The 57671-nt window shown below is 38.1% G+C and carries 51 protein-coding genes and 3 pseudogenes (1 of these 54 running past the window's edge); 42 read left to right on the forward strand and 12 right to left on the reverse strand.

Features of this window, described 5'->3' with window-relative positions:
* Positions 1–689: 689 nt before the first annotated feature.
* From JMM81_RS07105 to JMM81_RS07120, 4 genes are all read left to right on the forward strand, one after another.
* Positions 690–896, forward strand: a complete 207-nt coding sequence (locus JMM81_RS07105; RefSeq protein WP_256240866.1) for a helix-turn-helix domain-containing protein — start codon at positions 690–692, stop codon at positions 894–896.
* 15 nt (positions 897–911) lie between these two features.
* A complete protein-coding gene (locus tag JMM81_RS07110; RefSeq protein ID WP_256240867.1) occupies positions 912–1247 on the forward strand; it encodes a hypothetical protein in 336 nt (111 codons plus the stop codon).
* Between the two features lie 315 nt (positions 1248–1562).
* Complete coding sequence (locus JMM81_RS07115) at positions 1563–1898, forward strand: hypothetical protein (protein ID WP_256240868.1); 336 nt, start codon at positions 1563–1565, stop codon at positions 1896–1898.
* Between the two features lie 14 nt (positions 1899–1912).
* Positions 1913–2842 (forward strand): hypothetical protein, encoded by a 930-nt coding sequence (locus tag JMM81_RS07120; RefSeq protein ID WP_256240869.1) that lies wholly within the window; start codon positions 1913–1915, stop codon positions 2840–2842.
* Positions 2843–3090: 248 nt separating this feature from the next.
* On the opposite strand, the pseudogene JMM81_RS07125 reads toward JMM81_RS07120, so the two are convergent.
* Positions 3091–3495: pseudogene (locus JMM81_RS07125) on the reverse strand (DUF3900 domain-containing protein); the annotation flags it as partial.
* Between the two features lie 507 nt (positions 3496–4002).
* On the opposite strand from JMM81_RS07125, the gene JMM81_RS07130 reads away from it, so the two are divergent.
* The 14 genes from JMM81_RS07130 to JMM81_RS07195 all read left to right on the forward strand — a co-directional run bounded on the left by JMM81_RS07130 (position 4003) and on the right by JMM81_RS07195 (position 17617).
* On the forward strand, positions 4003–4443 hold the full coding sequence (locus JMM81_RS07130; RefSeq protein WP_256240870.1) for a GNAT family N-acetyltransferase: 441 nt from the start codon (positions 4003–4005) through the stop codon (positions 4441–4443).
* Between the two features lie 72 nt (positions 4444–4515).
* Positions 4516–4827 (forward strand): hypothetical protein, encoded by a 312-nt coding sequence (locus tag JMM81_RS07135; RefSeq protein ID WP_256240871.1) that lies wholly within the window; start codon positions 4516–4518, stop codon positions 4825–4827.
* Between the two features lie 386 nt (positions 4828–5213).
* The gene (locus tag JMM81_RS07140) at positions 5214–5336 is read left to right on the forward strand and encodes a hypothetical protein (RefSeq protein ID WP_256240872.1); all 123 of its coding nucleotides are present in this window, start codon (positions 5214–5216) and stop codon (positions 5334–5336) included.
* Positions 5308–5508 (forward strand): hypothetical protein, encoded by a 201-nt coding sequence (locus JMM81_RS07145; protein ID WP_256240873.1) that lies wholly within the window; start codon positions 5308–5310, stop codon positions 5506–5508. The genes JMM81_RS07140 and JMM81_RS07145 overlap by 29 nt, the downstream gene beginning before the upstream one ends.
* Before the next feature lie 26 nt (positions 5509–5534).
* On the forward strand, positions 5535–5870 hold the full coding sequence (locus JMM81_RS07150; RefSeq protein ID WP_256240874.1) for a DUF2290 domain-containing protein: 336 nt from the start codon (positions 5535–5537) through the stop codon (positions 5868–5870).
* Between the two features lie 208 nt (positions 5871–6078).
* Positions 6079–6342 carry a hypothetical protein gene (locus tag JMM81_RS07155; protein ID WP_256240875.1) on the forward strand — a complete coding sequence of 88 codons (264 nt, stop codon included), beginning with the start codon at positions 6079–6081 and terminating at the stop codon, positions 6340–6342.
* Between the two features lie 72 nt (positions 6343–6414).
* Positions 6415–6837 carry a cell wall hydrolase gene (locus tag JMM81_RS07160; RefSeq protein WP_256241093.1) on the forward strand — a complete coding sequence of 141 codons (423 nt, stop codon included), beginning with the start codon at positions 6415–6417 and terminating at the stop codon, positions 6835–6837.
* Positions 6838–6860: 23 nt separating this feature from the next.
* Positions 6861–7379 (forward strand): spore coat protein GerQ, encoded by a 519-nt coding sequence (gene gerQ / locus JMM81_RS07165; RefSeq protein WP_256240876.1) that lies wholly within the window; start codon positions 6861–6863, stop codon positions 7377–7379.
* A 304-nt stretch (positions 7380–7683) separates the two neighbouring features.
* Positions 7684–8229 (forward strand): CBO0543 family protein, encoded by a 546-nt coding sequence (locus tag JMM81_RS07170; protein ID WP_256240877.1) that lies wholly within the window; start codon positions 7684–7686, stop codon positions 8227–8229.
* A 1076-nt stretch (positions 8230–9305) separates the two neighbouring features.
* Entirely contained in the window at positions 9306–10379 is a 1074-nt protein-coding gene (locus JMM81_RS22890; protein WP_256240878.1) for a Wadjet anti-phage system protein JetD domain-containing protein, read from the forward strand.
* Positions 10370–11881 (forward strand): hypothetical protein, encoded by a 1512-nt coding sequence (locus tag JMM81_RS07180; protein WP_256240879.1) that lies wholly within the window; start codon positions 10370–10372, stop codon positions 11879–11881. The genes JMM81_RS22890 and JMM81_RS07180 overlap by 10 nt, the downstream gene beginning before the upstream one ends.
* Positions 11881–12627, forward strand: coding sequence for a DUF6063 family protein (locus tag JMM81_RS07185; RefSeq protein ID WP_256240880.1), 747 nt, complete (start codon positions 11881–11883; stop codon positions 12625–12627). Before JMM81_RS07180 ends, JMM81_RS07185 begins: the two co-directional genes overlap by 1 nt.
* Positions 12605–17068, forward strand: coding sequence for a hypothetical protein (locus JMM81_RS07190; protein WP_256240881.1), 4464 nt, complete (start codon positions 12605–12607; stop codon positions 17066–17068). Before JMM81_RS07185 ends, JMM81_RS07190 begins: the two co-directional genes overlap by 23 nt.
* A gap of 282 nt (positions 17069–17350) precedes the next feature.
* Positions 17351–17617 (forward strand): hypothetical protein, encoded by a 267-nt coding sequence (locus JMM81_RS07195; protein ID WP_256240882.1) that lies wholly within the window; start codon positions 17351–17353, stop codon positions 17615–17617.
* 18 nt (positions 17618–17635) lie between these two features.
* Here the strand turns inward: JMM81_RS07195 and JMM81_RS07200 are convergent.
* A pseudogene (locus JMM81_RS07200) lies at positions 17636–17881 on the reverse strand (transposase-like zinc-binding domain-containing protein); the annotation flags it as partial.
* Positions 17845–18150 (reverse strand): iron-sulfur cluster biosynthesis family protein, encoded by a 306-nt coding sequence (locus JMM81_RS07205; protein ID WP_256240883.1) that lies wholly within the window; start codon positions 18148–18150, stop codon positions 17845–17847. The gene JMM81_RS07205 and the pseudogene JMM81_RS07200, both read right to left, overlap by 37 nt.
* Before the next feature lie 809 nt (positions 18151–18959).
* Here JMM81_RS07205 and JMM81_RS07210 point away from each other — a divergent pair.
* A complete protein-coding gene (locus JMM81_RS07210; protein WP_256240884.1) occupies positions 18960–19166 on the forward strand; it encodes a Nif11 family protein in 207 nt (68 codons plus the stop codon).
* 382 nt (positions 19167–19548) lie between these two features.
* Here the strand turns inward: JMM81_RS07210 and JMM81_RS07215 are convergent, their stop codons facing one another.
* Both JMM81_RS07215 and JMM81_RS07220 read right to left on the reverse strand, forming a co-directional pair.
* Entirely contained in the window at positions 19549–19848 is a 300-nt protein-coding gene (locus tag JMM81_RS07215) for a hypothetical protein (RefSeq protein WP_256240885.1), read from the reverse strand.
* A 162-nt stretch (positions 19849–20010) separates the two neighbouring features.
* Positions 20011–20481, reverse strand: a complete 471-nt coding sequence (locus JMM81_RS07220; RefSeq protein WP_256240886.1) for a hypothetical protein — start codon at positions 20479–20481, stop codon at positions 20011–20013.
* Positions 20482–20901: 420 nt separating this feature from the next.
* Here JMM81_RS07220 and JMM81_RS07225 point away from each other — a divergent pair, with 420 nt between their 5' ends.
* The 6 genes from JMM81_RS07225 (at position 20902) to JMM81_RS07250 (ending at position 31626) form a co-directional block, all read left to right on the forward strand.
* Positions 20902–21156 carry a YuzF family protein gene (locus tag JMM81_RS07225; protein WP_256240887.1) on the forward strand — a complete coding sequence of 85 codons (255 nt, stop codon included), beginning with the start codon at positions 20902–20904 and terminating at the stop codon, positions 21154–21156.
* Positions 21157–21376: 220 nt separating this feature from the next.
* On the forward strand, positions 21377–25315 hold the full coding sequence (locus tag JMM81_RS07230; RefSeq protein ID WP_256240888.1) for a lamin tail domain-containing metallophosphoesterase family protein: 3939 nt from the start codon (positions 21377–21379) through the stop codon (positions 25313–25315).
* A 390-nt stretch (positions 25316–25705) separates the two neighbouring features.
* Complete coding sequence (locus JMM81_RS23000; RefSeq protein ID WP_375162359.1) at positions 25706–25972, forward strand: heterocycloanthracin/sonorensin family bacteriocin; 267 nt, start codon at positions 25706–25708, stop codon at positions 25970–25972.
* A 156-nt stretch (positions 25973–26128) separates the two neighbouring features.
* Entirely contained in the window at positions 26129–28078 is a 1950-nt protein-coding gene (locus tag JMM81_RS07240; RefSeq protein WP_256240890.1) for a putative thiazole-containing bacteriocin maturation protein, read from the forward strand.
* Complete coding sequence (locus JMM81_RS07245; RefSeq protein WP_256240891.1) at positions 28078–30018, forward strand: TOMM precursor leader peptide-binding protein; 1941 nt, start codon at positions 28078–28080, stop codon at positions 30016–30018. The genes JMM81_RS07240 and JMM81_RS07245 overlap by 1 nt, the downstream gene beginning before the upstream one ends.
* Positions 30019–30042: 24 nt before the next feature.
* Positions 30043–31626 (forward strand): SagB family peptide dehydrogenase, encoded by a 1584-nt coding sequence (locus JMM81_RS07250; RefSeq protein WP_256240892.1) that lies wholly within the window; start codon positions 30043–30045, stop codon positions 31624–31626.
* A 526-nt stretch (positions 31627–32152) separates the two neighbouring features.
* On the opposite strand, the gene JMM81_RS07255 is transcribed toward JMM81_RS07250, so the two are convergent.
* Positions 32153–33097 carry an LCP family protein gene (locus JMM81_RS07255; protein WP_256240893.1) on the reverse strand — a complete coding sequence of 315 codons (945 nt, stop codon included), beginning with the start codon at positions 33095–33097 and terminating at the stop codon, positions 32153–32155.
* 979 nt (positions 33098–34076) lie between these two features.
* On the opposite strand from JMM81_RS07255, the gene JMM81_RS07260 reads away from it, so the two are divergent.
* The 3 genes from JMM81_RS07260 (at position 34077) to JMM81_RS07270 (ending at position 37161) form a co-directional block, all read left to right on the forward strand.
* Positions 34077–34829 carry a YhcN/YlaJ family sporulation lipoprotein gene (locus JMM81_RS07260; protein WP_256240894.1) on the forward strand — a complete coding sequence of 251 codons (753 nt, stop codon included), beginning with the start codon at positions 34077–34079 and terminating at the stop codon, positions 34827–34829.
* Between the two features lie 517 nt (positions 34830–35346).
* Positions 35347–36750, forward strand: coding sequence for a threonine synthase (thrC, locus tag JMM81_RS07265; protein ID WP_256240895.1), 1404 nt, complete (start codon positions 35347–35349; stop codon positions 36748–36750).
* Positions 36751–37032: 282 nt separating this feature from the next.
* Positions 37033–37161 carry a hypothetical protein gene (locus tag JMM81_RS07270; RefSeq protein ID WP_256240896.1) on the forward strand — a complete coding sequence of 43 codons (129 nt, stop codon included), beginning with the start codon at positions 37033–37035 and terminating at the stop codon, positions 37159–37161.
* A 234-nt stretch (positions 37162–37395) separates the two neighbouring features.
* Here the strand turns inward: JMM81_RS07270 and JMM81_RS23005 are convergent.
* Positions 37396–37521: pseudogene (locus JMM81_RS23005) on the reverse strand (helix-turn-helix domain-containing protein); the annotation flags it as partial.
* A gap of 220 nt (positions 37522–37741) precedes the next feature.
* Between JMM81_RS23005 and JMM81_RS07275 the strand changes: the two are divergent.
* Both JMM81_RS07275 and JMM81_RS07280 read left to right on the forward strand, forming a co-directional pair.
* Positions 37742–38707: a 3-hydroxyacyl-CoA dehydrogenase family protein gene (locus JMM81_RS07275; protein ID WP_256240897.1), complete on the forward strand. Its 966-nt coding sequence runs from the start codon at positions 37742–37744 to the stop codon at positions 38705–38707.
* A gap of 658 nt (positions 38708–39365) precedes the next feature.
* Complete coding sequence (locus JMM81_RS07280) at positions 39366–39926, forward strand: M15 family metallopeptidase (protein ID WP_309143478.1); 561 nt, start codon at positions 39366–39368, stop codon at positions 39924–39926.
* Between the two features lie 83 nt (positions 39927–40009).
* Here JMM81_RS07280 and JMM81_RS07285 read toward each other — a convergent pair whose 3' ends face one another.
* Entirely contained in the window at positions 40010–40630 is a 621-nt protein-coding gene (locus JMM81_RS07285) for an RraA family protein (RefSeq protein ID WP_256240898.1), read from the reverse strand.
* 254 nt (positions 40631–40884) lie between these two features.
* Here JMM81_RS07285 and JMM81_RS07290 point away from each other — a divergent pair, with 254 nt between their 5' ends.
* Positions 40885–43119 carry a DEAD/DEAH box helicase gene (locus tag JMM81_RS07290; RefSeq protein ID WP_256240899.1) on the forward strand — a complete coding sequence of 745 codons (2235 nt, stop codon included), beginning with the start codon at positions 40885–40887 and terminating at the stop codon, positions 43117–43119.
* 448 nt (positions 43120–43567) lie between these two features.
* Here the strand turns inward: JMM81_RS07290 and JMM81_RS07295 are convergent, their stop codons facing one another.
* Positions 43568–43744, reverse strand: coding sequence for a hypothetical protein (locus JMM81_RS07295; protein ID WP_256240900.1), 177 nt, complete (start codon positions 43742–43744; stop codon positions 43568–43570).
* Between the two features lie 898 nt (positions 43745–44642).
* On the opposite strand from JMM81_RS07295, the gene JMM81_RS07300 reads away from it, so the two are divergent.
* Genes JMM81_RS07300 through JMM81_RS07315 form a run of 4 tightly spaced genes read left to right on the forward strand, consistent with a single transcriptional unit; the run spans position 44643 to position 48079 of the window.
* Positions 44643–45470, forward strand: a complete 828-nt coding sequence (locus JMM81_RS07300; RefSeq protein ID WP_256240901.1) for an electron transfer flavoprotein subunit beta/FixA family protein — start codon at positions 44643–44645, stop codon at positions 45468–45470.
* Positions 45470–46504: an electron transfer flavoprotein subunit alpha/FixB family protein gene (locus tag JMM81_RS07305; protein ID WP_256240902.1), complete on the forward strand. Its 1035-nt coding sequence runs from the start codon at positions 45470–45472 to the stop codon at positions 46502–46504. Before JMM81_RS07300 ends, JMM81_RS07305 begins: the two co-directional genes overlap by 1 nt.
* Positions 46488–47783, forward strand: coding sequence for an FAD-dependent oxidoreductase (locus JMM81_RS07310; protein ID WP_256240903.1), 1296 nt, complete (start codon positions 46488–46490; stop codon positions 47781–47783). Before JMM81_RS07305 ends, JMM81_RS07310 begins: the two co-directional genes overlap by 17 nt.
* The gene (locus JMM81_RS07315; protein WP_256240904.1) at positions 47783–48079 is read left to right on the forward strand and encodes a ferredoxin family protein; all 297 of its coding nucleotides are present in this window, start codon (positions 47783–47785) and stop codon (positions 48077–48079) included. Before JMM81_RS07310 ends, JMM81_RS07315 begins: the two co-directional genes overlap by 1 nt.
* A 158-nt stretch (positions 48080–48237) precedes the next feature.
* Here the strand turns inward: JMM81_RS07315 and JMM81_RS07320 are convergent, their stop codons facing one another.
* Positions 48238–48411, reverse strand: coding sequence for a histidine kinase dimerization/phospho-acceptor domain-containing protein (locus tag JMM81_RS07320; RefSeq protein WP_309143481.1), 174 nt, complete (start codon positions 48409–48411; stop codon positions 48238–48240).
* A 175-nt stretch (positions 48412–48586) separates the two neighbouring features.
* Between JMM81_RS07320 and JMM81_RS07325 the strand changes: the two genes are divergently transcribed.
* On the forward strand, positions 48587–48814 hold the full coding sequence (locus JMM81_RS07325; protein WP_256240905.1) for a hypothetical protein: 228 nt from the start codon (positions 48587–48589) through the stop codon (positions 48812–48814).
* Positions 48815–48830: 16 nt separating this feature from the next.
* Here the strand turns inward: JMM81_RS07325 and JMM81_RS07330 are convergent, their stop codons facing one another.
* On the reverse strand, positions 48831–49013 hold the full coding sequence (locus JMM81_RS07330) for a hypothetical protein (protein ID WP_256240906.1): 183 nt from the start codon (positions 49011–49013) through the stop codon (positions 48831–48833).
* Positions 49014–49214: 201 nt separating this feature from the next.
* A complete protein-coding gene (locus JMM81_RS07335; protein ID WP_256240907.1) occupies positions 49215–50132 on the reverse strand; it encodes a DMT family transporter in 918 nt (305 codons plus the stop codon).
* A gap of 188 nt (positions 50133–50320) precedes the next feature.
* On the opposite strand from JMM81_RS07335, the gene JMM81_RS07340 reads away from it, so the two are divergent.
* From JMM81_RS07340 to JMM81_RS07365, 6 genes are all read left to right on the forward strand, one after another.
* A complete protein-coding gene (locus JMM81_RS07340) occupies positions 50321–50680 on the forward strand; it encodes a DnaD domain-containing protein (RefSeq protein ID WP_256240908.1) in 360 nt (119 codons plus the stop codon).
* 4 nt (positions 50681–50684) lie between these two features.
* Entirely contained in the window at positions 50685–51032 is a 348-nt protein-coding gene (locus JMM81_RS07345; protein ID WP_256240909.1) for a PadR family transcriptional regulator, read from the forward strand.
* On the forward strand, positions 51013–51651 hold the full coding sequence (locus JMM81_RS07350; protein ID WP_256240910.1) for a DUF1700 domain-containing protein: 639 nt from the start codon (positions 51013–51015) through the stop codon (positions 51649–51651). The genes JMM81_RS07345 and JMM81_RS07350 overlap by 20 nt, the downstream gene beginning before the upstream one ends.
* A gap of 70 nt (positions 51652–51721) precedes the next feature.
* Positions 51722–53179 carry a DUF4153 domain-containing protein gene (locus JMM81_RS07355; protein ID WP_256240911.1) on the forward strand — a complete coding sequence of 486 codons (1458 nt, stop codon included), beginning with the start codon at positions 51722–51724 and terminating at the stop codon, positions 53177–53179.
* Between the two features lie 556 nt (positions 53180–53735).
* On the forward strand, positions 53736–55793 hold the full coding sequence (locus JMM81_RS07360) for a dynamin family protein (protein WP_256240912.1): 2058 nt from the start codon (positions 53736–53738) through the stop codon (positions 55791–55793).
* Positions 55794–55809: 16 nt separating this feature from the next.
* Positions 55810–57671: the 5' portion of a dynamin family protein gene (locus JMM81_RS07365; RefSeq protein ID WP_256240913.1), read on the forward strand. 391 nt of this gene lie beyond the right edge of the window; only the first 1862 of its 2253 coding nucleotides appear in the window; its start codon is at positions 55810–55812; its stop codon lies beyond the right edge, outside the window.

Below are 57671 nucleotides of genomic sequence, written 5' to 3' on the forward strand. Positions count from 1 at the left end.
AATCTGAGCGTTTTTGTTTGTTATTTATACTGTTGGTTTCTTGTTAAAATCTATGCTAATTAGTATGTCATTTGCTGTGCTATTAGTATTTTTCTCTCCCAATAATATTGAACGCGTTAACTTTACTAGTAGGGGCTTATCGGTTTACTGCGAAATAAAATCACCAAACCATCGCTGATGTCTACTAACAACTTCCTCATATTTACCACGATCATTTATTTCCTGTTTGGAGGTTATTACGCTCGTTACAAAATTAAGTCATTTTATACCTTAAAGTGATCTAAATCCTTTGCAAGATCGGTAATAAGGCGAAAAAATTTTACGAAGTTACATCACAAACCGCATCAAAATTGGTATTAGTACTCGAGAGAAACTTTTTTCGTGTTCAATGTCCCACAAACGCACTTTATTTTGGTATTAGAGTGTATGCAACAAAAAAGTTGCTAAGAGGGTGTCCGCTTTTCATGGTGTTTGGTGGTATTAGAGAGTATAGGCGTTGAAATTACGTCTATATGTCCCACGAATGCTATCCACGGTGTTATTAGAATGTGTGCAGCAAAAAAAATCTCGCGGAGCATGCATCACAAATGTCTTCCAAAGTGTTATTAGAACGTGTATAGGCGTCGAGAGTCACTCTAAAAATTTTTAACAGTAATGTACGAAAATCATCATGGAAGAGAGGTATCGAAATGAACGCAAGGTTATTTACAACGATAAGAAAGGTAAACGGCTTATCTCAACACGAAATGGCGGAGAGGTTGCAAGTATCACCTTCACTTGTCGCTAAGATCGAAACGGGAGAGCGTAGATGCTTGTCGAAGTTAGCAGAGAAAGTCGTGGAAGAGTTTGGCGCGGAACATATCAGCAAAGTAGCGGAATTAACGAAGTTAAATTAAGGGGAGCGAAGAGGGATGACTAAACGAATCAGTAAGTATGACTGGAGAAGGTTACCCATTAATGAATGGACAGTAACAACGTTCTTGCGTTGGTTTCAATACGAAACAAGGAACCGCTACGGCGTTGAATACGAAGAACCTAACGATTATAGGGAACGCAGAATGCTTAAACACGCTACTACTCAATACGGAAATGAAGCCGTTAGAGATTGGATAGCAGAAAGCTTCGAATCCTACGTATCTACGAAAAAATATCCGTTTATGCAATTCGGGTTTATCTACGTCTATCGAAGAGATCGCCTAAAAACGATTGCTATCGAAAAAGGTAGTAACGGTACTAGTATTAGATAATTAATTTTCGCTCAAAGCCTATGGCAACGACGTAAGGAGTTGCAGGGCGCGTAGCGACCTTAGTTACTTAAGGATTAATAACGGACTGTACGAGAATTGTTCCAATTCAAAGGCTTCGCCAGCAATCACAAACCGATTGCTATATACCTTTCTTATCCGTTATCTATTAACGAAAAAGAGTACCTTTTCCTTTTAAGGGAGAGACGCTATAAACCATGGTATATCAACGTTTCTACGAAATTTTAGGACGCTATCTTCCTAAACCGGAGTCACGTAGCGCGAATTTACAACGAAATAAACAGGAGGGTTGATCGAATGAATGAAGGAACTGAACGCAAGGAGATAACTGTAATTGACTCGATAATGGGAAGTGGTAAAACGCAGTGGGCGATTCAACATATGAACGAAGCAAGTCCGCTAGACAAGTTTATCTATATAACGCCATTCCTGGACGAGGTTACACGGATTAAAGAGAGCGTAACTAACCGACATTTTGTAGAGCCAAACAACGAAAATGACGAGGGCAGGAAGTTGCGCAGCCTAAAGGATTTAATCGTACAAGGTGCGGACATAGCTTCCACACATTCGCTATTTAAGACCGCAGATGATGAACTAATCGAGTTGCTAACGGATATAGCGGTTATACGTTAATTTTGGACGAGGTAATGGATTGCGTAGCACCAGTAAACGTTAAGCCTTCGGACATCACGAAGTTAGAGCGTGCCGGAGACATCGTGATAAAAGACGGTAAGGTTATTTGGACAGGAGATCCGCAAGATAATAGCCGTTACATGGATATTCGCATGGTAGCGCAAGCGGGCAACCTTTTCTATTATCGCGGCAAGTTTCTGGTGTGGGCGTTCCCTCCTAGCGTATTTGAAGCAGTGGACAAAGTAACAGTCATGACATACCTATTCAACGGACAGACCCAACGGTATTACTTCGACTTGTACGGATTCGAGTATAACTATCGTTCTATAAAGGAGATGGGCGAGTGGTACGAGCTGGCAGACTACCAAGTTATGAACGAAAGCAGACAAGAACTATATTCGCTAATCAACATATACGACGGAAAAATGAACGACCTAGGGGAGCGTAAGAATGCGTTAAGTGTAGGTTATTTAAAGCGTATGCACGCAGCTGGCGATATTGACTTTATGAAGGTGATACAGAACAATCTCAAAAACTACTTTCAAAACGTAGTTAAGGCAAAGCGCGACGACGTCTATTACTCAACGTTGAAAGAAATAGAAAAGATCATACAACCAAAAGGATACAAAGAGCCAAAAGTTAAAAAAGAGGATCAAGGAAAGCGACAACCGCCTAAAGTAGTAATTCCACATAACGCAAGAGCAACAAATGCTTACTCACATAAATGGGCGATCGCTTATGTATTTAATCGTTACATGCAACAAGATATCAAAGTATTCTTCCAAGACAATGGCGTCAAGGTAAATGATAATTTACTGGCAGTTAGCGACTTATTACAGTGGATCTACCGTTCACAGATTCGAAACGGCAAGCCAGTAGAGTTATATCTACCATCAAGTCGTATGCGCGGACTATTGAAGCAGTGGGCAAACTATGAAATATAAAGGAGGCGATAAAATGAGCGAACGCCAGCGGAAACAGTACGCAACTGAAATAGAAGACGTTATTAAGTTAGGGATTATCGACGAAGAAACAACGCTAAAATTATACGACGATCTAACAGGAACGTTTAGAGCTGTATCAATGACGCCACACCCCGAGGAAGCTCAAGCAAATACGCTAGAGTTACGGAAATCCAACCGCAAGCAGTATCATACGATAATAGACGAAGTAGTGAAGGAGTACGACGAGCGCTTAAATAGCGTCCATTCACCTTCGCAATATGAACAGCATCACCAAAGTCGGACAAGAGGGCATTTAGGGAAATATGGTCAAGTTTCATTCTTAAATCAATGTCAGGAGTATGCTCGATAATTTGAGCAGCCGCTTCCATGAATTGATTGGTATCAAGCCGTTTCTGCAATTCTCGCTTCAGACTTGTTGCCCACACATCCATAGCGGTGTCAAACCGCTCCCGTTCTTCGCTTTCTTCCGTATACTCTTCGTAAAAATGCTCCTGCAACATCGACACCAGTTTTGTTTTGACAATCTCAGGCATTGATTCCCCATGCTCCACAAACTTTAAGAAGTCTTCAAAATAACGTGCATGTGAAGCCTGATGGATTTTTAATTCACCTTCTTCAACCATTCCTTCTTCGAGCCTAATTTGAAGGAGACTAACTTTTTTTCTTCTAAATTATTTGTGGAACAACCGTATGAAACAAGATTTTTGGGGGCGTCAGCGAACTTTGTTAAGGCAGTCATAAGCGGATTTCTACTTACCACTTATTCGATCGGGTGGACTTTGAATCGACTGTACAACCGTATCTAGTTTTGCTTCAATCCTGTTTCATAAGTCACACACAATTTTAAATCCTTTACCATTACTTCTGCCATGTTTCATCCTCTCCTTTCACTCTTTATATATAAAAAAGACTCCCAAAAGTGCTCTATGAATTTTGATTTTGTTTAAACTATTTTTTTGATGCCACCCTTTCATCACATGTTCTCCTTTGAATCTATTTTTAAAAATAGTGGAGGACAAAAAGAATGGATGGGGATAGCGTAAAGGTCCAATAGAACGGTTCACAAAACTGTAATAAATTCATAGAGCCATTTTTCAGCCTAAATCTTTATAAAAGAGATGAAAGGGTGGTGCAATAGGATGCACATAAAATCAGGCACAATGGAACAGTATGATCATTTTTCTCAATTTCAATCACTAGAAGAATTTAATCAACATATGGAGCTGTGGCTGCTAGATTACAAGAAAGAGTTGACAAAAGGGGAGAAAGTCGGTTTAAAACAGCTGGTTCGTTTTTCGGAATGTATCCCAGGAGTGTGTCATGTGAAGATTGGAACCGTTTTACAAGCAGTTCATGAAGAATATCGCAATCATGGGATTTCTCGATCTACTTTTAAAAGAATGCTAGGAAAGGCAAAGCGAATGGGCATTTTCACGATCTATGAAACAGAAAGAGTAAACGGTTCCCAGGATCGCAATCTATATATTTTTAATCGATTTCCACATCGAAAAAATGAGATCTATTCGAAGAACTACGGTACTTACATGTTGTCATCAAAAGGAGGAAATGAAAATGAGTAAGCTATTAATTTATGACAATCCCATCATCATCCTACCGTCACTCGCACAGAAAATGGGGTTGATCGATTAAAAATGGATAAAACCAAATGGTACTCCATTGACTATAAAAGGTTGGCAGAATTAGAGTCCGATGCACAGGCTGTTTTGGAATCATCGACAGGACAAATTGGCACGATCGTTGTTCCAATTTGTCCTTTAGAAGAGGACAAAATGTCCCAAGCAATACCAGAGATTACTACAGAGACTTCAACAAAGACTACAACAAAGATTACAACAAGTAAACCTATTCCTTTTTCCGACATCATTACCTACTTGAACAACAAAAAGAATTCGTCCTATAAACCGGAAACAAAGAAAACAAAAGAGTTCATGATAGCGCGTTAGATAAGTTATTTAACAGTAGGAGAGAAAGACTTAAAGAAAGTGGAATTGATATGGTAGTTTAATAGGTGCAAAGGCAGCTGTAGATAAATCTATAACCGTTGAAGAACACGGAGAATCGTACGTAGATGTATTTATGAATGTTATTTGAGAATACAAGCGAGGCAAAGTTCGTAAGTTAGACCGATTGTTATACATTGCATGGAATAAGCTCACGGGAGAAATTGCACGAAAAATTAACGCTCAAGGTATGTCATCAAATTTACTAGGCAAGTTAGGTGTCGGTATGTACGCTAATAATGACACTTATTTTGTAAATAGGCGGGACAGACCGTAAACGACTATCAACCGAGTTAGACGAGCTAGGCGTATTTTAGGAGGGCTTAGAAGTGACTAAAATAAACAAAGCACTACAGAAACAAATTTTAGAAAGAATGATTAAAATTACACCTTATATGAATCGCCTTTGTGAATTATACGATCATGAAGGTTATTGGCATAAGTGGGATTAGTAGGGTAACAGAAAATCATATTAAAACAACCTGTGGTGAAGTTGTGAAAGACTTACCTGATAAAGAGAACTACCGCTGCGAACAGTTTGCAAAACTGAATGATATCAAAAATTGTCCAACTTGTTTAAATATTTGGAGTGGGGAGATAGAACAGGAATTTGAACATAACTAACTTATGGGAAGGTTTGAGTTAAGTTTATGGAACAATTTGGTTTTAATACCGAAGATTATTTACTGGACTCTATTGAAGATAGACCTTTTTATAGGGATTATGAACAACTTATAAGTGAAGCAAAAATCTCAAATAGTGTAACCCTAATAAGATATGATTATAATCCAAAACAATATATTAGTATAATATATCCGACATCTCATCTCCATATTGGTCATGAGAATCAAGAAAGGATACCAATGACTATGGTATTATCACTGCAAGCATTTGTTGGATTTGTTATAAGGCATATATATTATAAAAAATGGAAGAAAGCTATGTCCCATACCGACTTCTTGGAATTGTACTTTAGTGTAAATTAGAAATAACTAAATTATATTAGATTGCCCGAAAACCCTTTAAAATGAAGGATTATCGATCACTAGCGATAACTAGAAATAACAAGCCATAACACCAATCCTCTAACTTCAAAATCTCTTGTGACCTGCGTGTCAGGTCAGGTGGGGTCGGTTCCCAGACGGTCCCTCCAATGAACCTTACAGCCGCAAGGGTTTACGGTGACTGTTACCGTTGATTATTAGCGAAATACATACGCAGTTTTCGCCCAGTCTAAAGCTAGACCGTGTGATGCTGATTAACAAAACCGTTATAAACTGGCTGGTTTCAGAGTTAGTAGCGATTCGTAGAGAAAATGTCCATCTGGATGATGGATTTGTAAAATTGGAAGCCGCTGAAATAAAAACAAGGCGTACAAGGGTTTCGGTGCAAATACCAAAGTTTGGGCTTATAGGCAAGTTACCAAAACCAGCTTCAGGCAATAAGTTACCTATATAAGCCGAAGGTGGTGAGAAAATGGGGAGACGAATAAAACATACTTCACGTGACGTGGAGGAGTTAGCGAGGCTCATGTTGGCGGAAGCGATCGGTGAAGGAGTCGAAGGGATGAGCATGGTAGGAACGGTCGTGGCCAATCGGGTCGAGGCTGACTGTGCTCCTGACTTCAAAGGGTTGCGCAATATCAGACATGCGATCTATCAAACCATACCTGGAACTGAAATTCCTCACTTCGAGCCCGTCTTAAATGGAGCATTGTATACACAACGTCCCAAAGAAGCTGACCTCCAGAGGGCTAGGGATTTGTTGCAGGGTTATAGGGAACCTCGGTCCAGAATGAATTTATGGTTTTTTAACCCCAGTCCGGGGAAAACGTTCCGAGCTCCTTGTAGCCCCACGATGCCAAGATCACCCATGACGCAGTTCGATTTTGCGCACAAGAATCATTGCTTCTATGTCGCTGTACCGGGCTACTGCCCAGAGTTTTATAGATAAATGAAAAAGGAGCGGATCTTCTCATGACTTGCGAAGACTCTAGTTATTATTCAATGAATTATTATCCTGGTTTTTATCCAACTTCCATGATGCGGGGCAGTGTCGCACAACCTGCCGGCTTCCCAGCGACGATGCCTGCTGGAGCACATTCTGCCGGCTTCCCGGCGACGATGCCTGCTGGAGCACAACCTGCCAGCTTCCCGATGGCTATGCCTTCGGGACCCTCGTTTGCCGTCCCGACGGTCCCGTTGGGAGGTGTGAGGGAAGAATCCTTTATCGAAAATATCCTACGCTTCAACAAAGGTAAGATCGGTACATTCTACTTTACTTACCAAGGTAATAACAAATGGAATGCGATGGTTTACCATGGGCGCGTAGAAACGGCCGGTCGTGACCACATCATCATCAGTGACCCGGCCAGCGGTAAACGCTACCTGCTGCTGATGGCAAATCTCGACTGGGTGGAATTCGGGGAAGAAGTTAACTATCCTTTACAAGAAATCAGTCCGGATGTCCAGGCGTCCCTGACGACATCGGAATGAGTTTGTAGAACGCTAAAAACCCGCTTACTTCTTTTTTTGAAAATGAGCGGGTTTTTAGTTCTGAGCACATATAGAATGCAAATCCGGCAATAAATTGAAGCGAACGTTTCCGCCTCTTAGGTTGCAACAGGGAATGACTCGGTGGTCGGTTAATATCCAGAAGCAAGATGTGCCTACTGGCGTCGATTTCGAGGATAATAGTCCAGTTTATAGTTAACTGGGCTATTTTGCTTTTTTTATGTCATAATCATTTCTTACTTGGTAAACCTAACCGTAAAAGAATTTTTTGGGGGGGGTAGTCCTAATGGAGAATGTTAAATCGTTAATGGAGAAAAATTCAGAGCTTTTTAGGCAAGCCTATAACGAAAAAATCCAAATATGGTTCGATTACGTTTTTCTAAGTTGGCGGTGGTGTATCGGCATAGCAATTATTATTATTTGTTTGTTGATTTGGGTTTGGCTACGGAAATACAAAAATGCTGACCGCTTGTTTTATGCTGGATTTTTCACGGCTATGCTGACTACCTTTTTAAACCTAACTGGTATAACTTTTGGACTTTGGGAATACAGCTATGAACTACTGCCAGCGGAAGCTTATATTCCTTGGGATTTTTTCTTTCTTCCCACAGTCATTATGCTGCTTTTGTTGTTTAAACCAAATATAAACCCATGGTTTAAAGCAGTATTTTTAGGAGCACTAACTTCTTTTATAGGTCTTCCACTATTAACTTGGTTAGGTCTTTATAAGCCAATGAATTGGAATTACATTTATTCTTTTCCCATTATGATGGTAATTTATTTACTCGCTCATTTTATCAGTAAGAGGGAAAAGTTCGCTGGAATCAGTTGAAAATTTTAACGCCTGAAGGAAATGAAAACATGGGAATCTAACATCAAACACATTCGTTTAACTTTACTTGAATAGTAATGACAAATTTATGGATGAATTACAGGAATGATAGTATGGAAATTTGTATATTTAAAAACTTTTTAGAAACTGTTTGAGAACCAAGGTACGCTCTGTCATTGAATATGCTCCGCATTTATCTGAGCAGTATGTGCAGAATGTGAGGGAGATTTTTAATCAAGATAACTTCCCGATTCTGCACGGGTTTAATGATGAAGATGTCAATATCAAAACATGTCAAGGGTCGTGCAAACGTATACTGGGACACTCCCAGAGGTTGCAAGATCTGATATTAGAAATTTTTACGAATTTGTATTATAGTGTTTTAACAAATACGTTCAGCGAAGCGCTATTTACGGGATTTAGTCAAGTGGCTCTAACTGTTGCATGTTATAAGGTGATATAAACCCCATCAATACTAAGCGAATTGATCGCATTTTTGGTCACAGCTTGGTCACCGACTAGATGTTTTTAAATATTAATAGATAAATTTAAACGAGATTAAAATTGTTATAAACCGTATTAAATCAAGATTCTGCATCATTAAACAAAACTAAATTTGGCCAAAAAAGATATCTTCCCTCTAACTTTAAAACCGCTTGAGACCTGCGTTCCAGGTCTGATGGGTTCGATTCCCACACAGTTCCGCCAACTAGACATATTATCGAATGTTATACCGTACGGGAGTTATTCACTCGTATGGTTTTTTGATATTATTTCAAGAACTTATATGCACTTCCTTAAATTCGGCCAAGCCATTATCGTTTTGCGTATACCAGGCCTACCTTTTGCGTATACCAGGCCTACCTTTCGAGGTTATATCAAGCCCTCCGAAAAAAGCGCATTCCCTTTCTAATCTTCCAGTCCTTGGTTGGACCAATAAAGGTGTTGTTCATTTGCAGCCGACCATTATATAAAAATAAAATTCATTTACCAAGAATAACACAACTAGTTTATAATATTAGGATGTCCAATTTGGATAATAGGAGTCTATTATGAAACTCAGAAGATGTAAGTAGGTGAATAGCATCGATATTATTGAAACAAGGGTGAGAGGTTTTATAACTGATATTCAACACCCTAATCAAAAAAAGAAAATAAATATCAACGATTTAGAACTTCAGCTGCGCAAGCTTTTGGATGATTATGTTGAAATGGATGGGTATTCGTTGTTTTTTCATGCCATCGAAACATTGGTAGCGGAAGGACAACTGATTCCGATTCAAAATAATCAATACAATGGAAGGACACCCGCTCTCCCATTATATTACTGGGTGAATATAAAAGTTCAGGCAACCAAATGGGATCGTCTGGAGATGATGAAATTAAGTGATGTGTTTGATTTTTCCTACTATGAAAATCATCCCGAATACCAAACGCCTGAGGAATGGACCCGAATCCAGAATGTATATCATTTTCTTCAATCCAATCAGGAACGGGAAGTCGTGTCAGTCGAAGAAAGAAGCCTGGAGCTCGTTGGTCATGAAAAGTTTTTACTAGACAGTGATCTTTTTCCTGAGGGAAAAGGCTTTTTAGCTAGAATGGGCATTTCAGAAGAGCAGCTTAAAATGGTGCACTACGGGGAGCCTTTTGTCTTTTGGCTGAAACAAGGGAAAGATTTCAAAGATATTCAGCGGGTCTTGATTGTTGAAAATCGATCATTCTTCCATACTGCTATTCAGTTATTGGAAAACAATCAACTTGATTATGAACCTGAACTGATTATTTATGGGGATGGAACGAAAATTGAACGGAGTTTTTCCTTTTTCTTTCGAATGTTTCCGCCTAAATCTTATCTTTTCTATTATGTAGGAAATTTGGATGCTACAGGATACGGGATCTTCATTCGACTGATCGAAAAATATCCAGATTGCTGGATTCAACCTGCCTTAAAAATTTATCGCAAAATGCTCGAATGTCTAGACCAAAAGAATGACCAGAAAAGCGGCCAAACACAAAACAGCAAATACCGTGATGGATTCTTTCAATGGTTTACGGAAGAAGAGCAAGCGTTACTGATGCAATTATGGCAGGAAAATAAGCGGATCCCACAAGAAGTCTTAACAATCGAAACATGGAGGAGATGGATGTGAACGAATCATGGGAAGGGTTCGCCCAGCGAATGCAACGATTAAATCCACTGTTTGAGCTTGGGAGAGGAATGGAAGTAGGGGAGCTGAAACCTCATCTCCAAACGATTCTCATGCAAGTGCTTCTCACCATCTTTTATCGAGAATTAAATGATGATGATCATCGAAGCAAATCAGATATCAAGTATATGGTAGAATATTCCATTAAACAAATGAAGCTTTTAGCCGACGATAAGCAAATTGATCGGATTACAAGTGGGCTCCTGTATCAGGGAAAAGAAGAATATAGTAAACCGTTTGAAGCCTTGTATTATGATGAAATCAGACAATCCTGGGAGACGCAAACCTTCCGCTATGTCACGATGGATGAATTATATACGAATTTAGAGATGGGTGGATCCATTGTTTATAAACTGACCGATGTCGCTCAGGAAATGATTTTTATGAGCAGGGAAATGGCGGAGGAGTTCTCGATCACGATTGAACAACTCTATAGTATGCAGTTGATTAAAAATGGTAATTTCAGAAAAGCTACGCGAAACCTCGATCACCTCATTTCACGAGTCAACCGCTTAATGGCAAATGAATTTTCTTTTCAAAAGGAAATGATCAATAATCCCAAAATCTTATTGATGGAAGAAAAATGGCAAAGGGCCGACAATCGGGGTGAAATTGAAAAGCAATTTGAAGAAGAAAAAAATCACTTTCGTACAATCATGAGTATGCTCGAAAAAACGAAACGAAGAAATGAAGAAGATGATTATATTCAGAAAGAATTGATTCTTCTTCAAGAAAAAATTGGCCATACAAGGCAATTGCATGATCGGTTTGCGAAGCTTGTTATTCAAAATATCTCCTATGAAATGAAATTAAAAGTGGAAAACCCTTCACTGTTTTGGGAGAACAGCTTGGTTTCTTTTCGAGAACATATTTATGAAAATTGGTTGATGAAGGAAGGCGTTCAGTCTTTTACGCAAATCGAAACGGTTCTGTCTCCTTTGTTTTCACCGAAGAATGAATTTATTTTGCCGCTTGATTGGATTTGGGGAGAACAAGAATTCAATGAAAAACAAGTAACCGATACTGTTATCGAAGAGGAAGCAGAAGAGAAGGTTACTACGATGCGCGTGACGAACTGGGATTCGGTGATTCAGGCATGGAGTTATGTTTTTCAATATTTACAAACATACGGAGAGTTTTCGTTAGCGGATTTAGCGACGTTGCCATTAGAAGTGCAGGATTTATGGTTTAAAGAATCAGAAACCATTGATTTATGGATGATGTTTGATAAAAAGCCGCTAAAGGTTCAGGTGTTGCATCGGAAGGAAGAAACCTTTAGCGATGAGCGGGAAATTCTTCTATATAAACTCATGCAGGAATACCCGCAATTTCAAGTGTTTGAAGGCTTGAAGATCTATACCAAGTTTGATCATCAAGCGGAGCCTTTCCGATTGTCTCGAATGAAAATAACCCCGTTTAAAATATGTGTACAGGAGGAGAAGTGATGAACGCAGAAACGATCAAAAGAGCATCAGCTGTCTATTTTTCGTTAGTAAAAGAGAAGGTCATCGACGAAAATAGTGAACACTTCCAGACGTATTTTGATCCAGAAGTGAGACAGACCGTTCTTTTATTAGCAGATGAATCAGGTACATATATCATTGAATCACCTAAACGTATCCAATTAGTTGTCCAGCCAACCGGCTCCGTCTTTGCGACGAATTTTACTCATATGAAAGAAAAGCATCGTCAAATTGAAACGAAAAAACACTTTCATTTAATTAGCGTGGTCATTATGGCTTTTTTAGCAGTCATTGACAGCAACCAAGCTGCCAAAATCCGTACGAAGCGGGAAGGAATTAGCTACTACGCATTAGAACGGCAAGTCAACGACCTGATCATGAATTGGGATAGTATTCTTAAAACGAAACCGACCTTCGGAGAAGAAGAACAAATTGATATGAAGGAAGTTGTGACCACGTGGAAGTACATGGAAGTTGACACAGAGGATTACGGAGTTAAAAAAGCCAATCGACGAACGAGAATCGGTTTAATTGCCAGCGCTATGCGCTTATTAGAGACGGAGGGGCTGGTTGTCATTCTGGATCAGAATGATATCCCAAAGGCCATTCCGAAACAAGAGCTTTTTGAGCGAATTGAATACTTGTATCACGATTACGATCGCTATGAATTATTTAAACAGTTAATGACAACAGAGGAGGATTGGCATGCCGAAAATCCATCGAATTAGAATTGTTGGCCTGAAGTATGATGGCATGCAAAAGCAATATAAAGATATTACTTTTGATTTTCATAATGAGGAGACCTCAACAAATGGTCTCATTTCGATGATGAATGGCGGCGGGAAAGGGGTATTCTTACAAACGATCTTCCAAATCCTCAAACCTGGAACGTCGTGGGGAAAACAAAACAATCGTTATTATCAGCAGTTCTTTTTTAATCATAAAGAGCAATTTATTCCCTATACCTTTCATGTGGTCATTCAATGGGAATTGGATGGTGCGGATTGCCGGCATCTGATCACGGGAGGAATGTTCTCAGCCGAACAGCGGATCTCAATGAGTGAAGAAAGTGGAAATGAAAATAAAACATTGGGACAGGAAGCGAAGATCCTTCCGAATATTACTTTTTATACAAGAGAATTTGAACGGAATGAAGAGGCGGCGCTTGAGCATATTCCACTCTATGAAAATGATGAGGTGGCTGAAACCGAAAGCTTGAAAGACTATTTAAAATGGAATGGATATGACGTTTACCGAGATACGAAGAAGCATTATCGCATCCTTGATACATATGGAATTGACCGGAAAGACTGGGATATTTTGAAGGATATTAACAAGGATGAAGGCGGTGTTGGGAAATACTTTGAGGGAGCGGAAGATGATCATTCTCTGTTCCAAAAACGAATCATTCCGACGATTAGTCAAGTCTTACATCGAACCGAGCATCAAAAGAACGATCTTATGGAGATTTTCAAGAGCCAGGCAAGTATCGCAAAGGACCTGCCTGTTCTTTTAAAAAGAGAGCAAGCCCATAAAGAGTTTTTAGAAGATATTGTTCCATTTGAAGATCATTTAGCAAAAGGTATACAGCAGAAAGAAATTGTGGAAGAAAGTATAAAAGTAGGAAGACAATTGTTAGGTGCTTTAGAGCATTTGAAGCAATCGGAAGAAGAAAGTTTGCTTGCTTTAGAGAAAGACATGGAGAAATTAACTTTAAAGCAAGCCGATTTACGCTATCAAAAAGATAATTTAGAGTATGCAAACGCACATAGAGAGGTAATGGATTGGGATCAGAAATTAGTAGAAGAACGAAAGAAGCATTCTTCCGTACAAGACATCGTGAAAGAGAAACAGGAACGAAAAGACCAGCTTGCCTTTCAGCTTTTATTGAAAGAGTGGAGTGAAAACGAGCAAACCATTCGCTCCCTTTCTCAGCAGATCGCTAAATTGGAACAAAATAGTGGCCTCGAGCAAGTGAATCAACGAATGGACGAAATCAAAAAAGAAGCAGCCCAGCAATGGGAGCAGTCCTCTCAGTCGATACGAGAAGCAGTTAAGCAATATTTTGGGTATCAAAAGTTCTTAAAGAAAAAAGGAAAAGAGCTGTCGCAGCAGGATAAACAAAAGACAAAAGACATTGCTCAGCTTAGTACTGAAATTGACTTTCTCTATACGCAAATGCATACCTTTGAATCGAAGGAAGCGGCACTCATTCAAGAATTTGGTGACCGCTTAACCTATGACTTAAAGGGTTTTATCGAGAGTCTTTCGAAACAAATTGAAGACAAAAAGGAAAAGTTAGAAGAGCTGCAAGCAAAAGATAAAGCATCTAATGAAAAGCAAAATGAATTGGCCACTTCTCATGGTACGCTCGTTCAATCGATTCAGTTTTCAGAAGAAAAATGTGAAGAATTAAAGGCAGCAAATAAAGAGCAAAAGCAAAGGGAAGACAAACTAGCCGGTAAGCTTCATGGTTTACTAGATGACGTCAGTGCACCATTGACTCAGTCTCGCTTATCGAAGTATAGCTTACAGATCGAAGAAGTACTAAGCCAGAATCGACAACAAGGGGAACAAATAAAAAAAGAACTTTGGGAAACACAACTCGACTATTCTTTAAATGATGAGTCCTTCTGGATTGCGAATAAAGATGTGAAAGAATTAAAAGAATGGATCGATGAGAAGACGGGTATTGATGTGTTTTATGGAACTCAATTTCTTCAATCTTTAAGTGCAGAGGAAATGGCGAACTTATTTGTGACGTATCCGCTCCTTCCATACGGTTTAGTCGTAAGTCGACACCAATGGCAAAAAATTAATCAGCAGGTTCTTTCAGGAAGAATGTTTAAAAGTCCTGTTCCGATTTTCATGCGTGAGGAAATGAAGAGCGATCACCAGCAAGCCTCCTTTGTGATCATGAACGGAACCGAGAAAGAGCTATTAACAGATAAAAATCATTTCACCAACTGGAAAATAAAGATTGCAAAACAAATAGAAGAGAAGAAAGATACGCTCAGTGAAATGGAGAAAACCGAAACCTCCTTACGTCGCATTTTAAAAGAAATCGATCGATTCTTATCAAGTCAGCTTTCGAGTGAAATCGAAAAAGCGATTGATCAGGAACAGAATGCTCTTTTTTCTAAGAAAACGAAATTACAGGAAATCACCACACAAGAGGAAAAAGAAAAAGAATTACAGCTTCAGCAAAAAGAGCAACTTGAAAAGACAAAGGCAAAGATCGAAAAGCTGACAAAAGATGTGGAAACATTAGAGGAGTTTGAGCAAGAAAAAAATCTTCATCAAGAAAATAAACGGGTGAAAGTAGAAAAAGAGAAACAAAAAGAAAATCTGGTCATCGGGCAGCAAGAAATTGGAAATGAGCACGAAACTATCGTTGAGCTGCAAAACAAGTGGAATCAAACGTATGTAGAATGGAAGCACTCAACCGAGCAAAGTATAAAGGAGATATCCTTCTTTATGAAAGAAGCGACTTTTCCTTCTGATGAAAAAGCAGATTCATGTGAAGAGGTTCCACGCTTATCATCTCGTTTATTAGAAGAGATCAATGGAAGCATCGAAGAGCTCAAACAGCTGCAAAAATCAAAAGAAGAACAGGCTCGAGAATTACTCGTTATTCAAGCCAAAAAAGAAACCGAACAAAAGCAGCAAAAGAAATTAGAGAAAAAACTCAATACTCATCATAAAGATTGGAATCAAGCTCCAGAGCCAGATGAGCCTATGAGTATATTAGAAAATATGCTGCAAACGGCCCAGAAGGAAGCAAAAGCAGCCGAAAAAGAAGAACGGGAACAAGGAACGGCCGTAACTGTAGCCGAAACGTCTCTACAGCATGCGACCGAACAGCGTGAAAAGTCAGGAAAAAAGATAGCAAAGCATGAAAAACAGCCTGAAGAATGGGCAGACCTTGACTTAGAAGTAAAGGCCGTCGAAATTAAAGACCAAACGAAACGAACGAAAGACGAAATAAAGCAGGCTGAGAAACGGCAAAAAGAAACAGAAGCAAATATTACGGGTTATGAAGGGGATTTGTTAACTCTCTCTGTCATCCTAAAGGAAGAAGCAGCCGCCTTTACGGAAGAGGATATAGAAAAAATTAAGATTCAAGGAAAATCCTGTAGCTTATCCTGGTGCGAAGAACATCAAGCGATTCAGGAAGAAGGCCAAGAAAAGCATGCGAAAATCGAACAATCACTTCGTAATGTAAAGCTTACAATTGAAGGAAAAGATTGGGAGGTACGATTTAAAAACGAAGTATTAACAACATTAGACCATATGGATACAAGGCATTATAACCATATTCAAAGCATCGTTAAAAATATGAAACGTTTTTCACAAAGTGGATTAGAACAATTAGAACGCGACAAAGAAAGGGCAGAAAAGGCTCAAAACTTCTGGGCTAGCCGTGCCAGTATGAAAGTGATGAGCATTTCAGAGGCGATTCGTTCAATGATTGCGAAAATGAAGCTGAAAAATGAACGAGGATCCTTCCCACTCGTCCAGCTCAAGGAAGACATCTTACCGAAAAAAGCGGAGGAGATCGAACCACTACTGAAGCAGCATTTTGTTTCGACCATTAATAGAATTACGGAACAATTTGATACGATTGATGATACGAATCAAGCCTTAAACCAAGAAATAAAACAACTCATTAGTGATGAGCAAATTTTATTTGTCTCCCTTCGAAATCGATATCCTGAGCTACTCGTCTATAATATGCGGACGGATAATGCCCTTATGTATGGGAAACCGCAACGTGAGCATTATTCGACATGGCAGACGATTAATCAAGGTTCTAAGACGAAATCCGATGGAAGTGGGGGACAAAAGCTATCCGCCCGAATGGTGATGATGATGATGTTATTATCCGTTAAAGGTGAAACCGATCAAAGCTGGGTTCCTTTAGTCTGTGATAATCCGTTCGGACAAGCAGCATCGGCTCATGTCCTTGACCCGATCTTCGCAGTGGCTGAAAAACTGAAGTTCCAGTTCATCGTCGTCACACCGCCCGAACTGGTGAAAACGGAAATCAGCCAACGATTTGATGCCTATTATAAATTGGACTTCATTCGTGAAAAAGGAAAAGAAATTGTTTCGGACACGATTGTTCCAGCATTTCGGATTTACCAGGGAGAGGAAGTCGTTCAATAAGATGAAACAATGATAAAATTAAGGATTTAATATTAAAAGTCTCACTTTCTGTATGGAAGGTGGGATTTTCATTTGTGCTTAGGCTACTAGAGGAAAAGAATGGTGAAACATTAGATACCAGGAATAATTATGTTTAGGAACTACCTGTAACAAATTTTTAAAAGGAATACAAGAGTACTGCTAAGGTTGTAAAAAAGATAGAGAGAATGGGCTATAATGATATACAAATTTAAAAATTAACATTTCAATGAAAAAAGCATTTTGTTAGTAAGGATGGTGTATATGAGGTATGTATTACATGAATTTACGGTTACGATGCCATTTGTAACAGTAGATGAATCAATGGAAAAGCTGAATCTATATGGCTATTATAATTTGTATTATGATCAGCCAATTGAGCAGGTCGCTGAGGAAAATGGATATGGAGTAAAGGAAATTCAAGATACAACTGTTGACTTGAAAGTGATTTTCGAAGAAATGGACAACGTTGAAAAAGCAAAAGAAGAAATTACAGAAATCTTAGATGTAAAGAAGGAAGAGATTTTCTAAGGATAAACTCTTCCCTCAATCCTTGCATAGAAAGCGTTGGCGACTGCGATATTTGCCATTATGCTTAACGAATGTACTACCACAATGAACACAAGCCATACCCGAAGCAAATCGTGCTTTACAAATGGTATTGAGAAGTTTTGTGATTTTATCTGGCTCTTCTGGAAACAAATTTTGTTTCATTGCCTCAAATCGTGCTATTTGCAAACAGGCTTCATAAAAGATGCCTATTTGGCATCTTTTATGATAAAATTTTGAAGCCATATTTCTTGATCATAAGCAGAAGGGGTGTAGTCAATTAGTATATTTTTAGTATGGAATAACATTAGACGATCGTAAATAAATGTTATATCTTCTATTTCTAAAACGTTTTCACCTTCTTTTTGATTAACAGGTGCAAGTGAAAAGCTGGCTTTTCCTCCACCTCCACAACCGATACCTGCCAAATAAATATATATTGCTTGATTATTTTTGTCCTTTGCTAATAATTTTTTTAATGTTTCCAACGCTACTTCTGTTACCTTAATCTCCATAAATAAACCCTCCATTTATTTTTAAAAATTTAAACTTAAAAAACATAAAATACTATTGTTCCCATGATAAAGCCTAAAATGATCGTCAACGGAACACTGTGCAATAAATATTGCTGGGGAAAAATGTGTATAGTTTTTCAAGTTGAATCCACATTTGTGTAGAGATTTAAAAATTATAAATAGTGAGTAATGATAGTTTTTTATACCCTGCGTGGTATATGTTTAATATAAATGAAGTAATATTTTTTGTCAAATAACTAGTTTATACCAATAAATTATTTTATTTAGGCATTGGGCAAATAACATGGGGCGGTTCTCCTGTTTTACTATTTCTAAGTCGTTTTGAATGAAATGAGAACATATATTCGAAATGATGGAATCTAGGAAAACATTATGCTATCAGTATAATTTCCTAATAAAATTATTAGTAAAGGATGATCAAGATGGTTAATATATCAACAACAACATTACAATGGAGCGGCGTTTTGATGTCGCTGCGGTAAAAGTACTTGATGCTGGGTTGAACTCCTAAATGGGTCGAGGGGACAGGCACTGCGTCCCATTTCAATGGAAACACTCTTTCAATCGTATAAAAAGGATAGAAAACTGGGACAATGCACCTGTCCCTCTGGACCATTCGACCCTTTAAACTATGCTTTTGAAGTTCTTCCAAAGTCGTTCTCGCTTAGCACTTTTATTTTAACTTGTGGTAAAATAATCTCGATAGAGAATACCTTTTCCTTAATCGTTTCGTAGGTTTTTTACCTACTCACAAAAGGATTCTTCATCACTCAAAAGGAGGATAAGTGATGTCTAAATTAAATGAACTGTATTTAAAAGTGTTAGCAGACAGCAGCCTGCAAGCCAAATTTTTAGAAATTGTAAAGGATGTAGAAACGGTAGGACATGAAGTGACTGGAGAAAAGTTAGTAGTTTTTGCTAAGGAAGCGGGCTACGATGTAACGGTTGCTGAAATAGCTGCTTTTTTAAAAAATCTTGCCCCTCAACAAGGCTGAGAATCATCAGACGCAGAGTTGGACTCGATAGCAGGTGGAAAATACATGCCATGGTCAAAAATGATTCAGGCAGAATGTAGCAAATAAATGAAATAAGCCGTATATTCGATTAAAAAAATCGTGATATACGGCCATTTGTGATGCGTACCAGAAAGGTGCGCTTATTTTTTATGGATCGAGGGGACAGGTACTGCGTCCCATTTCAATGGAAATACTCTTTCAATCGTAGAAAAAAGGATAGAAAACTGGGACAATGGACCTGTCCCTCTGGACCATTGAGAGAACCGTCCCCATGTTTCCATGTTTCCCTACTCTGGTACTCCTTGAATGAGCTTGTGATTATAATAACATAGAGAATGGTGAATGAACTGTTTGACTCCTTCTATTTCTTCCGCTTATTAATTTCCTCTGTCACGATAAAAGCAAGGTCATCGTTTCCGAACAAGGATAATACTCCCAGCAAGGTTTGATCCGCTACCTCACCTGCTTCTTCTTTAGGTACAGTTAAGTCTAACGCTTCTCTCAAAGCTTGGTTAGCTGGTTGATTGGGGTAAGCGCGCAGGTAGACTTCTTCAGGAAGGAGATCATTATTGACGCACCACTGGGCAAAGATGAGAATCATCATCTTCTCTTCACCTTGATAGTTCTCGATGATTTGATCCTGCAACTTTTTTTGATTCATTTGGATCCTCCTTAAATCTTAATATAGAAATCCTGCTGTATTAATTATGGGGTCTGATCCCAAAACCCCCCTTGGAACATTTGTATGAAACAAGATTTTTCACAGGGCGCCACTGTGATCAAAGCTAAGCCCTACAGGAACATACATATGAATGTTTCCAAACTATAATCTAGTAAATCCTTCTTCATTCAGATATTCTGCCGCTTCGCCATAAGAGTTGAAAGCTCCATCTAAATTGAGGCCTGCATATACACTCCACATATCCTCTTCATGCACAAGAATCAAGGTCTGATGATCCTGGTTAATCCATTTTTCTTCCTTTTGATCTGCAATCATAGGCGCTTCAGTGGTTATTTTTGGAGTTAAAGAGAGAATGGATTTTTGAATAATGGTTCGAAGTTCATCTGCAGAAAAATCACGGATGTTAACCATCCCTTTTTCATTTTTTTTATAACCATTTAATTCTGCTCCATATACAAAACCATTCCCATTAGAGTGTAAATGATAGACTACGTTCTTTTTATCTGATGCACTCGCTTCATAATGAAAATTAATTCTCCCCATAGACACATTTCTTTTCTCCAGTTCTGGAAAAGACTCAATAATCGCTAATTTTTCTTCGAAAGTAAGCATACGACCTCCAAGTATTTTAATTTAATAATTATATCATACCACCTGTTTTTTCAAAACTTCGTATGGCAGTATTAAGTATTAGGATGATTATCGCTGAGTGTCGGTAATATCGAAAAGATTCGTGAAACATTTCTATGAAACAAGATATTTCGAGGTGTCACTGGGACTTTTTCAGGACTTTTTCAAAATAGACGGAGGATAACTTCATCTCACAGTCATTGAGACTAGATTCAAAAAAAGAGTAAATGACACTGCCTCCTTTCGAAAGAAGATTTTCTTATTCTAAATATACAGCGTGCTTGTAAAGCATCCATTGATTCAGCTATGCATATCGCTTCTGAAATGTTGATCTTGGAACATGTCAAGCTACCGTGTCATAACTTGATTAGGTAAAGCAACACTATACTTGGAGGAAAGAGAATGAACCATCTATATACCTATCGAGCAAACCCGCAAATGACACAAAATGGACCGATGCAAGTTGTTGTCGTAGAGCCTTTCGTATATGAGGCACTTCGTAGTCTAATAGGAAAAAGAGCCGTCCTTGATACAACACGTGGTTCCGTTAGCGGAACAGTTGTTGATGCTAAAGTTGATCATGTTGTCATCCAAGAACATGATTCTATATTTTTTGTTCGTATAAGTGAAATCGTTTGGATCATGCCAGAATCTTAAAACTAGCTACATCATTAGGGAGAGTAGAAACACATTCCTGTTCGCTACGGATTTCAATAAGAAACAATGGGCTAGCTCATGTTAAATGAGTTGGCCTGTTTGAGTTTTCCAAATAAATATAAGTTATTTACATTAAATAACAAAAAAATAACATGCTATTACTAAATTGTTAATGAAATTGATGTAAGAAAATATTCTGTCGAAATGGCGGGAGGCAGTTGTGAAGAAAAAAAGGGATATAAGGATATTATTCAAGTATTTAATCGCATTTTGTCTCATTCTAGTTCAATTCACCCCAATGGCAACGATGGTGCAAGCGGAGGAAACAGACGAAGGTAGAACTTCTCCGATACCAGTAGAGCCAACCATTAAAGAGGAAACTCTGGATGAAATTCCAGAAGATCTTGTCGCACCTATGATTGAGCATACACCACTCAGCAGAAGTCAGGCTTACACCGATATTGTCATGGAAGCCAATATGACAGACGATCTGTCTGTTCCATATGCAACTCTTTACTATAAAAATGAGGGGGATGAAACCTTCACTTCATTGGCCATGACCGTGATGCCGGAAAACCCGGCCCATTTTACAGTTACCATTCCTGGTATTGAGGTTGAATCCGATTTGACCTACTATATCGAAGCCTCCGATGGTAAAAATACAAGCAGGACGGACGAACACGAGATTACCGTATCTCAGCCGAACCTTGATTTTAATAAAATGCCGCATTTGCTTGTAACAGAAGTGGTGCCTGACACCTCGAATGTCGGCGGTGCTGACGGGTATGAATTCATTGAAATTTATAATAATACCGACCAGCCTATTTCGTTCGAGGATTATAAAATTCAATATCGCTATGGTTCAGATCCTGAAACCGATGTGATTTGGGAGTCGGTGCCGGATGATTTTGTCATTCCATCAAAAGGAACGATGGTTTTCTGGATTATCAATGATCAAAATGGGGAGAAAACCGTCGCGGATTTTAACAACCATTACAAAGTAAACCTAGTTGAAAATAAGGATATCATCAAAATTTACTCAGCAGGAATGGCAAACGGTAGTACAAGAGGAATTGTCATTGCAACCAATACGGATATGGAAAGCTCTGTTGCCTATTATAATGAGGAATCTGGAGTCGACGACACGAGTGCCGATAAGGGGATCATCTACAAGTATCCGATAGATGGAACCAATCAAATGGACAAAATAAGTGCAGGCAAAGAAGCGGCAACACCTGGTACTGTTTTGCAGGTACAGGTTCCAGCCAAAACCGTCCAAATCCCTGAAGATACGACCGCACCAACGATTGAAGATGTAACAGGAAAGACTGAAATCAATCAAAAGGAAGATTTAATCCTAACAGCCGATGCAAAAGATGATCAGATGGTGAAAACGATTGCGTTATTTTATAAAAATAACGAGCAATCACAATTTAAAAAAGTACTCTTGCAGCAAGATTATAATGATTTGCTCTACCATTTTACCGTTTATTCACCGGATTTGATTGCAAAAGAATCAATCGAATATTATTACGAAGCCTCAGATGGTAAAAATAAAACCAAGACGGAAACGCATAAAGTCACAATTAAAAGTGATGAGAATTCTGATCCATTGCGACTCAATGTGAAAAATGCAGAATTCCTTTCAGGAGAAAACATAGTAAAAGCAACATCTACTGTAGTGTCTCCAGAAAAGGTTCAATTGTTTATTGATGAAAAAGAGATGACGGAAGACACCTTCCGTTCACTTGAAAGTGAAAGCTACTTAGCCTTTGAAGTCAGTGGAGTCAATACTTTTTTCCAAAACGGTGTGACCATGGGGGATGAAGTTCTTCGTATTTTTGATGATTGGATCCCGCAATGGAAAACGATCACGGTTCCGATTCAACCTGAAAAGCTAAAAGAAGGAGCCAATATCTTTACGATTCGCTCAGGCGACAAAGCCACTCCATTTCCAACGGAAAATGGAGAAAACAGGGACGATTACAGCCTACGAAATGTCAGACTCGTGCTCCAAGATGGCACAGTTATCCAAGACCCGAAATACAGTGATCCTGAAAAAGTAATTGCCATGAATGATGCTAATACAGCAGTTGATTTTACGATAAACATCCCAGAGGACAAAAGGCTTTCGAAAACCTATAAATGGAATACCGCCACCGTCGCTGATGGTAAACATACCATTCGTGCGACTGATTCTGTGAATCCTGATGTAACAATAAAAGTACACGTAGATAACACGGCACCTGTGATTAAGACGAATATCGAGAAAAATAAAGAATATAAAGGTAAATTCATGATTGAAGTGAAGGCAGGTGATGCTTTAGCGGGTGTGGATTCTACGCAAGTCAAACTGGATGATGAAGTGATCACCGTACCATATGAAACTTCCTCCTCCCAATTATCACCAGGCAGTCATACATTAACGATTATGGCTGTTGATAAAATCGGAAACAAAACAGAGGTCGAGGTTCCGTTTTCTGTAGTTGATGAATTACCTAGAAAACCGAAACTCGTTTCACCGCAGGTTGGAGCAGAGGAGCAAAAACGAACAACTCATTTAAAGGTGAATGTAACCGATCCAACGAATGATGATCTCGACGTTTCGTTCTACAAAGGATTCCAATATAACGCTCTGAACAGTGATCAGGTAAAAGTATTTAAAAACGCGGTGGACACTGAACCGCCAGAAGAAATGATTCCTGCAGGGGAAACTGCCGTCCTTGTACACGAGGAAATTTCTAAAATTGCCTCGTCGGATGACGAATACTTAGTGACAGATTCCAACACGCAATTCCCGTATCATCGTTTTGATGTGACGATCGACAGCTCGGTGGATGAATCGGATATCGTGGAATTATCATGGGAAGGCCACTCATTAGAAGGCAGAAAAGTATCGATGTACGCTTGGAGCCATGAAAAAAATGAGTGGGTCATGCTGGATTCAATGATAGCGGGAAAAGAAGATTTTATCCTTAAACAAAATGTTGAAGCAGGAGAATTTATGAAGGACAGTAAAATCAACGTCCTTGTTCAAGATGAAATTCCTGTTTCTCCAGATGATTATGATTATACGTTTGTCTGGATGTCGGATACCCAATATTATTCTGAAAGCTTCCCATATGTTTTTGACCGTCAAACACAGTGGATTGTTGAAAACGCACAGGCCATGAAGATGAAATATGTTTTCCATACCGGTGATTTGGTGAATGTAAGTGATAAGGAAGAACAATGGAAAAACGCTTCTCAGTTTATGAAAACTCTAGATGGTGCTAATATTCCGTATGGGGTGTTAGCAGGAAATCATGATGTTGATCATAAAACGTCCGATTATACACAGTTTTACCGATTCTTTGGAGAAGATCGTTATAAGGATCGTCCTTATTATAGCGGATCATACAAAAATAACCGCGGACATTATGATTTAATCTCAGCGAACGGCAATGATTATATCATGGTCTATATGGGATGGGGAGTGGATGATGAATCCATTGCCTGGATCAATCAAGTGCTGGCTGAACACCCGGACCGGAAAGCTATTTTAAGCTTCCATGAATACTTACTGTCAACAGGTACGAGACATCCGCTAGGGGATAAAATCTATAATGAAGTCGTCGTTCCAAACAAAAATGTGATCATGGTGTTAGCAGGGCATTATCACGAAGCGCAAACATTAATCGATTTGATTGATGATAACGGGGATGGAACCCCGGATCGCAAGGTATATCAAATGCTAGCGAATTATCAAGCAGGTCCTGAAGGAGGACAAGGTTACATGCGCCTACTCCACTTTGATCAAGATCAAAACCGAATCATTGTAAATACGTACTCACCATACTTGAACGATTATAATTATTATGATCCTGACAAGTATCCGAATAAAGATGAGTTTGTCATCAATTTAAACCTTAAACCACAACAAAAAAGAATGGCAACCGACAACTTTACCGTCAATGTTTACACTGATTCCTTGATCGGAAAGAAAAATAATGTAAAAAGCGGAAAAGACGTACAAGTACGCTGGAACCATTTAGAACCTCACCAAACGTACGCCTGGTATACCGTAGTCGAAGATGATTATACAGGAAGAACCGTCTCTGACATCTGGACATTCACGACAGGTGATGGGAAAAATAATAGCAAGAACAAGAAGAAGTAGATTCTTCTTTCTATAGCCGTATCGTTACAGGAAACGGTAAGAATTCTTAAAATGGTAAGAATTCTTAATTGAAAGAGGAGAACTGGTCAAAAGAATGACTGGTTCTCCTTTTTTACTTCATAGGATAAATCAACTAGTGCTTCCTGTCATGAAGTAAGATTCTGTGGTACCTTCAACGAAATATAGGCTGGTACATCAGTAACAACCACCTAAAAGGAGTCATATTTTGTTGAAGAGAGTATACACGTAGTATCTGATGGTTTTGTATGCCTAAACCTGACTAATTACCTTCGTCTAACTCTCCTATCGGGTGTCGGTTTAACCTGATTATTAAATACAAAAGGAGAAGAGAAAATGTATAATTTTCAAGATGAATTACAAAATTTAGGAATGGATCATTACCAAGTTGGTGAGTTAATTCCTATGGATCTTCAAAGTCAAGACCCGCGCCAGTTTGGTGATTTTGGTACGTTCGGAGGCCGATGCGGAGGCGGAGGCCGATGCGGAGGTGGGGGCCGATGCGGAGGTGGAGGCCGATGCGGAGGTGGAGGCCGATGCGGTGGCTTCAGATGTTTTAGTTGCTTTAACTGTTTTAGCTGCTTTAGCTGCTTTAACTGTTTTAGATGTCATAGCTGTTTCCGCTGTTGGGGAAGTTAATCGTTCTTTAAAAAATTTAGTTATTTAATGATAAAAAAGTGTCCCTGCATGACTTGTAGCAGGGGCACTACTTTTTTGGTTAATCATAAAGGACAAATAAAAGTACATACAATGATAGTGCATAATTCGTAACGATTAGAAGTAAGGAGGAGCTGAATGACAAAACTTAACGCGTCCACACGTCTGAAGGTAAAAAGGGATACATTTTATCTACCTGATCAAGAAGGAGGTGCGTATTTTAGAAATAACGAAAGCTCATTCCGTATGAAAGGAGGTACCATCTATCAGTGGATTGAAAAACTGATACCAATGTTCAATGGGGAGCAAACATTGGGAGATTTGACAGAGGGATTAACGGCCCCTTATCGGGACAGGGTTTATGAGATCGGAGAAACGTTGTACAAGAATGGCTTTGTTCGAGATGTAAGTAAAGATACTCCCCATCAATTAAAAGCAAAAGTTCTCGAAAAATATGCTTCACAAATTGAATTTATTGAGAATTTTGTAGATTCTGGTGGGTACCGTTTTCAAGGATACCGTCAGGCTAAAGTTCTGGCTGTTGGATCTGGTCCCATTCTAGTTGCATTGGCTGGTGCATTAATCGAATCGGGAATTCCTAAATTCCATTTCATGGTAACAGAATCAAAACCTACAAATCGGCTTCGGATGAATGAGCTGGTACAGAATGCTCATAAAGATGACTCCGAGGTGGTGGTAAAGGAGGTCCCATTTGAAAAAGGGGGGCACAGAAGTTTTTGGAAACAAGTTGTGCAGCCCTATGATTGGATTCTGTATGTATCGCAGGATGGAAATATAAATGAACTAAGGAATCTTAATTCAGTTTGCAAAGAGGAGAGGAAGGCATTTCTACCCGCCATATGTTTAGACCAAGTGGGGCTTACAGGTCCATTGGTTCATCCGGAATCAGAGGGATGCTGGGAGTCCGCATGGCGTCGCATCCATCAATCTGCATTGCAAGAAGATCGGCAGCTACAAACTTACTCTTCAACAGCGGGATCGATTCTGGCGAATATCACTGTATTCGAGTTTTTCAAGAAGGCTACAGGAATTGCAGGTTCAAATCAAAGTAATCAAATTTACCTGCTTGATCTTGAAACGCTGAAAGGCGACTGGTTATCATTCATCACACATCCGTTGGCTACGTCTAGAAGTGTTACGCCTAGACTGGTTGAAGATTTTGATTTAAGGCTCAAACAGGAATCGGACAGAAATGACCCCTTGAGTAATCTCCTGGAATATTTCAGTCGATTAACTTCCGAAGAGATAGGAATTTTCCATACCTGGGAGGAACGAAATTTGACACAGCTTCCTCTTGCACAGTGCTATGTTCAAGCAGTTAACCCAGTGTCTGAGGGACCGGCAGAGCTTCTGTCAGAAGTTGTCTGTACCGGTCTCACACATGAGGAAGCAAAAAGAGATGCCGGGCTGATGGGCATTGAAATGTATGTTTCACAAGTGATCAAGGAATTCAGAGATCAGAAAGATAAAGCTCATATGAACATGTCAGGAGGGTTTATAGGCATCGGTGCAGGGGAAACAATCGAAGAGGCTGTTTGTCGAGGGCTGCAAGTATATTTAGACGAAGAATTGGGAGAAAGAAAGGTTGAGCAGCTGGGCACGATCTTTGATGTGCAGCTAGGATCAATAGAAGATCAGCCGTGCAGATTTTATTTAGATGCGCTGACTACCTTAAATGGTCCACCGATCATCGATTTAAAAGAGGATATACTGGGCTTTCCTGTCATACGGATAAGGTCGAATGGTCGATCGTACACTAGGGCGGGTTTAAATATAACGTTGGCATTACGAAATGCATTACAACAAGCACTTTTGAATACTCAAAACCAGGTGAATTCAATGGTAAGGCATGAAATGGAGCCAGCCGAATTTCTTGAAAAAAAGGAATCTAAACTCAAAATCCCTTCTTGTGATGAAATGACACAATTGGAGCTATTACAATCTTCCATTCAGTTCTTACACCAAAACAGGAAACGCTTATTCGTTTATGACCTTTCGTTCGAACCTTTTTTAAAAAAGGAACTGGCAGGGGTGTTTGGTGTACAGGTTCGAGAGGAGGAATCCTAATGGCAGCCAGTATTCTAATGGATGGAAAAGGTTTATTAGCGGATTTTGTCTATAATCAATTGTCCGGGAACTATCTCATAAAGCGTCAAAGTATATTAGAAGAGATTCCCGAAGAAATAGAATTGGCTCTGGTGCTGCACGATGCCTGGTATCCATCGGTTCATCAAAAAGCGGAAGAAAGATTCAGGGCCGCAGGTATTCCATGGCTTCGAGGTTTTGTTTCTTTTGGGGAGGGAATAATGGGTCCATTCGTACGCCCCGATACACAGGGGTGTTCTCAATGTGCTGACATACGGCGCATGATAGCGGGTCCAGATCGTCAAGAAATGCGGGAGTTTCAAGTGAGAATAGCAGCAGGAGAAGGTATACTGCGAGATGCTTGGGCATCACGAACGGGACTATCGCAAATGGCAACTTTGATATGTAATGAGGTGCGGAGGGTTCTTCAAGGAGAATCCAGTCTCTTAGAAGAAAGGGTGTTCATTACTAACCTGAGAACATTATCGAACTCTAGTCACCATTTCTTGCTTGACCCATCTTGCCCGATGTGCAGTTCATTACCTATTGACACATCAGAATTAGCTAAAATCAGGTTAGAGTCTAGTCCTAAAATGAATGATGGTGGTTATCGTTGCCGATCAATGGATGAATTAAAAACAGTGCTAGTTAAAGATTATCTCGATTATCGTACAGGGCTCATGAATGGGAAAATGCAGGATTTCAAGTTGCCGTTTGCTGATGTTTTAGTGAACATGCCTCTGTTTGGAGCGGATGAGGGAGTAGCAGGAAGGTCTAATTCTTATGAAATGAGTGAGCTAACTGCTATTTTGGAAGGTTTGGAGCGATATTGCGGGATCGAGCCTCGAGGCAAAAGGACAGTCGTTCATGATAGTTATCATCATTTAGAGAATCAAGCACTAAATCCTACAAGAGTAGGGTTACATGAAAAGGGACAATATGAAAAGCCACATTTTCCGTTTAAACCGTTTAATCCTGATTCTCCAATGAATTGGGTCTGGGGCTACTCATTCTTACAAGAACGTCCTATTTTGATTCCGGAGTTACTTGCCTATTATAGTTTGGGCTGTGGGGAGGGCTTTGTATATGAGACATCCAATGGATGTGCATTAGGGGGGAGTTTAGAAGAAGCCATATTTCATGCCATTATGGAAGTCGTCGAGCGAGATTCATTTTTACTAACCTGGTATGCTAAGCTCCCCCTTCCGCGTCTTGACCTTCGTTCTGCTAACGATAAAGAATTGCAGCTGATGGTCGACCGTATACGTGAGGTGGCGGGATATGACCTTCATTTTTACAATTCGACGATGGAACATGAGATTCCAAGCGTTTGGGCAGTGGCAAAAAACAGAAGATCCAAGGGTGTAAACCTCATTTGTGCAGCCGGAGCTAACCCTGATCCTGTAAGGGCTGTAAAAAGCACGATTTACGAGCTTGCAGGAATGATGTTTAGGGATGACGAAAAATTGGAGGAAAACCGACAAAAATATGAAGCGATGCTGCAAGATCCGTTCACAGTACGTTCCATGGAGGACCATGGGATGCTATACGGTCTGCGAAAAGCAGAGGAACGACTGAATTTTTTATTGGATGATCATCGTCCTTTACGTACGTTTGCTGAGGAATTCAAGAAGCCGCCGGCAAATACTGATTTGAAGGATGATCTTCAGGATATCCTTCAGAGGTTCCGACATTTAAACCTTGAAGTCATTGTGGTTGACCAAACAACGCCTATCACCAAACGAAATGGATTATTCTGTGTAAAGGTATTGATTCCTGGAATGTTACCGATGACATTTGGGCATCACCTTACCCGCGTAAAAGGTCTGGAGAGGGTACTCAAGGTACCCATGCAACTAGGATTTGTGAAGAAACCGTTATCGTATGAACAGCTTAATCCATATCCCCATCCGTTCCCATAATGGAAGAGTAGGAGGACAAAAGATTTGGAGCTGGAAACATTTCTACATCAACTACATTTTGACACGGATAAAATCTTTCCGACGGATTGGCAGGTAGATTGGGAAGATGCGCCACTTCCCTATAAACTGTACCGTGGCTTGCCAGAGATCCCTCTTACTGCAGAAGTACCATTAACACTCAAGAAACGAGAAGCTCATCTAAACCCCAGTCTGGAAGAACTTGGTCATTTCTTATGGTATGTATACGGTCTAACTCAATATTCTCAATCCGCTTTAAACGAGGGAACCAAGGAAAAAGATGTGAGCTTTACTCAGTCGTTACGGAGATTTGCTCCCTCTGGAGGGGCATTGTATCCCAATGAATTATATGTGTATGTAAAGCTGGATGACACTCGAAAGGGAATTTACCATTATGATGTGGCACATCATCGGCTCATTTTGTTACGAGAGGGAGATTACGATTTCTACTTATCCAGAAGTCTTGAAAATAGCTTTAATGGTTCTGACTGTTTTTGTACCGTTTTTGTCTCGACAGTTTTTTGGAAAAATTTTTATAAATACAATAATTTTTCCTACAGACTCCAAGGATTAGATGCAGGTGTGTTAATTGGGCAAACATTAGAAGTCGCTAATCGGATGGGGTACTACCCACGGGTCTGCTACCAATTTCTTGATCGCTCTATTAATCATTTGTTAGGGCTATCCGAACAGGATGAAAGTGTATATGCGGTGATCCCATTAAGTATGAAACCATCTATCAATGGTGTTGATAACGACCAAAATACAGAAGAAATGGTTTCTGTCGCTGAATTGTGCCGGGAAGTGCCATTGTTGAATCATGTTTCCTATAACCGTTCAAAGAGAATCATTGATTATCCGATGTTGAGAAAACTGAATGAGGCATCCATGTTCGAGACAACACAGTCATTTGTAAAGATAAAGAAAAATAAAAGTGTGAAACTTTCCTTAGATACGGAGATCATCTTGCTTCCATTTACGGAGTGCTTTTCGTACGATCTCGCATCCGTTTGCAGGAACCGGTTTTCCCCTGATATGGATTTTATGATAGGAAAAGTGAGTCAAACACAACTATCCACTTTATTAAAAGAAATATTTTCCTTCGCGTATCAGAATGACCTTGACGACACATATGGGAATCTTGATACTCGTGTTTCTTTGTATGGCAGTTTTTATAATGTGGAGGGAGTTCCGAGTGGAGCCTACTCTTATGACAATAGCGCCCATGCACTTCGGAGAATAACCAAAGGGGATTACCGGGAGTTTTTACAATGTGGATTAACCATGCCCAATGTGAATCTGTATCAAGTTCCGCTCTGTATGCATGTCGTTGGAGACAAGGATCACCTCAAAGAGAAATTGGGATATAGGGGATATCGCATTCAACAGATGGAAGCGGGTATTCTTGTGCAACGACTGCTCTTGGTATCGTGTGCCTTAGGGATGGGGGGGCATCCACTGCTAGGATTCGATGCGAATCAATGTGATAAACTTTACAGGATCGATTCGAAAGGAAAAACTAGTTTGATCCAAATCCCGGTGGGTCCATACCGTCCGCGCGCCTGGTTAAAGGCGAGTTTGCTTAGTTAGGAGAGGCAAGAGTAACGCTCTGTTTGTGATGCAAGAATAGTTATGTACAGTAAGGATTGCATAGAATGCACCATGGTCAAAAAAGTACTAACTTAGAAAGGAATTCCATTTGAGGTAAGAGACGTGTCGACCAAACCTGAATATCCAAAGAAAGTTGAGAAGTTCGGCTTTATCGTAAATAGGCGAGAATACCCCTTCCTCAAGGAACGATAGTGAGTAGGGAGGGGTAGTTCAAGGAAGTTCTTGTCCCTGTGATAGGAAATGGAGCGGTAAAAGAGTTTAATTCAGATCCAAATATTAATTAACTAACCCTAAATAGCCTAGTCTTTGCTCAGGACTGGGCTATTTAGGGTTGTAGCTGGAATTGGAAATAACACTATGCATGCACAACGATAGTACTTATGTGTTTATGCGGCTTCTTTTTTGCATTCCAACACTCAGTAAAAGGCTTGCATAAGCTGGCAAAAAGGGGTTGATTGAATGAGTATTATTACTTTTATTCTTCACTTTGACCAACACTATTACTTTATTCTCCTCCTAAAAATTTTTTAAGAGCTTCTTTATTTTGATGCAAGTCCGCTTCTAATACTTCACCAATCCCTTCATAACGTTTATTTTGAAAACTGTCATCTTCAGGGATGCGTAATGTTTCTATATCTCCACTTTTCTTAGTCAAAATGTCTTTTCCGATCGTCAAAAGTGTGGAAGTATCAATATTTGTATCGATGTATGTATTTAAAAGATCTAATAGCTCAGGAAGTTTCACCACACTATTTAGACTTACAGCTTCTTCCTTTAATTTTGAGATCACTTCTTGCTGTCTTTGTACTCGTCCGAAGTCACTTAAACGATCATGACGAAAACGGACATATCCTAACAACTCTGTACCATGCAGTTGTTGCTTACCTTCTTCTAACGTCATTCCTATACCAGAGGACATCTCATATGGTATGTCTACTTCAATTCCATTTGGAACGAGGAGATCGACAGCTTTTTCGAATCCTTTAAAGTCGATAATCGCATAATAATGAATATCCAGCTCGAAATTTTCTTTAATGGTTTCCCTTAGTAATTCTGGACCTCCATATGTATAGGCTGCATTCAATTTTTGCTGCCCATAATCAGGTACAGAGACATACACATCACGCATTAGAGAAATAAGTTTTGTCTTATGAGTTTGTGGATCATAATGTGCAACCATAATCGTATCCGTTCGAGCTTGTTTTTCTCCGCGTGAGTCACTTCCTAATAAAAGAACATTGACTGCATCCATTTTACTTTTTTCTCCTTGAAACGAATGATTTGCTTCAACTTTTTTAAGTGGTTGGTTGAGTGTTTTTATCGTTCTTTCTATGTACTGAAATACATTAAAAAGACCAACCATAAAGATCCCTATGAGAAGAAGGGAGCCAAATACTCTACCCCATTTTACTCTTGTTTTTTTCTTTTTCGTCCGTGCCAAACTTTGCACCACCTAGGATGAATAATAATTAACTTACAAACGATATTTAAATGTATCCCCATTAGATTATGGAAGCATCTTCAGTTTCTGAAAGGGTTAAACAGAAAAAGAAGGAGTTTCGATCTTTTTTACAAACTCTTGAAGTAGTCATTATCCCATAATTAGTTTTCATCTTTTTGAATATTAGATTACATTTCTTTGAAATTCTGATTACATTGTTTTCATTTTTTCTGTAAAACCTAAAACACATAGTAATTAGTCTAGTAAATAGTGTGCTGCCAATAAACCGAGAAAAGGTAGTTTAAGATATTTTCAAATAAAAAAGTCGATATTCGCTAAGTAAATATCGGTAAATCTAAATTAATTAGGCATTGCATGGTTATCTAACTGATATTCCAATATTAACTAAAGGTCAGATCCTTGAGTTCAAAATATATGCCTAGACAGATGGTAGTATAAGTTAATGTACTTTGGACAAACATTTTATCAGCATAATTTTTGCGAAATAATTAGGTTTAATTTTTTCATTCCAATTTTCTCAATTGTGTGCCTGAAGCGCGTTGATCATAAAAAATGTTCTACTCCTGCTTTTTCATTCTCTTTAATCATTTTTACTACTTCATCAAGCAGTGACTGCAGCAGAAAACCATGAAAGAAGTTCTATTCCGCGAGAGGCTGTCACAAAAACCATTCTTGAGGTTATTAAAGGAGAAAATACTTTCAACGGGTCATTTGATCTTACTTTTGAGGGAAACTCCAATCACAGAGGAAATTAAGACCTTATAAACCTATATATTCCATATTGGATGAGTTTTTTTATTTTGAACTAAAATTTGCTTCATTCTCCCGAATAGTTCTGTTTACTTTAGCCATCATATAGACTAGTAAACCAAAAGGAGTGAGCAAAATGAAAAAAAGTTGGATGATGTTAGGATCCACAGTATTGTCACTGTGTCTCGCAGGCTGCGGAGGTAATGATGATACCGCGATGAATGATACTACCGATGGTCAAACAGTACAAACAAAACAAGTAAGAATGAGGAATGTAAACAATGTCAATAATAATAATGGCACTCTTACAGTTTCAGATCGTGCAGAGCTTCAGGTAGAGAAGATGGAAGAAGTAGATGAGGCGCACGTGATCATCTCAAACAATAATGCCTATGTAGCTGTCAGGCTAGTTAATAACAACAATGCTGCAGGAAACGGGACCAATAATGGCAACAATGGAGAAAGCGCAGGAACAGGCAATGCAAATAACAATATGGACAATAATGGAAATACCAGAGTAAATGATGCACTGGATGGAAACGGAAGAACATTAATCGAAAATGGGACCGTTAATCAGGATGGCAATAATGGTATGGCAGGTGATGGCATTATTGACGGACAAGGTGATGCAGGAAGCGAAAATCGCCAAAATACAGGTGCAGACAATGGCGGAAACAACAATAATATCTTTGGAGTAGGAAATGGAGATGAGAATGGAGCCACCGGAGATAATGCAGGGGAAATTGCTTCACTAAAGAACAATTATAGTGAAGTATCTAATGCTTTTGAGCAAAAAATAGCCGATCAGGTACGGCAGGTTGACAAGAAGGTCCACAAAGTATATGTTTCCAATAATCCCGACTTGTATAATAGAATGAATACGTTTGCAGATGATATCAGAACAAACAGGAATAGAGACGGCTTATTTGAAGATTTCAATGACACAGTCAATGATTTCTTTGGAAGGTAAAATGATTAGCAAGAGGATATAGATATCTGAGCGTATTCAAAAACAAACGAACAAGATTGCTTAAGGTAATTTAGATCAAGAATTTGATAAACTAATGATATTTTACGGTGATTTTATGTTAATTTTTTGGTGTATATAATAGATATTCTGTTACGGTTTACGGTCAATTTTCGATAAGACCGTTATAGACTGTGAGAGAAAACTGAGTAAGGCTTATCTCGAAAACTGTTCGGTTCGTAGCTCACTTGATACTAATTCAAGGGGGCTTTTATTATGAGAAAAAGACTGTTCCATTGTGTTGCATGTTGTATGGATATACGATAATTATTCGTGTTGATTCATTTGAGGATTGGAATCTATGTGAAGAATGGAATAAATTTGAAGAAATAAAAAAGTTATCTGAAGAACAGGTAATAAATAAATAAATTTTTTGAGCTAATACGTATATTCCATATTGACCTACAGACAATTATAGGTAACGATAGTAATATATTATATTTTTTACTTGGAGGATATTATGAAATATATTAGTACACGCGGGAATGTAAGTGAAATTGGCTTTATTGATACAGTCTTGATGGGACTGGCAACGGATGGAGGACTTTTAGTTCCGGAAAGAATCCCACAAATCCCTGCAGAAAAGCTACAGGCAATGTCCCAGTTGACTTATCAGGAATTAGCATACGAAATCATTTCCTATTATGTTGATGGGGAAATTCCAGAAAATGAACTCAAAGAATTAATCGAGGCAAGCTATGGAACTTTCCGTCATCCTGAGGTAACTCCTGTTCAAAAGGTAAAGGATAACATGTATGTGCAAGAATTGTTCCATGGTCCAACCTTTGCTTTTAAAGATGTTGCTCTGCAATTTTTAGGGAATTTGTATTCCTATATAGCAAAGAAGACAGGTGTAACGATCAATATTCTTGGTGCTACTTCAGGGGATACAGGTGCATCAGCCATTGAGGGCGTAAGAGGAAAAGAAGGAATCCGCATTTGTATTTTGCACCCTCATGGAAAAGTAAGTAAGGTTCAAGAGTTACAAATGACGACTGTTCATGACGAAAGTGTTTTGAATTTAGCGATTGAAGGAACATTTGACGATGGTCAAAGAATGATTAAGGAATTATTCGCAGATTTGGAGTTCAAAAACAAATATCATCTGCGTGCGATTAATTCCATTAACTTTGCTCGAATTTTAGCGCAAACCGTTTATTACTTTTATGCGTATTTCCAAGTGGCAAAAGAGAAAGACATAAAGACCCTAAACTTCAGTGTGCCGACTGGAAATTTCGGGGACATCTTTGCTGGTTATTTGGCGAAGAGAATGGGTCTTCCAGTTGGTAAGCTTATTGTCGCAACAAATGAGAATAATATTTTAGAGCGTTTTATTAAGGATGGAGTGTACCAGCCTGGTGAGTTCCGCAGCACATATAGCCCTTCGATGGATATTCAAGTAGCCAGCAATTTCGAACGTTATCTGTACTACTTACTTGATGAAAATCCAAGCGAAGTAACTGCCTTAATGGATCAATTCAAGTCAGAAGGCAAAATTGTTGTGAATGAGGAACAACTGCGTCAGGTAAAAGAAGATTTTGCGGCACATGGAGTAGCAGGAGAAGAATGCTTGCAAATCATCAGAAAGTACCATGTTGAATCAGGTTATTTACTTGATCCACATACTGCTTGTGGGGTCGCTGCATATGAAACCTGTAACGATCCTAGTGAGGTAGGTGTCACACTTGCAACTGCTCATCCGGCAAAATTCAATGAATCCATTGCACTTTGTGATATTAAGCAGGTATTCCCTGAACAAATTAGTCAATTATTTGATAAACCGCAATATCAAGAAGTGGTCGAGGCGGAAAATGATGAAATTGTCCGTAAATTAGAGAAGCATTTTAGTTCTTCTGCCCAATGAAATATATGGGAAATATTGTAAAACTTGCTTTAGTATAATTTGAATGATCCTAATCTCATATCGAATTAGTTTTTTTGTTTATAAAAAAGGGTAATCTCTATGCTGTAAATCAGCGGGAGACTACCCTTTTTTCTTCTAAATTATTTGTGGAACAATCGTATGAAATAAGATTTTTCAGGCGTCATAGAGAACTTTGTTCATTTTTATCATACCCTACCCCCAAGTAAGATATATATTGATCGAATAGTATAGTAACTCATACTTCGGAGGTTAGGTTAGATTATGGGAATCCTTAAAATTGATATCGATAAACTACTAGAATCTACTGCGGATCTAACATCAGAGAATAATAGTTTTAAATCGAAGCAAATTGAGATTGATCAATTGTTAGAGCGAACTCTAGAATGGTAAAAATACTTAAATGTAATTATAGTAGTAAAAAAGCCTTCACCAAAACTAGAAGGCTTTTTTATTTTGTATTTACATCTGTAACTTTGTTATTCGCAGAACACACTTATTCTGAATTAAATTATTTAAGGCTTCGTTTAACCGAGTCAGTGAACCTCTGGCTTAAGATAATAAATATTCTTTTAAAGCCGCTTCATCGAGTATTTGGATATTTCGGTAAGTTAATGAAATCCATCCTCATTTTTCAAACCTTTTTAATTCTTTTGTTGTGGTTACTCTGGCAATACCAATCAATTCAGCTAAATCTTGATGTGTATAATCCATTGAGTAAGATTTACCTGTTTCCTTGTTTTTTTGTATCGTTGTAAGGTACCGATCTTTTCGGTTGCACTATATAAATTCGCTTCTTTTGATTCATTTTTTTCCCATCTTCTTAATAAGATTGTAACTTAAATTACAATCTTTCCGAAAGAACAATGTTATAATAAAATAAAGTTATCATAAATGGTAAGGTGCTTCTTAATCTTAATGGAGCATCGAGTCCAGTTATGAAAGAATAAATAATACGAAATGGGGTATTAAAATGAAGAATATCACAGTACTTGGAGCAGGTATTATGGGACATGGCGCTGCTCAATTATTTGCCCAAGCAGGATATAATGTACGTATTCAAGCTAGACGCGAAACATCATTGGAACAAGCAAGAGAACTTATGACGAACAGCTTGAAGATTATGGTTGAAAAAGACATGCTGACTCAACAAGCAATGGATCAGACATTAGCTAATATTACATATACAACAAATTTACGAGAAGCTATACAAGATACTGATTTCATTCTTGAATCAATTCCCGAAGTTCTTGAAACAAAATTAGATACTTATGAAATCATTGAAAGCGTTGTCTCTGAAAAGACAATTATTTCGTCTAATACTTCTACGTTCCCATTAAAAGAATTAACGCAAAGAGCGAAGAATCCTGAAAGATTTATCATCACTCACTTCTTTAACCCACCACAACTTGTACCAATTGTGGAAATTGTTAAATTTGAGAAGACAGATGAAAAAGTCATAAATGTAACGTATGACTTAATGAAAGAAATCGGAAAATCTCCAGTTGTACTGAAAAAAGAGATTACCGGATTTATCGTTAACCGCGTTCAAGTGGCTTTTCTACGTGAATGCTTCAACTTAATTGAACAGGGAGTATGTACGGCAGAAGATATCGATATCGCTGTGAGAGGAAGCATGGGCTTTAAATGGGCTTTCTGCGGACCAATGGAAAGTCAAGATTTAGCCGGCCTGCAAACAACAGCAGCTATGGTACACAACATTGAACAAGATCTATCTAATACAAGAGAACTTCCTTCATTCTTAAAAGAAATGGTAGAAAACGAACAGCTTGGTATACGTTCAAATAAAGGTTTCTACGAATATGATGATAATGGAGCAAAAGCCATCCATACAAGAGACGATAATTTCTTAGATCTTCTAAAGTTAATGCAGCAAAAAGCAGAAAATAAGGAAGAAACTGGGTTATCTGCCAAATAAGAAGTGTTCTGAAATGGGAATAAGCATCTGGGTTTAATCCATCTGAGGATTATCGACAGTTAAAAACATATAAAAAAGAAGTTGGTTATTTAATCAACTTCTTTTTTATTTTAAGTTTTGAAGAGCTACTGTTACAGGTACGCTCGGAAAAATTTTATTTCACAGAATTGTTCCACGAGAGGTTTATATAATACACAAGATGAAGTAGGTATATCCATATTTACCTTACTTCGTGTATTTTTAATTTATCTTATAAATGAACCATATATAAATATATATCTAAGTCTATGGTTGAAGTTATTTTACTTACGATTCCTCAGTCTCATTTAATCAGTTAAGGATTAAGGTATATCATTGAACAAACTAGTTAAAGTAATGGGGGCAAGTCTTATACAAGACAAGCTGCTTCGGCAGTTTTTTTCTTGTTACTATTTGGATTTAGCTTGAATGACTAAAGTGTGTAAAAAAGGTTCCCCTAAATTATAGCAAAAAGCAATTAAAATACTGGAGAAGCACGATGAAATGAATGGTTGGGAAACTGTTAAACAAATTAGTAGAATCTCAGAAGTTTTCTGTATTATGATTATTGCCGAGGGGTCTGTGAATAAGAGCTGTTTAAAGTCCTGTTAAATAAGGCTAGATTAATAGAAAGGAAGTCGTGAAAATAAAAAGGCTTGGTAGCATATTCGTTACACTTTGTATTGTACTAATTGTGTCTATACTATATTATCAATATTTAACAAAAGCTGAAGTAAAAAAAGAGGTATCGATGCCAAGTGATCTTCACCCTGTAGTAGAAGAACGTACAAATGAGCTCGTTCAAAACGTTGCTGAAAAGGGAATTTCTATTCTTATAACAGATGGGTTCCGCAGCATTGAAGATCAGAACCGTCTTTATGAAAAAGGGCGTACTACTGGTGGAACGATCGTCACAAATGCTAAAGGTGGGGAATCACTGCATAATTTTGGCCTTGCGGTTGACTTTGCGATAAAGACAAAGTCAGGTGAAGTGATTTGGGATACTGAATATGATGGCAATGGAAATGGTTCTTCGGATTGGATGGAAGTTGTAGAGAGTGCTAAGGTTCTTGGGTTTGAATGGGGAGGAGACTGGAAGAACTTCAAAGATTATCCTCATTTACAGATGGACTTTGGTCTGAGTCTTGCGGAGCTACAAGGAGGAGAAAGCCCCATGGTAGCGGTTGATATGGAGAAATGAAAGTCTGCTCCTCCTTACCCCCCGACAGGTAAAATAAATTGATTCCCTTGGCGCTGGAGGCAAGAGAACCCTTTTCCCTTGCTTCATTTATTTTTAAATACATGATTTAAGTACTGAAGGGCCTTTTCTCGGCTTCCAGTATACTTTTCTTCTCTTTGACGATCTTTTTTAATCTTTTCTAAAGTGGCTTGCAGAATTTCTTCCTCTTTTTCTGTTAGAATGACAATCACACCATCTGCATCTCCAACAATGATATCACCAGGACTCACACTCACCCCACCACTTGAGAGGGGAACTTGTAATTCTCCTTTTATGGCCTTTAGACTTGCTGATATGGTTGTTGCCCGACAAAACAAGGGAAAATCCAAGTCTTTAATCCCCTGTACATCACGAATAGCTCCATCTATGACTATTTCTTGCAATCCTAGATTCTTTGCAAGACTTATAACAAAATCACCGGCAACGGCTCGCCCTGTATACCCTTTGCCGTCAACGACCAAAATATCTCCCAGCTGCGCTTCTCTAATTCCTCGTAAAATCCCAGTATTATCTTCTGCAGGAATTTTCACCGTGAACGCTCTTCCTGCTATTTTGTCACTTTCCTTTAAGGATTTAATAACCGAATCCATATGATTAAAGCCCTTTAATGCGTCTGAAATTCCTGTTGTGGGTAATCCATAAAATCTATCTTTAATTGATGACATAGTAGGCAATCCTCTGAAAATCAAATTATTAATCTACTTATAGTGTTTATTGGTTTAAGATATGAATAACTAGAGAATTATTTTGAAAGAAATATAAATACACATAGTTGATTTTAGATATCAAGTTAGGTTTCGTATCTAAACAAGAATATAGTGGTAACATATACCTTGTTTAAAAAATTTTAAAAGACATATTTTTCATGAAACACTCACATGAAACAAAATTTTCTGAGGTATTTTTCTAAGGAGAAAAAATGACAACAACGATAACGTATATGAAAGAATGGCAGAAGGCTTTGCAAAATGAGATACGTCATTTAAAAAAATATGGTGGAAATCGGTTCATTATCACAAATGGCAGACTTTTATCAAACGACGGTCCTTTTAGTTATTATTTTGATACGGCGATCCCTTTGCGGATTTCGGTGGGATCCACGATTAAACTGGAATGGGGCAGGGTAAAAAGCAGTGGACGAGTCCTTTCTTCCGAGGGAAAAGGGGTTATTCTCTCATTAGAGAAAACCCTAGGGGATCTCGTACAGGAAGCATATTTATTGCATGATCCATGGGAATTGCTTGAACAGCTAATCGAGCGGTTTGACGAGATCAAAAAAAGTAAACGAAAGCGATTAAGGGTTAAAAGGTTGATGGATCCTTCAATGGAAGCAAAACATCCTGTTGAAAAGATCAAGAGTAATGTCCATGAACTTGTTTTACGGTCCAAATACAATCCAGTTACCTTCGTCTGGGGTCCACCGGGAACAGGTAAAACATATACATTGGCCAGGGTAGCGGCTAATAAATATGTTCAAGAAAAGCGAGTGTTGATTCTGTCACATAGCAATCAGGCTGTCGATGTTCTGTTGGGGGAAATGGCTGCTTTCGTCAAAAAGAAAGAGAGATTTTGTGAAGGAGATATTCTTCGCTATGGATCGAATACAGGCAAAGCGCTTGCTGCCCATAATGGAATCACAACAAACCAGCTCATTGAAAGTCAGGATCCCATGCTTGCGGTAAACAAGGATAAACTAATAGAAGAAAGGCGCCATTTAAAGCAAGACTTGGCTCGTTCTTTTAGTAAGAGAGATTCAAACGATCTATTGGAGATTGAAAGTAAGCTTGCAAGATTGCTGGAAAAAGTCCGGCAGAAAGAAATTCAGTTTTTGAAAGAAGCGTATGTCGTGGGAACGACACTTGCAAAGGCAGCGACTGATAGAACTGTTTATGAAAAGGATTATGACGTGGTCATCCTCGATGAAGCAAGTATGGCTTATGTTCCCCAGGCCGCTTTTGCAGCTTCTTTAGGTAAAAGGGTCATTATTTGCGGGGATTTCAAACAATTGCCCCCGATTGCTTCAAGCTGGGATCCACTTGTTGTCAAATGGCTGAAAGAGGATGTGTTTCATCTGTCAAGAGTTGTTGACTCATTGAGCAAAGGCGAACTGCACCCCCATCTCTTTTTATTAAGGGAACAGCGGAGAATGCATCCTGATATTTCAGCCTTCACGAATCAGTACATTTACCATTCCCTTGTAGGTGATCATGAAAGTGTTTTTAAGAGCAGAAACAGGATCGTTAAACAAGCTCCGTTCCCAGGAAGAGCAGCCGTCCTTTTGGATACGAGTTTCACAGGTCTGCACTGTGTAAACGATCGAGTATCGAATTCGAGATTTAATCTATGGCAGTTGTTGTTCTCTTTTCAATTGATTCATGAATCATACCTTGGCGGTGCCAAATCGATTGGATATGTGACACCATATCGCGCTCAGGCAAATTTAATGGAGTTGTTGCTAGAAGACTTATATGAGAAAGAGCGACATGAAGCAGATATTATCGCCGCTACCGTTCACAGGTTCCAAGGAAGTGAGCGGACTGTGATGATTTTTGATACGGTAGACAGTGGACCGCAAAATCGTGCCGGTATGCTATTGACTGGCAAGGATAGCGAACGGTTGATTAATGTAGCGATTACAAGAACAAAAGGGAAGTTTCTTCATGTCAGCAATCAGAATTTTATTCAGAAACATGTTTACCAGGGGAAAATGCTAAGACAGCTCGTCGACCACCAAGTAAGGAATAATCAAAGAATCACAACAAAAGAAATTGGATCGTGGATTCGGAAGCAACACGAAAGATTACAGTGGGTACATGCACGGAAATTAGAGCCTATTTTTCAAGATATTGAATCCGCACGATCCTCTGTTTTAGTTTCTTTACCAGAGGATACGGTTTTATCTGGAGAATGGAAAGACAAGCTGTTGAATAGAGAAAAATGTGTAAAATTGACAGTTGTTTCGGGCCAAGAGTGGGGTGAGTTACATACAAATGAATGGATTCAGGAGAGTTTTCCTTTTCCGTTTGTGATGATTGACACTCAACTTTTCTGGCTAGGTCTGCCGCTAGAGGGGGTAAGAGAAGTACAGCCTCCATTCGTTGCCGCTAGACTGGATTCCAGAAAGATGTGCGAATACATTTTAGGGCAGTTTTAGATATTTGGCTATGTTAATGATTCATGTTGAAAATTTGCCTTTGGTGTATGTGGCCATGTGTTTGATTTCATGGAATAACTTAATGGATACGTATACCAAAGGAATTTAAAGGATCAACAATATTGTTTAACAAAGCCGATTATTTTTAAAGAATTCTCAAAAGGATTTCCCTTCCTCAAGCCTGTGTAGGGTGTAGCTAAGGTGATAGGGGATTGCGTTTCTTTTCAGCCCGTAGGAGAAATGATTTTAAATTAATATTTATGAAGAACTTTTCATTAATAAAAAAGGCTATCATTTTATAGATGGGACTGTCCCATAAGGTGTTTGACATCCGCAAAATTGCATTCATCTAGAATTATGTTCAATCTATTGATACTAGATATTATATTGTGGTGTCTGACACCTTTGTATTTGGGACAGCTCCATATTGTATCTTTTGTGAATTATTTTATTTTCTGCGTTTTTTTATGGTGTTATTGACTAAGTTTTGTGTTGCATCTTGAGTTGAGTCAGCATAATTTTCAACGGCATTTTGAACATAATTGGTTGCCGATTGGTTTATATTTTTAAAGATTTTCGTTTTGTCTTCATAAGAACCGTTATAAGTTTGCATTTTATCTGACATGATTGATCCCTCCATAGATGTATTCAACATTATCTTATGATGATGTCGGAAAAATATACTGTAGTTAGGACCATTTAAGCATAAAAAGGTGCTGTGGGTCTATGCTAGTGTATAGTGGTAAATAAGTTAAGCAACTTATTAACTAAAATTGGAAGAATTGTAATTGGTGAAGTCGATCCTGATTTTGCTCTGTTTTATGAGGATAAGGTAGAAAAGGAAGTAGTTTAATTTAGGAAGCATCTTTTATTTGGAATTAATTAAAAGATGCTTCCTATTAGACTTTAATCATATTCTGTACTGTAGTTGAGGTTCAAGAGTTGAAATCTCGGGTTAGTTCCCATAAATATCAAGTTAAGATAAATTGTTGGTTTATTTTATTATTTTTATTGTATCCTTCCATAGATAAATGGAAGGGTTTTTTTGCGATTAATTTTGTTGGAACAGATGAATAGACATAGAGTGTATCGTATCAATAGAACTGACGGTACTATAGGTAACAGCGGAATTATAATTAAAAATCAAAAAAGCAAGCATCTAGACTAGGAGGTTTGTTTTTTAGCTTCTTTAAAAACTCTCTTATTATTATTTCATTATCCTAATATTTTATTATTCATGATTACAAAACTATTTATCAGAAAATTCGAATTTAAGTGCAACTTCTTTAATATAGTAAATGTAAACAGGCTTAAAAGGGAGTTTGTAACAACGGAAGGCGTCTTCATTTAAGGTTAAAAGAAAGATGCTTTGTTTTTCTCAATAGATCATAAAACAGCGACATCCATCTTTGTGACCTAAGGGGTACAAATTTTCTAGCTAGATAAGCAAGAATAACCTTTTTAGTTAGAAAATGCTCTAGCGCGAGGCGCCTTGCGTTTTTCTTATGATAAGGAGGGGTTACATGCTACATATTGTGGCTTGTATTAAGCAAGTACCTGACACGAAAATTATTAAGATGAATCCAAAAACAAACACAATGGATCGTCGGACAGCACCTGCCATATTAAATCCTTATGATGCCCATGCTGTAGAAGAGGCCGTACGTCTAAGAAAAAGATATGGAGGGACTGTATCCGTCTTAACGATGGGTCCACCACCTGCTGTTAAAGCGATTAAAAAGTGTATTGAAATTGGTGCTGATGAGGGGTATTTGATCACAGATCGTCGGTTTGCAGGAGCAGACACATTAGCAACCAGTTACGCTCTTACGAAAGCACTGGATAAAATTTCAAAAATTAAGCCTGTTGATCTGATCATTTGCGGGAAAATGTCTATTGATGGAGATACGGGACAAGTCGGTCCTGGGATTGCGAGACGGCTCGATATTCCACCACTTACTTCGGTGAATAAAGTAGTTGAAATCAATCAAGACGAAGGATATGCGATTATCCATCGCAAGTTAGAGGACGGGTATGAAGTGATTCAATCCACTCTACCTTGTTTACTTTCAGTTGAAAAAACGATCAATGAAGTACCTTATTCTCCATTCCCAAACATGTTAAAAGCAGCAAAATATCAACCACAGATATGGTCTGTTGATGATTTAGAGGATGTAGATATTAAGCAACTTGGTTTGAAGGGATCCCCAACGATTGTCTCCAAAGTATGGGCCCCACCTAAACCAGAAGGAGGAACAATGATGGAAGGTGATCCAAAGGAACAAGTGGAACAATTACTTTCTGTCTTACTTGAAAAGAAAGAATTGTTTCGTGTCAAGGGGGGATTTTAATGGATTTCCAAGATTATAAAGGTATTTGGGTATTTATTGAAGAAAAGGATGGAATCATTCCTCCAGTATCTCTTGAACTATTAGGAGCTGGAAGAAAACTCGCAGACAAACGCGGAGTTGAATTGGCTGGTATTTTAATAGGAGAAAATATCAAGTACTTGGCAAAGACCGTGTTTGAGTATGGCGCAGATACGATCTATGTATATAATCAACCTATTTTCAAATATTATCGAACGGAATCTTTTATGAAGGCACTTCTCCAATGCGCGAATAAATATAAACCTGAAATTATCTTATTTGGAGCTACATCCACTGGAAAAGATTTAGCTAGTGCGGTTGCCACAGATCTACCGACAGGATTAACAGCAGATACGACGGAATTAGATGTAGACGAAGAGACCGGTTTATTATTAGCGAGCAGACCAGCGTTCGGTGGGAATATTATGGCGACGATTTTATGTAAAAAGTATCGACCACAAATGGCGACGGTGCGTGCAAAAGTGATGAAAGCGCTAACCCCTCAACCGGGTAAAACAGGTAAAGTTGTGGAGGAGACGATTTTCTTAAAAGAAGAAGATATCCGTACGAAAGTATTGGAGATTGTCCAAGAAACGACAAAGAAAGTACGGATTGATGAAGCAGATATCATTGTAGCTGGTGGGAAAGGATTAGAAAGTAGTGATGGCTTTCAGCTGATACATCAATTAGCAGATGTGCTTGGTGGAGCCGTTGGTGCTAGTCGTGACGTGGTGGAAGCAGGGTGGATTGACCATCCTCATCAAGTAGGTCAAACAGGTGTGACGGTAACACCCAAAATTTATTTTGCCATTGGGATTTCTGGAGCGATTCAACATTTAGTAGGAATGAAGAATTCTAGTTTAATCATAGCCATTAATAAAGACAGTGAAGCACCCATTTTTGATGCCTGTCATTATGGAATTGTGGGGGATGCCTTTGAAATTGTTCCTTTATTAATTGAACAGTTTAAAAGTGCTTTAAAGAGAGAGGGGGTAAGTCATGTCAGAGAAGTTTGATTGTATTGTTGTAGGGGCAGGTCCAGCCGGGATTTCCTGTGCACATGAACTAGCAAAAGGCGGTGCACACGTACTACTTCTTGAAAGGGGGGAATATCCAGGTTCGAAAAATGTGATGGGGGGTGTTCTTTATCGCAAAATGATGGAAGATATTGTACCAGATTTTTACAAAGAGGCTCCCCTAGAGCGTCCCATCGTTGAACAAAGATTTATGATGATGGATAAGGAGTCTGCTGTAACCTTTGGTTATAAAGGAATGGAGTGGGGCCAAGAGCCTTACAATAACTTTACTGTGTTAAGAGCAAAGTTTGATCAATGGTTTGCGGATAAGGCGGTGGAAAAAGGCGCGATATTAGTAAATGAAACGGTCGTTTTAGAATGTATTATAGAAAATGGAAAGATTGTCGGTGTCAGAACAGACCGTCCAGGAGGTGAGGTTTATGCAGATGTTGTCGTTTTAGCCGATGGTGTAAACTCTCTTTTGGCTCAATCACTCGGTTTTCATAAAGAATATAGACCAGATGAAGTAGCTTTAGCCACAATGGAAGTGCTAAAGCTTGATAAAAAAATCATTGAAGACCGGTTTAATTTAGAAGAAAATCAGGGGTGCACCATTGAATTGTTTGGTGATGCAACAAAAGGTATTCTAGGTACAGGGTTTCTTTATACGAATAAAGATTCCTTAAGTATTGGTGTTGGTACCCTGCTTTCAGGCTTAATCAAACATAAAATTAAGCCCTATGAATTACTTGAATATGTCAAAAAACATCCGATGATCCGCCCCTATATTCAAGGGAGCGAGTCACAAGAATATTTAGCCCACCTAATTCCTGAGGGAGGCTATAAATCAATGGGGAAAATTGTCGGGAACGGAGTTATCGTGATAGGGGATGCTTCGCAATTAGTCAATGCGATTCACCGAGAGGGCTCTAATTTGGCGATGACTTCTGGAAGATTAGCAGCGGAGACGGTCCTTTTAGCGAAGGAAGCAGGAGACTTTTCTGAAAGTATGCTAGACCATTATCGTGTTAAGTTAATGAATGGGTTTGTCGGTCAAGATATGAAAAAATACAAGGATTCTACCCATCACTTTGATAAATTCCCACAATATTTTGATGAATATATTCCCATGATGAACAAAGCGGCCAGTCAAATGTTTACCGTTGATGGAACGTCCAAATGGCAGAAACAAAAGAAAATATGGAGTGAACTAGGTTCAGCTAAAGAAAAAATGAAACTTGCGAAAGATATGTATCGAGCTTGGAAGGTGATGAAATAATGAGTGAACAGCAAAAGGGTCAGTCTATCGAAGAAAAGCAATATCTTGTTCGCTTCAACGCAGATACAAAATCACATCTTCATGTAAAAGATGAGGATATTTGCCTAACCAAATGCCCTGATAAAATTTGTACGATCTTTTGTCCAGCAGAGATTTATAAATGGGAAGACATACGGATGCATGTTGGGTATGAAGGCTGTCATGAGTGTGGGAGCTGCCGCATTGGCTGCCCACATCAAAATATAAAATGGGAGTATCCGAAGGGTGGCCACGGGATTGTTTTCAGGTTAGGTTAATAGGCAACAGGAGGGGCGGTTCTTATACTTTTCTCGAGTAGAAGAAGTATAAGAGTCGTCTCTTTCCTAAAATCACAACTTCCTTACAGCATTCTCACTATGTTCAAATGAACATGGTAGATATATAGTGAATGTTGTCCCTTTTCCTATTTGACTATTTACGGTAATTGTACCATTCTTTCTATTTCTTCTAATGCAATTCCAATATATCTTTGCTTTTGGAAGTCACTTTCACTTTCCTTTAAAAGCTGCATGAATCCTTTTGCACCAGTTAAACCATTTCTAATTTCATGTGAGAATGAATAAATTAGGAAATAAAGAATGATCCTGATTAGGACGAATGGAAGGGGAGCTTACGTTTGTTTTCGTGTTCAACGGGTAGCGTTATTTAAATAGTGAGACGATCTTTTCCTTTTGATCATTTGTGCAGGTTGGTTGAAAAAGTGAATAAAGATAAAGATAAAGTGAACTCTATCTATAAAAGACGGATAAAAGAGGAGAGTAATCGTGAAGCCATATGAAATCAATCACATGATTATTGATGATGAATTTGACGGTGAAGAATACGTAACAGCTGACTTTACTCACCAAAATGAAGAATATAGCATTACTTTTAAAAAAGCAGACCTTGAGATCATGAATACCTGGGTGTTTAAAGATGGTACGTCTCTTCCAGCAAATTTATCTGATAATATGATTGAATCAATAAGAGAAGATGTTAAAAAGAGAATCTAGTCATATGTACTTGTTCTTATTTTATTGTTGTTAATAAAAGAAAAAGACAAGACTGTTTTAAAATAGGACAGCCTTGTTTTCTATGTGAAACGATTAAACGCCCTAAAAGTGTGCCGATAATAAAAGTACTAGCAACTAAACCAGCTATACTTGTAGATGCACCAAATGCATCGACAGCATGTCCAGCAATCGTCACCATTAATAATTACGTGCAAGGAAAGTATATGAAGAACTACATCGCCACGTAAGTGACCAAGGCGTAAGAGAAATGTTTGACTTTTTAATTCAACGAGAAGAGGCTCACTAATACAGATGGTGTTCTCATTCAATAGATGAGAATACCCCTTCCTCAAAGAATGAGCAGAATATAGTTCAATGAGGAAGAGGGGTAGTTCAATTTTTAAAGGGATACTCGATCAGAATTCCATGTTTTTTTATTCGTCTTTTTTGCTGTTTCTTGAACAATAATGACTGATGCGATAACCATTAATATTCCAAAGTATTGCCATACATTTAATGTTTCTTGGAAAACGAAGAAACCGACTAAGGATGCCACTACGGGTTCGATTGTAGCGATGATAGAAGCTCGACTTGATTCGATTGTATTTAATCCTTTTGTGTAAAAAATGAACGGTAGCATGGTGGAGAGAAAGCCAAGACCTATTATGTAAATCCATACTTTTATATTTGAAAAGAAAGGGGCCACGACCCACAATCCACTAAAAGGAGTGACAGCGATTGCTGCAAACAAAAACGTATAGACTGTAACTGTTAAAGAGTGATACTTTCTAAGCGCGAATGTTCCAAATATACTGTAAAATGCATAAAAAAGACCTGACCCAAGTCCAAGAATGAACCCATATAAGGAGATGGATTCATTTGTATTCGGCAGGATGCCAATCACAAATGAGCAACCAATAAATGTTATAATTAGGGCTAAAACCTTTCGTGTAGTGAGTAATTCTTTGAAAATAAGTCTTGATAAAATCGTGACAAATGTAGGTGCTGTATAAAGAAGAATAGATGCAATGGAAATGGACGTTTCTTCAATTGCACTAAACAAACACCAATTAAATAAAACAATACTAAAAATTCCAGTTCCGATAAAATATTTACTATCGGATACTTTAATCTTTAAAAGTTGGCGATTTTTTAAAAGGACATAAAAAACTAAAAAGAAAGTGGCGGATAAAGCACGAATTGCCACAACCTGTATCGGTGAAAAGCCCATTTCATAAAGGTATGTAACAAATACGCCAATAATTCCCCATAACGATGCCCCTACACCAATCAATAGCCATGCAAATTTGTTATCCATTGATCTTCTCTTCCCCCTTTCAGTTACACAGACTATATACTACCAAATTTTTGGTTTCTTGAATATAATCTTGACTAAAAGCAAATGACATATTTTTCATCTTGAACAGGGGACTTTCGTTCGATTATAAGTCAATGAAAATAGTAAGGAACTAAAGGAAAAAGGCGAATCGATTATATTTCTCGCAAATGGAGGCATGGAGATCGGCTTTTGGATTTGAGATAGGGGTAAACCATGTTCAAATGCTTGATACATATATGAAAGATGATCAAATGTCAGAATCGCTCATTTTAGAAGCGATTGAAAGAGTAAAACAAGCGGTAAAACCTGGATTGAATTATTTGTGGAAAATCCTCTCTAATGGGGCAAGTTTAGGGATTCAAAGTATAGGATTTAGTGGAGCACGAAAAGAAACGTGTCCAAGGCAGTCGGTCTGTTCATCCCAACTGCCAAGTGTTTCAAGGAAGAGATATTCCAAAAGGATTTCCTTTACATTTCAACCGAATAGTAATAGAATTTCTATATACATAAAAATACTAGGTAGGTGAAGAAATGTTTAATCGTGAATTGGTAAAAGGAAGTACATCCCTTTTGTTGCTTCAGCTGTTAAAGGAGCGGGATATGTATGGATACGAGCTTGTAAAAGAATTGGAGAAACGTAGCAGTAATGAGTTCTCTGTCAAGGAAGGCACACTGTATCCGGCACTTCATAAACTTGAAAAGCAAGAATATATTGAATGCTATTGGCAGGAACAGGAAAAAGGGCCGGCTCGGAAGTATTATCGTATAACAGAGGCAGGCAGAGAGATGCTTCTGGAAAAAACCCGTGAATGGAACCACTTTGTTTCAGTAATGAACAAGTTAATGGGGAGAAAAAAACATGGAACGGCTGAAGAATGAGTTTTTAACAGAGCTTGCACAGCTTCTCGGAAATCATGAGGAGAGAGAGTCCATATTAACAGAATATGATGCTCATCTTGATGAACTCCTTATAAGTCTCTACAAGTTGGAGGATGCAGATAAGGTACGGGATCAAATCTATTCTAGGTTCGGAACGCCTGAAGAGATTGCCGCAATGTGGAAAGAAGAGCTTTCCGTTACTCCTAGCAGTATGAAATGGCTCTTTATCGCCGTTAACATTCTTTTTTTTGCCGTGGGGGTCGCTCTTACTCTAGCACATAATCTGCTTGATTGGAGCTGGATGACGAACTTATGGTTTCAGCTGACTTCCTTTCCAATCATCATTGCGCTGATTTACATGTTTTTTTGGGCAGTGCTTGGCTATGAAATAGGCAAGGGCTTTGGACATAAAGGGAAGAAGCTAATGAAAAGGACTTTCTTCTGGGCATTAATACCGAATTTAACACTGATGGTTTTAACCGTTTTTCGGATTATTCCTCATGAATGGTTTAATCCGTTGTTACAAGAAACCTTTATTGGAATCTGCATTCTATTCACGCTTCTTTTATACCCTATTTGCCTGATTAGCTACAATTGGGGAAAAAAAGCTTCTGTGTGAGCTTTTTTTTGACTAACTACATAGAGATTCTATATACAAAGAAAAACTAGATGATATGGAGGAAAGGAAAATGGAATTGAAAATAAACAAGGTGGATTGGATCTTTTTACTGTTGTGCTTATTCGTAGGGATTGGTGCAGAAGAAGCGTTCTTTAGGGATGGGATCGGGATCTCCTATTTAGCTTTTATCGCTGTTTTTTATACTCTGTTTTTCTGGAGGTTTCGCTCGTTTTCATTCTCGCATCAGCGGTTTGGCTATCTTATTTTGATCGCAATATGGTTATTAGCAGCAGGCTATTACTTGTATGACACTACACTTTTTTATACATTGAATATCCTTGTCATCCCGGCACTCGTCATCTTTCATCTAGCCTTGATTACGTCACCGAAAAAAATGCAGTGGAATAATCTGTTCTTTCTCTTCTACACCGTACTTCGTTTTGTCAGCGGAATTCGGTATAGTGCTATTTTTACAAAATATCTTTCCGGATTATTAAAGCGAAGTAGCAATGAAAAGCATTATGTTATTTGGAAAAAGATTCTGATTGGCCTTGCGATCTCAGTACCACTTTTGTTTATCGTCCTTAATTTGTTGATTGAAGCTGATGCTCAATTTGAAAGGCTTATAAGTACTTTTCCTGATTTGCTAAGCTTTAGGGCAGACGATATCCTTCGTTTGGTTATCATTCTCATTTATACATTCTGTTTCTTTGGATATATGCAGGTTCTTTTGCAAAAAAATATTCAGGTTGTCCAGAAGAAAGGAACAATTAAGTCCATGACAATGGATGGAATCATTACCTTGACCGTGCTGTTGCTCTTGGATTTGGTATATGTATTATTCGTTGCCGTCCAATTCAAGTACTTCTTTAGCGGTACGCTTGATGATGGCTATACTTATGCGGAATATGCCCGCCGCGGTTTTTTTGAATTACTATTTGTTACCCTGATTAACCTGACTGTAACAACCGTTGTGATTCATTTTACGAAAGGTATCCAAAGCGTTTTGAAACAAACAATCCGATTGGCCTTGACTGTTCTAGTCTTATCAAGTGGAGTTCTTCTTATATCAGCTTTCATGCGAATGACCTTGTATGAGGATGCGTATGGCTTCACTTTCACACGGATTCTGGTGCATTCCTTCATGATTTTCTTGATGGTTATCTTTGCTTATACTCTTGTTAAAATCTGGCTTGAGAAGCTTTCCTTGTTCCATTTTTATTTCATTGCATCGCTTATTTATTATGCTGGCATCAATGTCGTAAATATCGACAGGGTCGTGGTTGATCGTAACATTGCCCGCTTTGAGGCAACAGAAAAAATCGATATCCACTATTTAAACAGCCTATCATCCACTGGGATCCTTGGGCTAATTGAGCTTTATGAAAAAGAACCTAATGTTCCGGGATTGAAAGATTTACTGCAACAGCGTCAAGCAGAGAGCGCGTATCTAAAAAGCAGCTCATGGCAGTCACACAATGTTGCAAGGGACCAAGCTTATGAAAAGTTGAGAGTATTAGATTTATAAAAAGGGATAACTGCTATGAGATTAAGTCAGTTGCATATGCACTAACTTTGATGCTATCGCTGTTGCCAATGAACGAACTTGGCAGTATCAACATTTACTAGACTTGGATAAGACTGTTTAGTTTTTACAAAAAGATACGAGCTTTACTAAGCTCGTATCTTTTTGCGTGTTTTCTTCCGTTTCCTTTGTTGGAACAACCTTTTCTTGTGATTCTTTAGGATCATTTTCTGTTGATATTTGGTGTAAGAATCCAATTTTTTAGAGGGATATCACGTATAAACTGATGTACAGTATGAAACAGTCAAGTATAAGCTGGTGGAAATAATTAGTTTACAATTGGATGCTTCTTTTATTTTGATATAAACATATATGGAAAATGCTTTTTTTAACAAATATTATTTCCGTATGGTAAAATAATCCCATGAAAAGAATTGTTTTATAGAGGGAAATATGGGTAAATAATAACATGTTTCCAATATGGAAACAGAACGGCAAGGGTTTTAATTTACATGGGTCTTTGTATTTAAAAATTGAAAGAATGAGGATGGTACATTCAATGAATAAATCCGAATTGAGTGAACGAATATCCTTGCTATTAGACAAGTATCGTGATGATCTGTTTTTTGGAGAGGAAATTCAACTGTTGCAACAAAGAATCCATAATGTCGAAAGCAGTATCGTCGTTGTGGGGCAGTTTAGTGTTGGAAAGTCGGAACTTCTTAATGCTTTATTAGGTGAAAAACTTTTAGCTGCTAGAAGAATTGAATCAACGAAAGTTACAACTCGGATCCACAAGTGTGTTACAGAAGAACAAAGAAAAATTATACTACATTACAAAAATGGCGAAACGAAAGAACTTTCTATTAAAGATATTGATATTTTAGATCAGTATACAACTTTCCAGGGGAGCGCGGAAACTGAGGTGCTTCTTTCTGTTGATGTTTATTGGCCACTAAAGTTTCTCAACCATGAGCTTCTTCTAGTCGATACGCCAGGGGCGAATTCTTTGACTGAATCGGCATTTGCAGTAACAGAAAAAGAACTTGAAAAAGCATCATCTGTGCTCTATTTATTTAATGGACAAAAAGGTGTGGACCAGACCGATTTAGCTTTACTGATGGATTTAATGAAACGCAGAAAAAAAGTTTTTATCGTGGCAACTCATATTGATGGATTAACGAACGAAGAATTAACATCTGTTATAAACAGTGTGCAGGATAAGTTTGCTCAAAATATGGACGGATTGGAATCGGTGGAAATTCACCCTGTTTCCTCAACGGAAGCGCTTCAGGCTAGACAGCAAGGGAACCACTCTTTATTAGAACAATCTAATATCCAAGAGCTAGAACAGGCGTTAATAAGCTATATGGGAAATCAAGAATATCTAGCTTCAGATCTAGAATCGATTCACTATGATTTAGAAATGCTTGAAGCATCGATTTTGGAATCAGAAGAGGAAGAGCGAGAGGAACATGATGAAAGAGAGCGTCAGAGAGAGCTGCGCATTCAGCGGCTACAGCTGTTAACGAAACGCGAATATGATCTTGTAAGAGAGTATGGCTTTGACTTGCTCGTTTACCGTGACAAAAGAATTTTACAGTTTTTAGAACGATGGAAAGAGAAAATTGATAAGAATAATAAAGGATATAAAAAAGAAATTGCACTATCCTTTCGCAGGTTTCGGAAAAATATTATTCAAGAAATGCGTGTTACGACTTTTTCTATTGATAATTTAAAAAAAGAATACCTTCAGCATAACGAAAAAATGAATGATCGATATAAAGGGATAATCGACGAATTTGAAAAGTTGATTGTCTTATTACACCAGTATGTGAAAAGGATTATTCAGGAAGAGGATGCCTTATTTATTGACAATTTAGAAGCAAATAAGCAAAATATCCAGCTAAACTGGCCAACATTCAAGCAACAGATTAAACAGATGGTGTTGAATGAGCGTAGCATTGAATATGAGAAAGAACTATTCATTGATTATGAACAAGATCGAAAAGAACTTAAGGGTAGTTATTCTAAAAAACAACAAAAGCTCGAGCAAATCAAAATAAAACAAGTCAGGGCAGAGCAAGAAAATGCGGAATCATTACAGTCCCTTAAAGAGAGTCATGATAGAAGAATGAAAGGTTTTGGCAACATGCCTGACCCTATTAAAGAAACAAAAACGAAGGGAGTACTTTGGTGGAAAAAGGAAGAAGTGGTTGGTTATGATTATTCACCACAAAAGCAATGGAAAGCTGAACTTCAAAGGGTCCAAAAAGATTATAAAAAAACGGTTGATAATAGATTAAGTGATTTTGAGAATTTATCTTCTGAGCTGAAAATGAATGAAAAAAAGCTCATGTCGGATCTCAATCATTTAACATCAGAAATAGAAGAATTAACTAGTAAATTAGTTGACGAATTATTCGAATCTATAGAAGATCAGAAGAAGGTTGCACAAAGCTTTTATAAGCAAGTGGAGGATGAAATCGTCGCATTGTGGAAAGTTCAAGAAAGAAATGCAATTGAGCAATTTAATCATCATACCGATAATGTCCGCAAGCAATTTATTCGTTTTGTTGAGGGAGCTTTACAAACAGAACTTCAATTAATTAAATAGTGAAGGAAGGAACAATATGAATATACGTGAACAATGGAATGAACAAGCAGTCAATGTCGAGCGCAGTTTTGAACAAGCATTGACTATTGCAAGAGAGGCTAAGGACTGTTTTGCTGATTATTTAGTGATAGACGAAGAACAGAAAGTATTGAATACACAATGGTCTAACTGGAAAAATAATCGTTTTGAGATTGTTGTTGTCGGAGAGTTTTCAACTGGAAAATCAACGTTTATCAATGCCCTGCTACGTAAAAATGTTTTACCAAGCAAAGTCACACCAACAACAGCAACGATCAATTTTATTCGTCACATTGAACAAGGGGATGGAAAGGAGAAAGCTATAATTACCTTTGTTGATGGTAACAAATTAGAATCTTCTTTCGATCAACTTGAAGAATATGTGACGGAAATGAGCAAAGAACATAATGTGGTCGAGGAAATCTCCTATGTTGAGCTTTTTGTTGATTCTCCCTATTTAAAAGAGGGAGTCGTGATTGTTGACACCCCAGGATTACAAGCGTTGCACCCAGAACATGAAAGAATTACAAAGAATCAAATCAAGAAATCGAATGCTAGTATTCTTTTATTTAATATGGAGCAACCTGGAAAACGTTCAGAATTTATGTTTTTAAAAGATTTGTCGGATTCGATTGAACGAATTTTCTTTGTTGGTAATCGAATGGATGGTGTACCTGAGAATGAAATTTCAGACGTAATCCATGCGTTAGAATCAGCGCTGAAAGAAAATGAATATCAACCAATTTCTACAGATCAGGCAAAAGTGTTCCCGATAAGTGCACTACAAGCTTTGAAAGCTAGAGATGAAGATGTTCAGACCAAACATTGGAATGATTTATCCAATGAGCAGTTAATCGAGGCATCTCAGTTTATGGAATTTGAACAACGCTTAGAGGATTATTTATTTAATGGTGAAAAAACAAAGGACTTGATTCACGCGCCCTATCAAGCATTGCAATATTTTTACCAACAACTTGAGGCGAAAATTAATGAAATTGAAGTATTGATTTCTGGTGAAATTAGTGTAGAAGAACTTAAGAAAGAAAAAGAACGATTGACAGAAGAAGTTGAGCTAAGAAAATTACAGTTGCAAGACCAAGAACGTAATTTGAAAAATTTATTTCAGGATGTTTTATACGAGCATGAAAAATCCTTTAATGCACGGAAAGATCACGTGATGCAGCATATGGTAGACCAAATTAATGAAATTGAATTTATCGATGATTTAGAAGATGAAGTATCTAATGTCATGCTGCAACTGAATAAAGATTTTCAGCAGCGTGTAGATCAAGGAATTAGAGATTTATCGAATCAATTAGAGATGAAAATGAGAAGGGAAATTGATGGTTTTGAATTATCGATTGAAGAATATTCGAAAGATAATATTCAAACGTTAACCGATAAAGACATTAAAGTTTCGACAAAGATTAACGCAAGCAAGTCACAGGCTAGTTTTGAAATAAAGGAAGAGAAATTTGCTGAAGAAGCTGTAGCTCTCGAAGAACAAAGGAAATTATTGCAGGATAAACAGGAGCAGGAACAGCAATTAGATCGTTTGAAAAGACGTCAGGATTTAATAAAAAATAGTCATCAACGTGAAGAAAGCTTTGTAGACATGTTGCTACAAAGTACGGATGCTATAAAAAAAGAATATGGTGTAATCAAAGAAAGAAGGTTTTGGTTTGATAAAAAAGGTATGGTCGATGTTAAAAATGAGGACTATGAAAAGCTTATAAAAGAAAAAAGAGAATTAATGAAAAAAGCGATCAATGAAGAGAATAACCTTTATGCTGAAAGAAGCCAAATTGATCGAAATCTAGCCCTTAACGATTTAGAATTTGATTCACTCCAGGATTATTA

It is taken from the genome of Bacillus sp. V3B (genome assembly GCF_024494465.1).
Classification (GTDB): domain Bacteria; phylum Bacillota; class Bacilli; order Bacillales; family Cytobacillaceae; genus Bacillus_BD.

Excerpts from the sequence above, each read along its gene's own strand:
- JMM81_RS07130 (WP_256240870.1), top strand. The coding sequence starts at position 4,003 with ATGCACATAAAATCAGGCACAATGGAACAGTATGATCATTTTTCTCAA.
- JMM81_RS07295 (WP_256240900.1), bottom strand. The coding sequence starts at position 43,744 with ATGTCAGATAAAATGCAAACTTATAACGGTTCTTATGAAGACAAAACG.
- JMM81_RS07160 (WP_256241093.1), top strand. The coding sequence starts at position 6,415 with ATGTTGGCGGAAGCGATCGGTGAAGGAGTCGAAGGGATGAGCATGGTA.
- JMM81_RS07205 (WP_256240883.1), bottom strand. The coding sequence starts at position 18,150 with ATGGAGATTAAGGTAACAGAAGTAGCGTTGGAAACATTAAAAAAATTA.
- JMM81_RS07220 (WP_256240886.1), bottom strand. The coding sequence starts at position 20,481 with ATGCTTACTTTCGAAGAAAAATTAGCGATTATTGAGTCTTTTCCAGAA.
- JMM81_RS07120 (WP_256240869.1), top strand. The coding sequence starts at position 1,913 with ATGGATTGCGTAGCACCAGTAAACGTTAAGCCTTCGGACATCACGAAG.
- JMM81_RS07210 (WP_256240884.1), top strand. The coding sequence starts at position 18,960 with ATGTCTAAATTAAATGAACTGTATTTAAAAGTGTTAGCAGACAGCAGC.
- JMM81_RS07300 (WP_256240901.1), top strand. The coding sequence starts at position 44,643 with ATGCTACATATTGTGGCTTGTATTAAGCAAGTACCTGACACGAAAATT.
- JMM81_RS07150 (WP_256240874.1), top strand. The coding sequence starts at position 5,535 with ATGGAACAATTTGGTTTTAATACCGAAGATTATTTACTGGACTCTATT.
- JMM81_RS07215 (WP_256240885.1), bottom strand. The coding sequence starts at position 19,848 with ATGAATCAAAAAAAGTTGCAGGATCAAATCATCGAGAACTATCAAGGT.
- JMM81_RS07185 (WP_256240880.1), top strand. The coding sequence starts at position 11,881 with ATGAACGCAGAAACGATCAAAAGAGCATCAGCTGTCTATTTTTCGTTA.
- JMM81_RS07275 (WP_256240897.1), top strand. The coding sequence starts at position 37,742 with ATGAAGAATATCACAGTACTTGGAGCAGGTATTATGGGACATGGCGCT.
- JMM81_RS07350 (WP_256240910.1), top strand. The coding sequence starts at position 51,013 with ATGGAACGGCTGAAGAATGAGTTTTTAACAGAGCTTGCACAGCTTCTC.
- JMM81_RS07360 (WP_256240912.1), top strand. The coding sequence starts at position 53,736 with ATGAATAAATCCGAATTGAGTGAACGAATATCCTTGCTATTAGACAAG.
- JMM81_RS07290 (WP_256240899.1), top strand. The coding sequence starts at position 40,885 with ATGACAACAACGATAACGTATATGAAAGAATGGCAGAAGGCTTTGCAA.
- JMM81_RS07195 (WP_256240882.1), top strand. The coding sequence starts at position 17,351 with ATGAGGTATGTATTACATGAATTTACGGTTACGATGCCATTTGTAACA.
- JMM81_RS07355 (WP_256240911.1), top strand. The coding sequence starts at position 51,722 with ATGGAATTGAAAATAAACAAGGTGGATTGGATCTTTTTACTGTTGTGC.
- JMM81_RS07145 (WP_256240873.1), top strand. The coding sequence starts at position 5,308 with ATGAAGGTTATTGGCATAAGTGGGATTAGTAGGGTAACAGAAAATCAT.
- JMM81_RS07245 (WP_256240891.1), top strand. The coding sequence starts at position 28,078 with ATGGCAGCCAGTATTCTAATGGATGGAAAAGGTTTATTAGCGGATTTT.
- JMM81_RS07110 (WP_256240867.1), top strand. The coding sequence starts at position 912 with ATGACTAAACGAATCAGTAAGTATGACTGGAGAAGGTTACCCATTAAT.
- JMM81_RS07315 (WP_256240904.1), top strand. The coding sequence starts at position 47,783 with ATGAGTGAACAGCAAAAGGGTCAGTCTATCGAAGAAAAGCAATATCTT.
- gerQ (WP_256240876.1), top strand. The coding sequence starts at position 6,861 with ATGACTTGCGAAGACTCTAGTTATTATTCAATGAATTATTATCCTGGT.
- JMM81_RS07310 (WP_256240903.1), top strand. The coding sequence starts at position 46,488 with ATGTCAGAGAAGTTTGATTGTATTGTTGTAGGGGCAGGTCCAGCCGGG.
- JMM81_RS07330 (WP_256240906.1), bottom strand. The coding sequence starts at position 49,013 with ATGGTGACGATTGCTGGACATGCTGTCGATGCATTTGGTGCATCTACA.
- JMM81_RS07225 (WP_256240887.1), top strand. The coding sequence starts at position 20,902 with ATGAACCATCTATATACCTATCGAGCAAACCCGCAAATGACACAAAAT.
- JMM81_RS07170 (WP_256240877.1), top strand. The coding sequence starts at position 7,684 with ATGGAGAATGTTAAATCGTTAATGGAGAAAAATTCAGAGCTTTTTAGG.
- JMM81_RS07345 (WP_256240909.1), top strand. The coding sequence starts at position 50,685 with ATGTTTAATCGTGAATTGGTAAAAGGAAGTACATCCCTTTTGTTGCTT.
- JMM81_RS07240 (WP_256240890.1), top strand. The coding sequence starts at position 26,129 with ATGACAAAACTTAACGCGTCCACACGTCTGAAGGTAAAAAGGGATACA.
- JMM81_RS23000 (WP_375162359.1), top strand. The coding sequence starts at position 25,706 with ATGGATCATTACCAAGTTGGTGAGTTAATTCCTATGGATCTTCAAAGT.
- JMM81_RS07105 (WP_256240866.1), top strand. The coding sequence starts at position 690 with ATGAACGCAAGGTTATTTACAACGATAAGAAAGGTAAACGGCTTATCT.
- JMM81_RS07285 (WP_256240898.1), bottom strand. The coding sequence starts at position 40,630 with ATGTCATCAATTAAAGATAGATTTTATGGATTACCCACAACAGGAATT.
- JMM81_RS07115 (WP_256240868.1), top strand. The coding sequence starts at position 1,563 with ATGAATGAAGGAACTGAACGCAAGGAGATAACTGTAATTGACTCGATA.
- JMM81_RS07180 (WP_256240879.1), top strand. The coding sequence starts at position 10,370 with ATGGATGTGAACGAATCATGGGAAGGGTTCGCCCAGCGAATGCAACGA.
- JMM81_RS07270 (WP_256240896.1), top strand. The coding sequence starts at position 37,033 with ATGGGAATCCTTAAAATTGATATCGATAAACTACTAGAATCTACTGCG.
- JMM81_RS07335 (WP_256240907.1), bottom strand. The coding sequence starts at position 50,132 with ATGGATAACAAATTTGCATGGCTATTGATTGGTGTAGGGGCATCGTTA.
- thrC (WP_256240895.1), top strand. The coding sequence starts at position 35,347 with ATGAAATATATTAGTACACGCGGGAATGTAAGTGAAATTGGCTTTATT.
- JMM81_RS07260 (WP_256240894.1), top strand. The coding sequence starts at position 34,077 with ATGAATGATACTACCGATGGTCAAACAGTACAAACAAAACAAGTAAGA.
- JMM81_RS07340 (WP_256240908.1), top strand. The coding sequence starts at position 50,321 with ATGGAGGCATGGAGATCGGCTTTTGGATTTGAGATAGGGGTAAACCAT.
- JMM81_RS07135 (WP_256240871.1), top strand. The coding sequence starts at position 4,516 with ATGGATAAAACCAAATGGTACTCCATTGACTATAAAAGGTTGGCAGAA.
- JMM81_RS07305 (WP_256240902.1), top strand. The coding sequence starts at position 45,470 with ATGGATTTCCAAGATTATAAAGGTATTTGGGTATTTATTGAAGAAAAG.
- JMM81_RS07190 (WP_256240881.1), top strand. The coding sequence starts at position 12,605 with ATGCCGAAAATCCATCGAATTAGAATTGTTGGCCTGAAGTATGATGGC.